This is a genomic window from Streptococcus sp. KHUD_012, from assembly GCF_052588255.1.
This window is the reverse complement of record NZ_CP159355.1, coordinates 1,915,027-1,972,697: the sequence shown is the minus strand read 5'-3', so window position 1 is coordinate 1,972,697 and position 57,671 is coordinate 1,915,027. Positions and strand designations below refer to the sequence as shown.

51 protein-coding genes and 2 pseudogenes (2 of these 53 only partly in view) are annotated in these 57,671 nt (G+C 43.0%); 49 read left to right on the top strand and 4 right to left on the bottom strand.

Translation table 11 applies throughout. The annotated features are described in order from the left end of the window. The 4 genes from ABVF55_RS09600 to trxA all read left to right on the top strand — a co-directional run. Positions 1–2,065, top strand: the 3' portion of a protein-coding gene (locus ABVF55_RS09600) for a Cna B-type domain-containing protein (protein ID WP_445285283.1). 623 nt of this gene lie to the left of the window's left edge; 2,065 of the gene's 2,688 nt are visible here — the last part of the coding sequence; its start codon lies off the left edge, out of view; it ends in the stop codon at positions 2,063–2,065. Between the two features lie 262 nt (positions 2,066–2,327). Beyond that, entirely contained in the window at positions 2,328–2,597 is a 270-nt protein-coding gene (gene rpsO / locus ABVF55_RS09595) for a 30S ribosomal protein S15 (protein ID WP_003004251.1), read from the top strand. A gap of 300 nt (positions 2,598–2,897) precedes the next feature. After that, positions 2,898–3,122 (top strand): DUF4649 family protein, encoded by a 225-nt coding sequence (locus ABVF55_RS09590; protein WP_118095908.1) that lies wholly within the window; start codon positions 2,898–2,900, stop codon positions 3,120–3,122. A gap of 12 nt (positions 3,123–3,134) precedes the next feature. Continuing rightward, positions 3,135–3,449 (top strand): thioredoxin, encoded by a 315-nt coding sequence (gene trxA / locus ABVF55_RS09585; RefSeq protein WP_003013593.1) that lies wholly within the window; start codon positions 3,135–3,137, stop codon positions 3,447–3,449. 50 nt (positions 3,450–3,499) lie between these two features. Here the strand turns inward: trxA and pepF are convergent, their stop codons facing one another. Beyond that, positions 3,500–5,296, bottom strand: coding sequence for an oligoendopeptidase F (gene pepF / locus ABVF55_RS09580; protein WP_118095907.1), 1,797 nt, complete (start codon positions 5,294–5,296; stop codon positions 3,500–3,502). Between the two features lie 155 nt (positions 5,297–5,451). Here pepF and ABVF55_RS09575 point away from each other — a divergent pair, with 155 nt between their 5' ends. From ABVF55_RS09575 to ABVF55_RS09530, 10 genes are all read left to right on the top strand, one after another. Then, positions 5,452–6,762, top strand: coding sequence for a DUF6287 domain-containing protein (locus ABVF55_RS09575; protein ID WP_445285282.1), 1,311 nt, complete (start codon positions 5,452–5,454; stop codon positions 6,760–6,762). Between the two features lie 12 nt (positions 6,763–6,774). Further along, the gene (locus ABVF55_RS09570) at positions 6,775–7,512 is read left to right on the top strand and encodes a hypothetical protein (RefSeq protein ID WP_445285281.1); all 738 of its coding nucleotides are present in this window, start codon (positions 6,775–6,777) and stop codon (positions 7,510–7,512) included. A gap of 585 nt (positions 7,513–8,097) precedes the next feature. Next, positions 8,098–10,320, top strand: coding sequence for a polyribonucleotide nucleotidyltransferase (gene pnp / locus ABVF55_RS09565; RefSeq protein WP_049491648.1), 2,223 nt, complete (start codon positions 8,098–8,100; stop codon positions 10,318–10,320). Positions 10,321–10,344: 24 nt separating this feature from the next. Further along, complete coding sequence (cysE, locus tag ABVF55_RS09560; RefSeq protein ID WP_003018264.1) at positions 10,345–10,962, top strand: serine O-acetyltransferase; 618 nt, start codon at positions 10,345–10,347, stop codon at positions 10,960–10,962. A gap of 12 nt (positions 10,963–10,974) precedes the next feature. After that, the gene (locus ABVF55_RS09555) at positions 10,975–11,841 is read left to right on the top strand and encodes a GNAT family N-acetyltransferase (RefSeq protein WP_049491650.1); all 867 of its coding nucleotides are present in this window, start codon (positions 10,975–10,977) and stop codon (positions 11,839–11,841) included. Between the two features lie 20 nt (positions 11,842–11,861). After that, the gene (gene cysS, locus ABVF55_RS09550; RefSeq protein ID WP_445285280.1) at positions 11,862–13,205 is read left to right on the top strand and encodes a cysteine--tRNA ligase; all 1,344 of its coding nucleotides are present in this window, start codon (positions 11,862–11,864) and stop codon (positions 13,203–13,205) included. After that, positions 13,198–13,596 carry a Mini-ribonuclease 3 gene (locus tag ABVF55_RS09545; RefSeq protein ID WP_003004765.1) on the top strand — a complete coding sequence of 133 codons (399 nt, stop codon included), beginning with the start codon at positions 13,198–13,200 and terminating at the stop codon, positions 13,594–13,596. The genes cysS and ABVF55_RS09545 overlap by 8 nt, the downstream gene beginning before the upstream one ends. Further along, positions 13,593–14,453: a helix-turn-helix domain-containing protein gene (locus ABVF55_RS09540; protein WP_223325184.1), complete on the top strand. Its 861-nt coding sequence runs from the start codon at positions 13,593–13,595 to the stop codon at positions 14,451–14,453. Before ABVF55_RS09545 ends, ABVF55_RS09540 begins: the two co-directional genes overlap by 4 nt. Positions 14,454–14,576: 123 nt before the next feature. After that, complete coding sequence (locus ABVF55_RS09535; protein ID WP_445285279.1) at positions 14,577–15,707, top strand: ABC transporter ATP-binding protein; 1,131 nt, start codon at positions 14,577–14,579, stop codon at positions 15,705–15,707. A gap of 66 nt (positions 15,708–15,773) precedes the next feature. Next, positions 15,774–17,441: an alpha-glucosidase gene (locus ABVF55_RS09530; RefSeq protein WP_445285278.1), complete on the top strand. Its 1,668-nt coding sequence runs from the start codon at positions 15,774–15,776 to the stop codon at positions 17,439–17,441. A 351-nt stretch (positions 17,442–17,792) separates the two neighbouring features. On the opposite strand, the gene ABVF55_RS09525 is transcribed toward ABVF55_RS09530, so the two are convergent. Then, a complete protein-coding gene (locus ABVF55_RS09525; protein ID WP_445285277.1) occupies positions 17,793–21,014 on the bottom strand; it encodes an LPXTG-anchored zinc carboxypeptidase in 3,222 nt (1,073 codons plus the stop codon). Between the two features lie 114 nt (positions 21,015–21,128). Beyond that, on the bottom strand, positions 21,129–22,091 hold the full coding sequence (locus tag ABVF55_RS09520; protein ID WP_445285276.1) for an aromatic acid exporter family protein: 963 nt from the start codon (positions 22,089–22,091) through the stop codon (positions 21,129–21,131). Between the two features lie 96 nt (positions 22,092–22,187). Between ABVF55_RS09520 and rlmB the strand changes: the two genes are divergently transcribed. The 14 genes and pseudogenes from rlmB to cadX all read left to right on the top strand — a co-directional run bounded on the left by rlmB (position 22,188) and on the right by cadX (position 32,491). After that, entirely contained in the window at positions 22,188–22,916 is a 729-nt protein-coding gene (rlmB, locus tag ABVF55_RS09515; protein WP_003010074.1) for a 23S rRNA (guanosine(2251)-2'-O)-methyltransferase RlmB, read from the top strand. 18 nt (positions 22,917–22,934) lie between these two features. Next, positions 22,935–23,447 carry an NYN domain-containing protein gene (locus ABVF55_RS09510; RefSeq protein ID WP_003004212.1) on the top strand — a complete coding sequence of 171 codons (513 nt, stop codon included), beginning with the start codon at positions 22,935–22,937 and terminating at the stop codon, positions 23,445–23,447. Continuing rightward, positions 23,447–24,310: a DegV family protein gene (locus ABVF55_RS09505; RefSeq protein WP_445285275.1), complete on the top strand. Its 864-nt coding sequence runs from the start codon at positions 23,447–23,449 to the stop codon at positions 24,308–24,310. The genes ABVF55_RS09510 and ABVF55_RS09505 overlap by 1 nt, the downstream gene beginning before the upstream one ends. A 152-nt stretch (positions 24,311–24,462) precedes the next feature. Further along, complete coding sequence (rplM, locus tag ABVF55_RS09500) at positions 24,463–24,909, top strand: 50S ribosomal protein L13 (protein WP_002876943.1); 447 nt, start codon at positions 24,463–24,465, stop codon at positions 24,907–24,909. 18 nt (positions 24,910–24,927) lie between these two features. After that, the gene (gene rpsI / locus ABVF55_RS09495) at positions 24,928–25,320 is read left to right on the top strand and encodes a 30S ribosomal protein S9 (protein WP_002893764.1); all 393 of its coding nucleotides are present in this window, start codon (positions 24,928–24,930) and stop codon (positions 25,318–25,320) included. Between the two features lie 353 nt (positions 25,321–25,673). Continuing rightward, positions 25,674–25,976, top strand: a complete 303-nt coding sequence (locus ABVF55_RS09490; protein WP_004240734.1) for a TMEM175 family protein — start codon at positions 25,674–25,676, stop codon at positions 25,974–25,976. Further along, positions 25,901–26,242 carry a hypothetical protein gene (locus tag ABVF55_RS09485; protein WP_000397556.1) on the top strand — a complete coding sequence of 114 codons (342 nt, stop codon included), beginning with the start codon at positions 25,901–25,903 and terminating at the stop codon, positions 26,240–26,242. Before ABVF55_RS09490 ends, ABVF55_RS09485 begins: the two co-directional genes overlap by 76 nt. A gap of 13 nt (positions 26,243–26,255) precedes the next feature. Beyond that, positions 26,256–26,579 (top strand): potassium channel family protein, encoded by a 324-nt coding sequence (locus tag ABVF55_RS09480; RefSeq protein WP_001253404.1) that lies wholly within the window; start codon positions 26,256–26,258, stop codon positions 26,577–26,579. Then, positions 26,576–27,625 (top strand): annotated as a pseudogene (locus ABVF55_RS09475) (DUF389 domain-containing protein). The gene ABVF55_RS09480 and the pseudogene ABVF55_RS09475 overlap by 4 nt, the downstream one beginning before the upstream one ends. Positions 27,626–28,112: 487 nt before the next feature. Then, positions 28,113–28,703 (top strand): annotated as a pseudogene (locus tag ABVF55_RS09470) (IS256 family transposase); the annotation flags it as partial. 180 nt (positions 28,704–28,883) lie between these two features. Next, positions 28,884–29,162, top strand: a complete 279-nt coding sequence (locus tag ABVF55_RS09465; RefSeq protein ID WP_002893755.1) for a DUF6110 family protein — start codon at positions 28,884–28,886, stop codon at positions 29,160–29,162. A 1-nt stretch (position 29,163) separates the two neighbouring features. After that, entirely contained in the window at positions 29,164–31,227 is a 2,064-nt protein-coding gene (locus ABVF55_RS09460; protein ID WP_002893754.1) for a heavy metal translocating P-type ATPase, read from the top strand. A 299-nt stretch (positions 31,228–31,526) separates the two neighbouring features. Next, positions 31,527–32,141, top strand: a complete 615-nt coding sequence (locus tag ABVF55_RS09455; RefSeq protein ID WP_002911684.1) for a CadD family cadmium resistance transporter — start codon at positions 31,527–31,529, stop codon at positions 32,139–32,141. A gap of 11 nt (positions 32,142–32,152) precedes the next feature. Next, positions 32,153–32,491, top strand: coding sequence for a Cd(II)/Zn(II)-sensing metalloregulatory transcriptional regulator CadX (gene cadX / locus ABVF55_RS09450; RefSeq protein ID WP_048688570.1), 339 nt, complete (start codon positions 32,153–32,155; stop codon positions 32,489–32,491). 1,073 nt (positions 32,492–33,564) lie between these two features. Here the strand turns inward: cadX and ABVF55_RS09445 are convergent. Beyond that, entirely contained in the window at positions 33,565–33,768 is a 204-nt protein-coding gene (locus tag ABVF55_RS09445) for a CsbD family protein (RefSeq protein ID WP_049471982.1), read from the bottom strand. 317 nt (positions 33,769–34,085) lie between these two features. Here ABVF55_RS09445 and ABVF55_RS09440 point away from each other — a divergent pair, with 317 nt between their 5' ends. The 21 genes from ABVF55_RS09440 to ABVF55_RS09340 form a co-directional block, all read left to right on the top strand. Next, a complete protein-coding gene (locus ABVF55_RS09440; RefSeq protein WP_195189882.1) occupies positions 34,086–34,676 on the top strand; it encodes a rhomboid family intramembrane serine protease in 591 nt (196 codons plus the stop codon). A gap of 144 nt (positions 34,677–34,820) precedes the next feature. Then, positions 34,821–35,942 (top strand): VanZ family protein, encoded by a 1,122-nt coding sequence (locus ABVF55_RS09435; protein ID WP_340281732.1) that lies wholly within the window; start codon positions 34,821–34,823, stop codon positions 35,940–35,942. A 283-nt stretch (positions 35,943–36,225) separates the two neighbouring features. Next, the gene (locus ABVF55_RS09430) at positions 36,226–36,492 is read left to right on the top strand and encodes an ACT domain-containing protein (protein ID WP_003004214.1); all 267 of its coding nucleotides are present in this window, start codon (positions 36,226–36,228) and stop codon (positions 36,490–36,492) included. An 18-nt stretch (positions 36,493–36,510) separates the two neighbouring features. Continuing rightward, a complete protein-coding gene (locus ABVF55_RS09425) occupies positions 36,511–37,848 on the top strand; it encodes a PFL family protein (RefSeq protein WP_150905319.1) in 1,338 nt (445 codons plus the stop codon). Between the two features lie 81 nt (positions 37,849–37,929). After that, positions 37,930–38,619, top strand: coding sequence for a histidine phosphatase family protein (locus ABVF55_RS09420; RefSeq protein WP_150905321.1), 690 nt, complete (start codon positions 37,930–37,932; stop codon positions 38,617–38,619). 123 nt (positions 38,620–38,742) lie between these two features. Next, complete coding sequence (locus ABVF55_RS09415; RefSeq protein WP_223141348.1) at positions 38,743–39,444, top strand: histidine phosphatase family protein; 702 nt, start codon at positions 38,743–38,745, stop codon at positions 39,442–39,444. After that, a complete protein-coding gene (locus ABVF55_RS09410; protein WP_037607303.1) occupies positions 39,434–40,207 on the top strand; it encodes a M15 family metallopeptidase in 774 nt (257 codons plus the stop codon). Before ABVF55_RS09415 ends, ABVF55_RS09410 begins: the two co-directional genes overlap by 11 nt. Before the next feature lie 168 nt (positions 40,208–40,375). Next, on the top strand, positions 40,376–41,410 hold the full coding sequence (hrcA, locus tag ABVF55_RS09405) for a heat-inducible transcriptional repressor HrcA (protein WP_150905325.1): 1,035 nt from the start codon (positions 40,376–40,378) through the stop codon (positions 41,408–41,410). A 24-nt stretch (positions 41,411–41,434) separates the two neighbouring features. After that, a complete protein-coding gene (gene grpE / locus ABVF55_RS09400) occupies positions 41,435–41,959 on the top strand; it encodes a nucleotide exchange factor GrpE (RefSeq protein ID WP_301355021.1) in 525 nt (174 codons plus the stop codon). A 367-nt stretch (positions 41,960–42,326) separates the two neighbouring features. Then, complete coding sequence (gene dnaK, locus ABVF55_RS09395) at positions 42,327–44,150, top strand: molecular chaperone DnaK (protein ID WP_150905327.1); 1,824 nt, start codon at positions 42,327–42,329, stop codon at positions 44,148–44,150. Positions 44,151–44,364: 214 nt separating this feature from the next. Beyond that, positions 44,365–44,997 carry a DJ-1/PfpI family protein gene (locus ABVF55_RS09390; protein WP_150905329.1) on the top strand — a complete coding sequence of 211 codons (633 nt, stop codon included), beginning with the start codon at positions 44,365–44,367 and terminating at the stop codon, positions 44,995–44,997. A 216-nt stretch (positions 44,998–45,213) separates the two neighbouring features. Further along, positions 45,214–46,347, top strand: coding sequence for a molecular chaperone DnaJ (gene dnaJ, locus ABVF55_RS09385; protein WP_150905333.1), 1,134 nt, complete (start codon positions 45,214–45,216; stop codon positions 46,345–46,347). 161 nt (positions 46,348–46,508) lie between these two features. Next, positions 46,509–50,045, top strand: a complete 3,537-nt coding sequence (locus ABVF55_RS09380; protein WP_150905335.1) for a family 20 glycosylhydrolase — start codon at positions 46,509–46,511, stop codon at positions 50,043–50,045. Positions 50,046–50,334: 289 nt separating this feature from the next. Next, entirely contained in the window at positions 50,335–51,081 is a 747-nt protein-coding gene (gene truA, locus ABVF55_RS09375) for a tRNA pseudouridine(38-40) synthase TruA (RefSeq protein ID WP_003004657.1), read from the top strand. After that, positions 51,074–51,835 carry a bifunctional hydroxymethylpyrimidine kinase/phosphomethylpyrimidine kinase gene (locus tag ABVF55_RS09370; protein WP_134974613.1) on the top strand — a complete coding sequence of 254 codons (762 nt, stop codon included), beginning with the start codon at positions 51,074–51,076 and terminating at the stop codon, positions 51,833–51,835. Before truA ends, ABVF55_RS09370 begins: the two co-directional genes overlap by 8 nt. Continuing rightward, positions 51,825–52,295: an ECF transporter S component gene (locus ABVF55_RS09365; protein WP_049491359.1), complete on the top strand. Its 471-nt coding sequence runs from the start codon at positions 51,825–51,827 to the stop codon at positions 52,293–52,295. The genes ABVF55_RS09370 and ABVF55_RS09365 overlap by 11 nt, the downstream gene beginning before the upstream one ends. 3 nt (positions 52,296–52,298) lie before the next feature. Then, a complete protein-coding gene (locus ABVF55_RS09360) occupies positions 52,299–52,862 on the top strand; it encodes a TIGR01440 family protein (protein ID WP_445285274.1) in 564 nt (187 codons plus the stop codon). A 128-nt stretch (positions 52,863–52,990) separates the two neighbouring features. Further along, complete coding sequence (gene tig, locus ABVF55_RS09355) at positions 52,991–54,274, top strand: trigger factor (RefSeq protein WP_003004508.1); 1,284 nt, start codon at positions 52,991–52,993, stop codon at positions 54,272–54,274. Between the two features lie 226 nt (positions 54,275–54,500). Then, positions 54,501–55,085, top strand: coding sequence for a DNA-directed RNA polymerase subunit delta (gene rpoE, locus ABVF55_RS09350; RefSeq protein WP_003010182.1), 585 nt, complete (start codon positions 54,501–54,503; stop codon positions 55,083–55,085). A 261-nt stretch (positions 55,086–55,346) separates the two neighbouring features. Then, complete coding sequence (locus ABVF55_RS09345; RefSeq protein ID WP_118095879.1) at positions 55,347–56,042, top strand: B3/B4 domain-containing protein; 696 nt, start codon at positions 55,347–55,349, stop codon at positions 56,040–56,042. 173 nt (positions 56,043–56,215) lie between these two features. Beyond that, positions 56,216–57,671 carry the 5' portion of a CTP synthase gene (locus ABVF55_RS09340; protein ID WP_003004055.1) on the top strand. Its footprint extends 158 nt past the window's final position, so 1,456 of the gene's 1,614 nt are visible here — the first part of the coding sequence; the start codon lies at positions 56,216–56,218; its stop codon lies off the right edge, out of view.

The following is a 57,671-nucleotide window of genomic DNA, read 5'->3' as shown; positions in this document are numbered from 1 at the left end:
CAATCAAGGCCATACAGCCCTTCATAATATTGACATTAAAGACCAATTGGCCTTTACAGATGGGAAGATCAAGGCAGATTCTGTCAATATCCATACAGGGACTTGGCAGGTCAGTGACGAAGATGGGGCTTATCATTTAAAAGATACCACAAACGTCACCAAGAATTATTCCCCTGTTGTCAGCGCTGATGGTCAATCTCTGACGGTTCATATTGGAGATCTAGCTCCTGAACAAGGGATGACGATTCGCTATGATGTCTATCTGGACAAGGTCCCAGCCATCAATACATCCTTTAAAAACAATGCTAGCATGACAGCTACAGAAATCAAGGAGCAAAATAAGGTTGCAGATGTTCTGTATCAGTTCCTTGATGGAAAATTCAATGGTGAGAAATATTCCTTCACCATTCACAAAAAAGGTGAAAATGGTCAAGCGCTTGCAGGTGCTGTCTTTGCTGTGACAGCAGATGATACTGGTGAGCAAGTGGGAACCATCACGACAGATGAGAATGGTGTTGGTACCATTACGGGCTTGATCAAACAAGCTTATACGGTTCAAGAAATTCAAGCTCCAACAGGCTATGTTCTCTCAGAAGAACCTATCAAGATCAGCAAGGATGATTTTGGAAATGATCTTGCGATTACTCGTGATGTTGTGAACCAAAAAGAAAAAACAAGCGTTGCTGGTCAAAAGACATGGAATGATAATGACAACCAAGATGGCAAGCGTCCATCAAAAATCACAGTCAATCTCCTAGCAAATGGAGTCAAAGTTGCTTCTAAAGAAGTGAAACCAGATGCAGCAGGAACTTGGGCCTATCATTTTGATAATCTTGATGTGGTCGATGATGCTGGTAATGTCATTGCCTACACTGTTTCAGAAGAACCTGTTGAAGGCTATGAAGCGACTATTGAAGGAACCAATATTACCAACAGTCGGACACCAGAAGTTGTTGAGATTCCAGTAACGAAAGTTTGGAAAGACAATGATAACCAAGATGGCGTTCGTCCTGACAAGGTCACTGTTCGTCTCCTTGCAGATGGTACAGAAGTAGCTAGCCAAGAGCTCAGTGAAGCAACTGATTGGAAGACAGTCTTTACCAATCTTCCAAAATACAATCACGGCAAACAAATTGTCTACACAGTCACAGAAGACACAGTAGCCAATTACTCTGCTGCGATTGATGGAACAAGCATTACCAATAGCTACAAGCCTGGTAAAACCAGCGTCACTGTTACAAAACGTTGGGAAGACAACAATGACCAAGATGGCAAACGTCCAAGCGCCATTAAGGTACAGCTCTATGCAGACGGCAAAGCTCAAGGAAAAGAAGTGGAACTTTCTGCTAAAAATAACTGGACTCATACCTTTAGTAATTTGCCTCTAAAAGCGAAAGGCAAAGAGATTCAGTACCAAGTGAAAGAAGTTGGAACAGTCAAAGGCTATACTAGTACGGTCGATGACAGTAACAAGGGAAATGTAGTGATTACCAATAGCCGCACACCAGAAGTAACAGAAGTAGCGGTCAAGAAGATCTGGGATGATGCAGACAATAAAGAGGGTCTTCGTCCTGAAAAAATCACAGTTCGTCTCCTTGCAGATGGTCAAGAAGTGGCTGTAAAAGAAATCACAGCTACTGATAATTGGCAGGCAAGCTTTACGGATCTACCTGTATACAAGGAAGGCAAGAAGATTGCCTACACGATTACAGAGGATCCAGTAGCAGGTTATACAAGCAACATTGATGGTTTCACGGTAACCAACCGTCATACGCCACCAACAACACCTCCTACCACACCACCAAGCACACCGCCAACGACTCCGCCTACAACCCCACCAACGACACCGCCAACAACACCTCCTACAACTCCACCGACAACACCACCAACAACGCCGCCAAGCACACCGGAAAAACCAGAAACTCCAACTACACCAAAAGAAGGAAAGAAAAAAATTCTTCCATCAACTGGTGAAGTTGTTGCTTACGGGTTGACCATACTCGGTGCACTTTTAGCAATTTTTGCTTTGGCTTTGCTCTTGCGTGGTAAACGGAAAGAGAAATAAGCTTCATACCGATAAAAGACAAATATCCTAGAGATATTTGTCTTTTTGAATAATTTGCTTGAAGAATGATCCATCAAACCGTTCAAATTCCCAAGGTTCTTTTTAGAAAAGAGAAAAGCTCCTCTCAAAGGAAACATAAGTGTTTGACAGAAAGATGAAATCTTGGTAGAATAAGAAGGTCGAATAGACAACTAACTCTTTCTTGGTAGCAGGATATGCCAAACCTGCCACTCGGATAGAGCATAAAGAAAAGGAGCTTATCATGGCAATCTCAAAAGAGAAAAAAAATGAAATCATTGCACAATACGCACGTCACGAAGGTGACACTGGTTCAGTAGAAGTACAAGTTGCTGTCCTTACTTGGGAAATCAATCACTTGAACGAACACATCAAACAACACAAAAAAGACCACGCTACTTACCGTGGTTTGATGAAGAAAATCGGTCGCCGTCGTAACTTGTTGGCTTACCTTCGTACAAACGACGTTAACCGTTACCGTGAGTTGATCAACTCTCTTGGACTTCGTCGTTAATCTGCTCTATTTTCCACTTACGCTGCGTTGTCACCTTGCCTCGATATACTCAAGTATAATCTTCAGCTACGGTTCCTAGCATCGTAAGGTAAAATAGACCAGAACTATCTCCCTTCGGGGAGATTTTTTGTTTTCACCTGATTTTAGCCCGAGCTCAAAACAGCTCTCTGAATTCAGAGGGCTGTTTTCTTGTCTTTTCCTTATCAAACGAGATCCATTATTCTGAGGAAGTCGTTTTGTTTGACAGATGTAATGTCTAGAGTTACAATTGATGCATCTTAAGAAATAGAGGTTCTCAATATGATTGATATTACATATCTAGACAGTGCAAAACAAGAAAGAGTCATGCATTTTGATTCTTATGAAGAATTTGAACGTTCCCAACAGGTCTGCCTAATCGGGGTTGCGGATTATTTTCCTGTGACAAAATTGACCTATAATGGACATGAATTGGACTATCAAGGTGTATACGGGGATGTCTTCTTCTATTTGATGAAGCAAGATTTGACACCCTATCAAAATTAAAGGAGAAAGAAAATGGCAAAAGCAATTACAGACGCAACATTTGAAGCAGAAACAAAAGAAGGCTTGGTCTTGGTAGACTTTTGGGCAACCTGGTGTGGTCCATGTCGTATGCAAGCGCCTATTTTAGAAAAATTATCGGAAGAGCTTTCGGAAGATGAGTTAAAAATCCTAAAAATGGATGTGGACGAAAATCCAGAAACAGCGCGTGCTTTCGGAATTATGTCCATTCCAACCTTGCTCTTTAAAAAAGATGGGCAGGTTGTTAAACAAGTAGCAGGAGTGCATACCGCAGCACAAATTAAGGCCATTGTGGCAGAGTTGAGTTAAAAAGCAAAAAAGCTAAAGAGGAATGAACCTTCTTTAGCTTTTTTTGAATTTTATTCTCCCAATTCTGCACTGTAAGCAATAATTTGATCGACAGTGTCTGAAAGGAATTGGATGGTATCGCGGAGTGGTTTGTCAGTTGAGATATCTGCTCCGATGATCATGGCTGACTCAAGTGGGGTCTTGCTACCACCTGATTTAAGGAGGTCTAGCCAATCTTTCGCTCCATTTTCGGAGTTCTTCAAATGCAAGTATCCCGCTGTTGAGATAACCAAGCCAGCTGAGTAGGTATAGCTGTAAAGCCCCATGTAGTAGTGGCTTTGACGCATCCAGGTCAATGCTGCATCGTCATCGATTTCAACAGCGTCTCCCCAGAATTCGGTTAAGACTTCCTTCATGATGCTGTTGAGCTTGCTAGCGCCGAAGGTGCCACCTTCTTCGATCAAGGTGTAGACCTTGCGTTGGAAGGCTGCTTCCAACAAGTGGGTGATGAAGTTGTGGAAGTAGGTGTCTGTCAAACGGTGAGCTAGGGCAAAGCGTTTTTGACGAGGATCGTCAAACTGGTGTTCCAAGTAGTCGCTAAGGAGGAGCTCGTTAAAGGTAGAAGGAGCTTCCACATAGTAGGTCGACATGTGGGCGTTGAAGTAGCTTTGGTTGTTGTCTGAGAAGATGAATTGACCAGAATGTCCGATCTCATGGATCAGGGTATAAACATCGCTCATCCGTCCTGTCCAGCTCATCAGGACATAAGGATGGACACGGTAAGGATCGGCTGCATAACCACCGGAATCCTTGCCTTCATTAGCAGCAAAGTCGACCCAACGTTCGGTTTGGTAGCGGGCAATTTCGCGAGAATATTCTTCGCCAAGAGGTGCCACGGATTTCATGACCAAGTCATAAGCGTCATCAATGGTGACATCTGGGTTGAGCGCACTGTCCAAGTCCAACTTCCAATCAGCAAAGGTCATTTTCTCAAGGCCGTTGACCTTGGCCACGTGTTTGAGGAATTTTTGAGCGACCGGAGCGAAGTCCTTCATAATCAGGTCAATCTGACGATCAAACATAGCACGATCCACTTCCTGCTCAGCTAGGAGATAGTCAAAGACGGAGTCGTAGCCCCGCATATCTGCGATCAGTTTTTCAGACTTAACTTGAGCTAGATAGGTAGCAGCAGCCGTATTTTGGTGCTTGCGGAGACCTTCTGAGAAGGAACGAAAGGCTTTTTCACGAACTTCCGCATTCTCATGGTTTTGGTAGAAGTTTTCATAGGTAACAAAGCTATTCTTGTAAACTTTTCCATCCACTTCAAAATCAGCCATTTCAAAGTCACCTGCCCGCATCTTGGTATAGATATCTTGCGGTCCGTAGAAGACTTCACCCAGGTTGGTCAGAGTTTTTTCCACATCAGCTCCCAAGTAGTGAGCTTTTTTAATTTTAGCCTGACGAATGGCAAAAGTGAGGTGAGGCAATTGTCCGAGACGTTCAAGGACTTCTTCATCCGCTTCTACCAAAGCATCATCAAAGAAGGAAAGTTCAACGCTCGCCCAAGTTTCGAAATCCATCCCTGCTTGGGCAATTTCTGCAAAAGCTTCATCGCCAAAGTCCGTCGTTTGGGGCATAAAGCTGTAGTTGCCAATGTGGCTGAGTTGGATCTGAATTTGTTCAAAGACTGCAAAGGCAGCTTCAAAGTCTTCAAAAGTGTGGAGCTTGCCCTTGTAGTTACGGACAAATTCATTGATTTCTTCGCGCGTTTTTTCAATGGCACGCAAGAAGTCTTCCTGGTCTTGATAGAGGGCTGTGAGGTCCCAGAGTTCGTTCTCAGGAAATTCAGAACGTTTTTTTAATTCCATAGTGTTCTCCTTTTGATCAAATAACTATACTAAGTATAGCAGAAAAAAGGACAGAAACATAGAGGAAGAGGGGAAAATGCTTGTGTAAAAATCTTGAAAAGAGCTGGAAAAATCGACCATTTTTGATATACTAGGATAGATATGAGGAGGTTTTTATGAAAAAGGTTATGATTTCACTACTGGCGGGTGCGTCCGTTCTAGCTCTGGTGGCTTGTGCACCCAAACGTTATGAACGCCAAAGTAAACCAAAGACAGCAACGTCATCATCGGTTAAAAAAGAGAAGAAGGATACAGGTCAAAAGAACTATCAAGAAGTATTAGATCGCTACAAGGCTTATGCAACCGCAATTAATGCCAAAGACCAAACGGCTTTACAAAATGAACTGAAGAAGATTGAAGCAACTTCAGAAGAATATGCGTATGTCTTTAACCTTCAAACACTTGGAAGCACCAATGAGTGGCACTATGCTTTTGAGGATCTTAATCGTGATGGTAATGATGAACTGCTGATTGGGGATGGCAAAACGATTGCTGCTGTGTATTATTTGAAAGATAAGCTGCCAACCTTGCTCCATGTAGCCTATGTGGCTTCTGCAGGTGGCTATCGCTCTAGCTTAGATCTTTTCGATAATGGACAAATCGTCTATGCCACGTGGCAATCTCTTAATCCAGAAATGGAATTGAGCCTTTATTCGCTAGAAAAAGGGGAAGCCAAGGAAGAAAAGAAAGCAACCATTCAAATTGGTGGGGACCAAACAGCAGAGAAGGCTCTTGGGATTTCAGCCAAGAAGTTGAACCTCAGTAAGCTAGACTGGAAAAAATTTGATGGTTCAGGGGATTCCAAATCAACAGCAAAAGCAGAAGAGAAAAAATCAGAAAGCTTCCAAGTGCAAGTCAGTGTGTCGGATCTTCGTATTCGAAAAGAACCATCTACTTCAGCTCCATCTGCAGGAATGATCGCAAAAGGAACTCATACCATTACGGAAACCGTAGAGGCGGATGGTCATACTTGGGGCAAATTGGAATCTGGACAAGGCTGGATCGCCCTTGACTTCACAACGCGTGTGGATGGTTCTAAATCAGCAAGCACAAGTAAGAAAAGCAGTGGAATGAATATTCAAGAAATTCAGAACGGTGATTTTTCAAGTATTGCAGGAACCTGGAGAAATGGTCTAGGTTGGGTTCTGGAATTTGATAAAGATGGTTTGACAGGAAAAGGATTTGTAACAGATGGTAGTGGAGTTGTTGATAGAATTAATCCCGATCACGGCTATATTAGTGGGGGGATCCATAGTTCAAAACCAAATACAGCTGGTGGAGCTGCGATCTCATTCTTGCCAGCTGGAACACCTATGAAGCCAGATAGTAATCAGAATAGTGATCCATCAGATACATCAAAAGACCGTATATGGGTAGGGCAACAATATATTTGGGATACTGACTCGTTCTTCTACCGTGTGGACTAAAGGAGTGGTACTATGAGAAAATTGATGATTTCACTACTGGCGGGTTTGTCTATTCTATCTTTAGCAGCCTGCACCCCAAAACGCTATGAGCGTAAGCACAGTCCTGTAGGATCTTCATCCGTCAAGAAGTCCTCTGGTGAGACCAAAGAAAAAGAGCAGTCGCAAGAAGAAAAGTCAGATGAACATGACAAAGAAGTCATTGGGACCTTGTCAAAAGCGGACCAAGCGGATATCTATTCGATCATTGAAAACAGTGCGTCTTTGACCTATTCACTTCAGGTGCAACCGACTCGTTTGCTGGAGTTGAACAATGATCACGGTGCAGTTGATGGTTACCCACAAGACATGTTCATTGATTACTACAATACCTACACGCCGGGAACTTATAATTTGCAAGATGTCATTGATAAATTGAATGCTGAAGAGACCTCGGACTCTATCCGTAGTCTGTCACAAGACCAGCTGATCCAACTGACAAACGAAAAGAAGGACGGCTGGATCTATTCGACAAAAGACAAGGCCTTCTACGAAATTGTAGCTGGTGGTCGTGGCGGAGCGATGCCACCGATGGAAATTCCTTCACCGGATGAATGGGTGGTCAATGAAGATTCAGTTGAAGTGACAACGACTATCCAAGGCACTTCCGATCCATACAGACGTTTTGTCTTGAAACGCAACAACAAGAAATACAAGGGTGGAACCCACAAAACACGCTTTTATGTCGACAGTACAGAATTCGTGAAATCGTAAAAATAATCAAAAGCTATATCTAGCTCTAAAATTTTTATATAGAACTTGCTGAAGATTCACAGAAAAAGGCCCTCAAAGCCTTTTTCTTTTGGGCTTGAATATGTTAAAATAAAAGGTATACGTGCTTGGATACAAAGATGAGGATATAACAAATAGATGGGGCTGCGTCAATCAATGCTATCATGCGTAATTGAACCCGCCTACAACTCTGTGGAAAAAGATAAATCTACCTAGGAGCGTTCGCTCCGTCGTTCGATTTCCTATTTTCCTTTGAGTTGCTTAACGGCTTGGTATCTTGAGTAATTGAATTTTGGCCTCATTTCTTAGGAAAAAAGATAAGCTTCCTAGCACTCATCGAGTGCGGCGTCACCTTCCTATTTTTCTACAGAAATGTTCGGCAAGCCGAACCGTCCAAAATATCTTGATAGTTGAACACGGGCTAAATCCCTAGTGAAAAAGATAGATTTCCTGGTGTGAGTGGCACACTGCGTCAATCTCCTATTTTTATACGGGATTCTTCACGCCCTTTGTATCCTGATTTTTGTAGGCAAGTCGTATAATTTTATCAATCCAAAGGGGATTAAAATGACAAAACAAGTGTTTCAAACGACTTTTGCGGGTCGTGAGTTAATCGTAGAGACCGGTCAGGTTGCTAAGCAAGCAAATGGCTCTGTTGTCGTGCGTTATGGTGAGTCAACTGTCTTGACGGCAGCTGTCATGTCTAAGAAAATGGCAACTGGGGATTTCTTCCCACTTCAAGTTAACTACGAAGAAAAAATGTATGCGGCTGGGAAATTTCCTGGTGGCTTTATGAAACGGGAAGGTCGTCCTTCTACAGATGCGACTCTGACAGCGCGTTTGATTGACCGTCCAATCCGTCCAATGTTTGCGGAAGGTTTCCGTAACGAAGTGCAAGTTATCAACACAGTCCTTTCTTACGATGAAAATGCATCTGCCCCAATGGCAGCTATGTTTGGTTCATCCTTGGCTCTTTCTATCTCAGATATTCCGTTTGACGGACCTATCGCTGGGGTCCAAGTAGGCTATGTTGACGGGGAAATCATCATCAACCCAACGCAAGAACAAGCTGAGCGCTCTCTTCTTGAATTGACAGTAGCTGGTACCAAACACGCTATCAACATGGTAGAGTCTGGTGCCAAAGAATTGTCAGAAGAAATCATGTTGGAAGCTCTTCTCAAAGGGCACGAAGCCGTTAAAGAATTGATTGCCTTCCAAGAAGAAATCGTTGCGGCAGTTGGGAAAGAAAAAGCAGAAGTGGAATTGCTTCGTGTGGATGCTGACTTGCAGGCTGAAATCATCACAGCCTACAACAGCGACCTTCAAAAAGCGGTCCAAGTAGAAGAAAAATTGGCGCGTGAAGCTGCGACTCAAGCAGTCAAAGATCAAGTCACAGCAGTTTACGAAGAAAAATATGCCGACCACGAAGAGTTTGATCGCATCATGCGGGACGTGGCTGAAATCTTGGAACAAATGGAACATGCAGAAGTGCGCCGTCTAATTACAGAAGACAAGGTTCGTCCGGATGGTCGTAAGGTCGATGAAATCCGTCCTTTGGATGCACAAGTCGACTACCTTCCTCGTGTGCACGGTTCAGGTCTCTTTACTCGTGGACAAACGCAAGCCCTTTCTGTCTTGACATTGGCACCAATGGGTGAAACGCAAATCATCGATGGTTTGGATCCAGAGTACAAGAAACGCTTTATGCACCACTATAACTTCCCACAATACTCGGTTGGTGAAACAGGTCGTTACGGTGCGCCTGGTCGTCGTGAAATTGGTCACGGTGCTCTTGGTGAGCGTGCCCTTGCTCAAGTATTGCCAAGCTTGGAAGAATTCCCATATGCCATCCGTTTGGTAGCAGAAGTATTGGAATCAAATGGTTCTTCATCTCAAGCCTCTATCTGTGCGGGAACACTTGCCCTTATGGCTGGTGGTGTGCCAATCAAGGCCCCAGTAGCTGGTATTGCCATGGGTCTCATTTCAGATGGAAACAACTACACCGTATTGACAGATATCCAAGGTTTGGAAGACCACTTTGGAGACATGGACTTCAAGGTAGCTGGTACGCGTGACGGAATTACTGCCCTTCAAATGGATATCAAGATCCAAGGGATTACTGCAGAAATCTTGACAGAAGCGCTTGCTCAAGCCAAGAAAGCTCGTTTTGAAATCCTTGATGTGATTGAAGCAACGATTCCAGAAGTGCGTCCAGAATTGGCACCAACTGCTCCGAAAATTGATACCATCAAGATTGATGTGGACAAAATCAAGATTGTCATCGGTAAGGGTGGAGAAACCATCGATAAGATCATCGCAGAAACAGGCGTTAAGATTGATATCGACGAAGAAGGTAACGTATCGATCTACTCGAGCGACCAAGATGCGATTAACCGTGCCAAAGAGATCATTGCTGGTTTGGTGCGTGAAGCCAAAGTGGATGAAGTCTACCATGCCAAAGTGGTTCGGATTGAGAAATTCGGTGCCTTTGTCAACCTCTTTGATAAGACAGATGCCCTCGTTCATATCTCTGAAATGGCTTGGACGCGCACCAACCGTGTCGAAGACTTGGTAGCGATTGGCGATGAAGTGGATGTCAAGATTATCAAGATTGACGAAAAAGGTCGTGTCGATGCTTCTATGAAGGCACTATTGCCACGTCCGCCAAAACCTGAACATTCAGAAGAAAAAGGTGAAAAGGGTCCTCGTCATGGCGATCGTCCTCGTCACCACAACAAAGACCACAAACCTAAAAAAGACTTTATCATTACACAAAAAGATTCAGAATAATCATTAGAAAAGGAGGAGCACGGTATGGGATGGTGGCGTGAAACCATCAATATTGTAAAAGAAAATGACCCAGCAGCGCGTACCTCGCTGGAGGTCCTTTTGACCTATCCGGGCGTCAAAGCACTGGCAGCTCACCGTGTTTCCCACTTTTTGTGGAACCATGGTTTTAAGCTCTTGGCGCGGATGCATAGCCAATTCTGGCGTTTTTGGACCCAGATCGAAATCCATCCAGGTGCGACCATTGCTTCGGGTGTCTTTATCGACCATGGAGCGGGTCTCGTTATCGGGGAAACAGCCATTGTTGAAAAAGGTGTCATGCTCTACCATGGGGTGACCCTTGGGGGAACAGGAAAGGATGTCGGCAAACGCCATCCGACGGTACGTGAGGGAGCCTTGGTTTCCGCCCATGCTCAAGTCATCGGCCCGGTGGAAATCGGAGCCAAGGCCAAAGTCGGAGCGGGAGCTGTCGTCGTCTCAGATGTACCAAGTGATGTGACCGTTGTCGGTGTTCCAGCCAAGATTGTGCGGGTGCACGGTCGAAAAGATGAACCGGTTATTCACCAAGAAGAAGAAAAACGGGAATACTATATGAACAAGCTGGAGCATGCTAAGGAAGCTAGCCATCGGTCTTCGAGTTTGTAAGGAGATCGCTACGTGATTCAATCAACCAATACATTGAATGACCACCAACTACTGGAAGCAAAGGCCCTTATTGCCACCTGTCAGAAGTATGACGGAACGTTTCGGGATCCTTATCTCTCCAATATGCTCAATTTTGATCCCGATATGCCCGCCTTTTTCCTTTATTATGAAAAAGGTGAACTTGTTGGCCTATTAACCGTCTATGCGGATGACCAAGATGTGGAAGTAGCGATCCTGGTCCATCCCAATCATCGACGTCAGGGAATTGCGCGTGCTTTGTATGGAAGTTTTGAGAAAGAAACGGCATCTTATCCAATTGAGTCTGTGACTTTTCAGACAGAGCGTATTTTTCTAGAGTGCCATCCTGATTTTGCCAGCAATTGGGGACTGGTTGAGGATGAAGAGACAGAAACTTGGTTAGGACGTGATCGAACCGCTTATGCATTAGATTCCCGTTCGGATGTCGATGTGCTCTTGGCAGAGCCTTCTTATCTTGAAGCCATTGCCCAGCTCCACCACCAAACCTTTGCAGATGAAGTGGAAGCACCGGAAGTGAGCCACAGATACATTTTGGAGGCCTTGAAGGATCCTGATAGTCTGCTTTACATGTTACTCAAAGAAGGTCAAGTGATTGGCGTTTGTACGGTCGATATGTCTGGAAAATGCAATTACCTTTATGGACTAGCGATTGCTGAAGTCTATCGTGGGCAAGGTTACGGAAGCTATCTGGCAAAATCCCTCATCAACCAACTCATGGAGCAAAATGATAAGGCATTTCAGATTGCAGTGGAAGATAGCAATGTAGGTGCCAAACGCTTGTATGAAAAGATTGGCTTTATCAAACAGACTCAGGCGGTTTATTTGAAGCCAAAAGAGTAGAAACAGAAAGGAAATGAAGCGTGTTAAAAATTTATGATACCATGTCTCGTGATTTGAGAGAATTTATCCCCATCGAGGAAGGAAAGGTCCGCATGTATGTTTGTGGGCCAACGGTTTACAACTATATCCACGTAGGGAATGCCCGCTCAACGGTGGCCTTTGACACGATTCGTCGCTACTTTGAGTATCGTGGCTACGAAGTTGCTTACATTTCCAACTTTACAGATGTGGATGATAAGATCATTAACCGTGCCAAAGAAGAAGGCATTACTCCACAGGAAGTGGCAGACAAGTATATTGCGGCCTTCCGTGAGGATGTAACGGCTCTCGGGGTCAAACCTGCAACCCGCCACCCTCGTGTGGTTGAGTTTATGGATGACATCATTCGTTTTGTCGCTGACTTGATCGAAAAAGGCTATGCCTATGAGAGCCAAGGCGATGTTTATTTCCGTGTGGAAAAATCCCACAACTATGCAAAATTAGCCAACAAAACTCTAGAAGACTTGGAGCTAGGCGCTTCTGGTCGGACAGATGAGGAAACAGCCCGCAAGGAAAATCCAGTCGACTTTGCCCTTTGGAAAGCTGCCAAACCAGGAGAGATTTCCTGGGACAGCCCTTGGGGCCCTGGCCGTCCGGGTTGGCACATCGAGTGTTCGGTCATGTCAACGGAGATTTTAGGGGATACCATTGATATTCACGGTGGTGGTGCTGACCTTGAATTTCCGCACCATACCAATGAAATTGCCCAGTCAGAAGCTAAAACAGGCAAGACTTTTGCCAATTACTGGATGCACAATGGCTTTGTCAATATTGATAATGTCAAGATGTCCAAGTCCTTAGGCAACTTTATCACCGTGCATGATGCATTGAAGACTATCGACGGCCAAGTGCTTCGCTTCTTCTTTGCAACCCAGCACTACCGCAAGCCCATTAACTTCACAGAAAAAGCGGTGCGCGATGCGGAGACCAACCTCAAGTATTTGAAAAATACCTATGAGCAACCGTTCACAGGAGAAGTGGATCCAGCAGACTTACAAAGCTTTGTGGACAAGTTTATCGCGGCTATGGATGAAGATATCAATGCGGCAAACGGCATCACTGTCGTCTTTGAATTGGCTAAATGGATCAATTCAGGTCACTACAATCAAGACGTCAAAGATGCCTTGACCAAGATGTTAGAAGTCTTTGGAGTGGTCTTTGTCGAAGAAGTATTGGATGCGGATATTGAAGCCTTGATCACTGAACGTCAGGAAGCGCGGGCTAAGAAAGATTTTGCGCGAGCTGATGCCATTCGTGATGAATTGGCTGCGCAAGGAATCAAGCTCTTGGATACAAAAGAAGGTGTAAGGTGGACACGTGATTGATGTCAATCTAATCAATGGGATTGCCCTTGCCTTTGAGGGAGATGCGGTCTATTCCATGTATATACGCAGACACCTGATTTTTCAAGGGATGACCAAGCCCAATAAGCTTCACCAGGCTGCCACCCGCTATGTCTCTGCTAGAGCTCAGGCTAGCTTGATTGAAAGCATGTTGGAGCAAGAAATTCTGACGGAAAAAGAGTTGGAGATCTACAAGCGCGGTCGCAATACCAATAGCCATACCAAGGCCAAAAATGCGGATGTCGTGACCTATCGCATGTCGACGGGCTTTGAGGCTGTCATGGGCTATCTCCATATGACGGGGGAGCTCTCTCGTTTGGAAGAGCTGATTGACTGGTGTATCCAGCAAGTAGAAGAAGGAAGAAAGCAGTGAAAAATATCAGAGAGTGGTTTCCTCATGCAGAGGTGACGGATCAAGCCAATCCACCAGCTGGTTATGTAGCCATTCCCCTTCAGGCTCATCAATGGCTGCTGCTGAAGGAAGAAGAGCTAACCGAGCGAGAAAAACAATTGATTTCCTGGTTGGGCGGTGAAGAAGAGGTTGCCCCTAATCCTTGGTACCAGTACCTGATTGATGGAAAGGGAGAAGCCCCTCAAGTCATCAAAAAAATGCAGCTCGTCTATTGCCACATCTCGCATTCAACAGCGGAAGGGACGGTTTCTTGGCTAGAGATGATGCAGACACTCTTACCCAATTTCCGAGCAACCTTGCAACTGAGTGGGCAGGACTATGTGCTCATTCTGGACCAAGACCAGTCTTTACCTGTGGCCGATATCTTAAAAGATACTGTCTCTGCCATGGAGTATGACTTTACTATTCGTTTATCCATTATGGTCGGGCAGGTATGGACAGAGTCGAAAGATGGAAAATTGTCTCCTGTCATCCGAGCAGAATGGGCAGCCTTTAGAGCCTGGATCCGAGAAGGACACCAAGGCGTCTACCGCTTTTCTCAACTCTATCTCTGGGGAATCGAGCAGGCAGATTTAGATCTCCATCCTATCAAAGAAGCTTTGCATCAGTTGATCGGGAGTCAAGACCAGTTGCAGGATATCATTGTTGCACTTTGGGATAACGGAGCAGTTGTGACCAAGGCGGCTCAGCAACTTTATCTCCATCGGAATTCCCTTCAATACAAGATTGACAAATGGGAAGAGCTAACGGGTCTCCAACTGAAAAACCTGACAGATCTAGCTCTTTGTTACCATTTGGTTCTACAGGATGTGATGTAACGGAATAAATAGAGGGTTTTGTGCAACTTGCACAAAACTCTTTTTCTTTTTTGTAAGACTTGCCATAGCTTTGTAAAACGTTTTCATTTACAATAGAATTATAAAAATCAAAGGAGTACCATCATGGTAGAATTAAATCTTAAAAATATTTACAAAAAATATCCAAACAGCGAACACTATTCAGTTGAAGACTTCAACTTGGACATCAAAGACAAAGAGTTTATCGTTTTCGTAGGTCCTTCAGGATGTGGTAAATCAACAACTCTTCGTATGATCGCTGGTCTTGAAGACATCACAGAAGGTGAATGTTCGATCGATGGTGTCGTTGTAAACAACGTGGCACCTAAAGACCGTGATATCGCCATGGTATTCCAAAACTACGCTCTTTACCCACACATGACTGTGTACGATAACATGGCATTTGGTTTGAAATTGCGTAAATATAGCAAGGAAGATATCGACAAACGTGTACAAGAAGCAGCTGAAATCCTTGGCTTGAAAGAATTCTTGGATCGTAAACCAGCTGACCTTTCTGGTGGTCAACGTCAACGTGTGGCCATGGGTCGTGCCATTGTCCGTGATGCAAAAGTGTTCTTGATGGACGAACCTTTGTCAAACTTGGATGCTAAACTTCGTGTATCCATGCGTGCTGAAATTGCGAAAATCCACCGTCGTATCGGTGCTACAACCATCTACGTAACTCACGACCAAACAGAAGCGATGACATTGGCTGACCGTATCGTTATCATGTCTGCTACTAAAAACCCTGCAGGTACTGGTACAATTGGACGTGTAGAACAAATCGGAACTCCACAAGAAGTGTACAAAAACCCAGTCAACAAATTCGTAGCTGGATTCATCGGAAGCCCTGCAATGAACTTCATTAACGTGAAATTGGAAGGTGGATACATCGTTGCCAATGGCTTGAATTTGAAAGTTCCAGAAGGTGCTTTGAAAGTTCTTCGTGAAAAAGGCTATGATGGTAAAGAATTGATCTTTGGTATCCGTCCAGAAGACGTGAATACAGAAGCTGCTTTCCTTGAAACTTTCCCAGAATCAGTAGTAAAAGCAACGATCTCTGTATCTGAATTGCTTGGTTCTGAATCTCACTTGTACTGCCAAGTTGGTGACAACGAATTCATCGCTAAAGTAGATGCGCGTGACTACCTTGGAACTGGTGAAACCATCGAACTTGGATTTGACTTGAACAAAGCTCACTTCTTCGACAAAGAAACTGAAAAAACAGTATACTAATACCTACTGAAACTGTAGAGACTGAGACGATATGTCTCAGTTTCTTTCATTTTAAGGAGACAAAACATGGAAAAAGACTGGTGGAAGGGGAAGGTCGCTTATCAGATCTACCCAAAAAGCTTCAAAGACAGCAATGGAGATGGTGTTGGGGACTTAAAAGGGATCACGGAGAAACTCGATTACCTTCAAGACTTGGGGATTGATATCCTCTGGTTATCGCCTATTTACAAGAGTCCTTTTATTGACCAGGGTTATGATATTTCCGACTATTATGCCATTGATCCTATTTTTGGAACCATGGAAGATATTGAAGAGTTGATCGCGGAAGGCAAGAAGCGAGGCATTTCCATCATTATGGACTTGGTGGTCAACCACTGCTCCAGTCATCACGAGTGGTTCCAAAAAGCTCTAGCGGATCCAGATGGTCCTTATGCGGATTACTTTTATTTCATCGAAAGTGACAAGGAACCCAACAACTGGGAAAGTTACTTTGGAGGCAGTGTTTGGGAACCGGTTCCTGGCACTAATAAATACTATCTCCATTCTTTCCACAAGGATCAGCCAGATCTCAATTGGCAAAATCCTATCTTGCGCGAAGAGATTTACAAGATGATCAACTGGTGGTTGGACAAGGGAATCGCGGGATTTCGGATCGACGCTATTATCAACATTAAAAAAGATTTAGAATGGCGTTCGCTTCCGTCCGATCGTGATAATGGCTTGGTCCCAGTACCGGAGTCTCTGGTCAATGCGCAACCGATTGAACCTTTCCTGCGAGAGTTAAAGGAGCGGACCTTCGCCAAGTACAATGCCTTCACAGTAGGGGAAGTTTTCAATGAAACCGACGAAGAATTGCATTTCTTCATTGGAAAAGATGGTGTCTTCTCTTCCATCTTTGATTTCAAACAAACCATGCTGGGTCAGGAAGGAAAAGGCTGGTTCGACCATGCTCTTCCAACTGCAGATGAACTCAAGGAAAGTATTTTCCAAGCCCATGAGCGCGCGGATAGCATTGGGGTTCTTTCGACCATTATCGAGAATCACGACGAGCCTCGTGGGGTGTCCCATTATATTGCGGAAGGTCCAGTAAACGATACCAGTAAAAAAGCTCTGGGAACTATTCAGGTTTTGCGTAAGGGAATTCCTTTTATCTACCAAGGCCAAGAAATTGGGATGGAAAACCAAGTCTTTGAATCGGTGGAGGACTTTGATGATATCGCAACCATCAATGGCTACCACGTCGCGAAAGAAGCTGGTTTAAGCGAGGAAGAAGCCTTGGCCGCGATTGCCAACTACAGCCGGGACAATGCGCGGACACCCATGCAGTGGTCAGCGGAGCCAGGATTGGGCTTTAGCGATGGAACAGCCTGGTTGATCAGTCCCAAACCAAATGTTGCCATCAATGTGAAAGATCAAGAAAAGGATCCAAATTCCATCTTGAATTATTATCGCCAGTTGACAGCCTTGTATCGCCATCCCCTCTATGGAAATACTATCCGATTTGGAGATATGATCCCAGCGTATCGGGACCGTGAAAACATCATCGCCTTTGAACGCCGTGGGGACAAACGTCTCTTGGTTGTCAGCAATTTCCAAAATCGCCAGGCTAGCTTGGAGTTGCCAGCTCCGATTAAAACAGTCGTTTTAAATAATACAGCAGGATTATTCCAAGAAGGAGACCAAGTGCTAGAATTAGCTCCTTACCAAACGGTTGTGTTGGAATTGGTGGAATAAGGAGAAACTTTGCATCAGTATTAGGATTTAATGTAGAATAGTATTTTCATTAAATATTCTGGAGAAATTAATAAAAGTTTTCTATACTTTAGAATCAATCAAGTATAAACTGAAACTTTCCGCTGTGAGAAAAGTGTTTGAAACATTATTGTTTCAAACACTCGGGAGTTTTGAGACCTTAGGCTCAAAACTAAGTCATGGAACTTCCTGGATTGCTGAAATCATCCACTGGATAATTTCACCTAACATCCGTACTCACCTAAGGAAAGTTTTGAAAGATAGTTTAGATCCAAAAAGAACCTTCGCATCTGCAAAGGTTCTTTTCATGTCATCCAGGTCTAAACCTGGAACTTACTCAACTTCTTTCTTTTTCAAGAGGAGGAAGCCGCCGCTAACGGCTAACAAGAAGCCTGAAAGAATGAAGTGTGCGGTTGTGTCTTCTCCAGTTTGTGGCAATTGTGCCTTGACTGGACTTTCTTGGAAGCTTTGTCCTACTTGGTAAGTCAAGGCTTGCACACTTTCTCCATTTTCAGTTGTCATTTCTTTTTGTGGAAGGAGCACTTTAGGAGTATCCTTCTTGGCTAAGATTGGCTGTGGATTGCTTGTTTGGTTATGAATTGGAACCACCACTTGATCTGGTTCTTTAGCTGGAATGTAATCCATCAAGCTTGCCAACTTGCTGCCAAAGATCGCATTGGTTACCCAGCGGAAGAAGTGGACAGGGTGTTGACGGTTGGTTGGATTTCCTGCATAGACAAAGAGTGGTTGTCCCATCAGTTCTCCAGAGATGGCCATGACTTTGTTAGCCAGAACATCGTTATGTGGCCACCAACCTGCAATATAATAATCGCTTGGAGCGATGCTCATCAAGGTCTTGAAATGCTCTGGAACCTTTTCAATCCAGTTTCCTGAGTTGGAGTAGAAGAGGGTATTCTTCTTGTATCCGCTGGTCAATGGATCCTGATCATCAATGATCGCTTTCATTAATCCTTCGTAGTCACTACCGCCTTTTAGTTTTTCAGCGTCAAATCCTGTAAGAACTCCCAATTTTTCCAATTTTTGCATGGCTTCCCCACCAATGACAAGGGTTGGTTTTTTACCAAAAATGGAAGCGTCGAAGCGGTTGCTTTCCAAAATAACAACATCGGCTTCTTCTGGCGTATTGACGATTTGGAAGCCTAATTTTTCAAGGACTAGACTAGTATGAGCAGGCGCATCTACTCCAGCCCAATTATAGTGGTAGTTCGGAGAGTAGACCTTCATTGGTTTCAAGGTTGGTCCGCTTGGTACCTTGTAGAGGGCATCACCATAGATGGCATAATTTGGTAGGAGCGAAGCAAAGGTATCGCGGTCAACGATGTAGCCATCGTCTGTTAGGTAGACAGATTTTCCTTGTGCAATCGCCTGGTTAACAGCTTTAACGGCACTGGCTGAGGTGTTTGCGATCACATAGTAAGGAGCTTTTGGATCGATCTCAGAGGTACGAGTGGCGCGGGTGGTGGTGACTTCTCCTAATTTTCCGTTGAAAAGACCATCCGCAAAGACAGGTTCGGACTTGAACCCTCTCATATCTGGGAAGTTGACCAGCAGCTCTGCATACATAGCAGCCCAGGCAGATTCGTTGGAGCCCTTATAGAGAATGTGGTTGGCATAGCCACGTTTGGCTTGGGCCATGTCAATGACCAAGTCTCCTTTTTTATAGTTACCAATATCTTCTTTGAGTTCCTTGACGAGGACACCATTGCGTTTGAAGTAGTCGATCATATTGAAGGCTTCTTGTGCATCGTTGTCTTTGTCGAGGCTCATTGGGATGACGTAGTAGTCTGGGAAGAATTTCGGACGACCGTTTTTCACCCGTCCAACGATTTCTCCATTTGGGCCGACCAGTTCATTTTCGGCTTTTGGATCTTCGGTTTTATTGAGACCACGCAGGTAGAAGTTGAGACGCATCTCAAGGAGACGGTCCGGATCTTGGTTGAGGAAGTCAATTCCGCCTAGGACAGCATTGCGACCTGCTTTGTAGGATTCTTCATTTCCTTCCGGAATTTCGATAGTATGGCCTAAGATACCATGGTAGACAGCATAAACTCCTGTATAGCCAGAGAAGGAGTCATCCCAGCCATCGCCCCAATCCAGTTTTGGAATGATGTAACTATCGTATTTAGAATTGGCAACTCCTGCCCGTCCCATATGATGGGCATTTTCTAGCATCAGGTCTGACAGAAGATCGTATTCGAAGTTCGGATCATGTGGTGGCGTTGCAGGTTCGATCAAGAATTCTTTGACAAAACCGTGTAAGTCGTAGAGAGCGATTGGATTCCATTTGTTGATCATTTGGATAACCGTGCGAACTTCAGGGTTGGTTTGGTAGCTGGCATCCCGGTTTGGATCGAGCCCGTTTGCTAGGGCCCGCAGGTTGAGAGCATCCCCATCTGGGTTTTCCGTGAAGTCAAATAAGAAAATGAATTTATTGAGCAAGCTTGGAATATCTAGCGTGACTGTTTTAGCATTTCCAGCTTCATCTGTGGTGTTAAAGGTCACCTTTTCCTTGGTCGCAAAAGTATTGAAGAGGCCTGTGATGATATCAATGCCTGGTTGTTCATCCGCGTGGGTGTTGTGGACTAAGACAGGTAATTTGTAATCCAAGGTTTTGTCTTTTAGTGCGGCCAGCATTTCGCTTGGCTTAGTCAAAGCTGTAGGGTTGGTACTAGACAGGTAGTGATCGATGCTGGCTTGGTCCTTGCTCACGATCCCCATCTTCATATCCCGTCCTTGGGCACTCTTGCCAAGGGTTTCCAGCTGCACTAAACGATCGGGTTTCGCTTCTTCCTTGGATTTTTCGATAGCAGCTAGCATTTCTTCATGTGTATGGTAGTCTTGGTATGGTCGAAAAACAAGGGTCTTATTGATGGTGATTCCTAAGTCTGCATTGGTTCCGACCAGCTCATGATTGCCGATGTAGTTGCGGTAAGTCCGGCGAATATTATTTGGGCTACGAAGACTGAGATCTTCACCAAAGAGATCCTGCACGACAATGTGGAGATCTAAATCATTTCCGTTTGCGGTCTCTGTGATGGTAAGGAATGGATCCTTGCTCAGTGTTCCTGTCCCCATATCCCAGGTTTTCCATTCAGAGAGAGGTTTATTGTCTAAGGTCCAGCTGATCTTGCCAGCAGCTTGAGCTTTTTCTTGGACTTTGTCATCAATCGTACTCTTTTCAGAGAGATAAATGGTGCTATCTGCCAATCGTGTCGCTTGGTCAGCGGTCGTTGTAGCACGGTTAGTGCTTGGACTAGCGGTTGGAGCAACTTCTGTAGTAGAAGCCCCATCAGAAGTCGCTGCTGTTTCTGCAGGACTAGCAGGAGTTACTTCTGTGGCTGTAGCGGGACTAGTCATCTCGGCTGTCACAGGTTGCTCAGTAGTAGGTGTCGCTTCAAGGACCGTGCTTGGTTCCGTTTGAGGCGCTTCTACGCTATCGGCTGAAGCTTGGCCATGACCGATAACGGAAAGCAAGACAGCAGCGGAGAGGCTGAGTGTTGTAGTGTACAAATGTTTCTTATACGAAGACTTCATATAGAAGACCCTCCTTAAAAAGTTATTTTCCAGTTCTAGTATACCATTTTAGGAAAGCGTTTACAACAACTGCCTGAATAAAAAAGCCTTTGCATCTTGCAAGGGCTTCTTTGTCTATTCTGTTTCCTCATGGAATTGTTGGTAAAAATCAACCTTAACCTGGATAAAAGTTTCTAAGTCTCTTAAGAGTTGGAGCAAGGTGGCGCGTGTTTCGAATTCTTCACGGGTCTTGGGAAGAGGGCGTTCGCGGAAGATCGACAAATACTGACTAATATCATCTAGAAGATCTTGGGCAGGATTCTCCTGGCTTAACTGTTGGGCCGTCTTCTTAAATAGTTGTGCCAGGATTATGCTTTCACTCGCAGCTAACTGACAGCGATTGACGTTTTCTGCCATATCTCGCAGAATATCGTTTTGCCGCTTGCGCATTTCAAAGTAGTGAATATGGTAGTTGGTTTGGTGAAAGAGGTGGTTGGAATGGTCCAGATAGACTAGATTTAAAGCGTCCTCTAGGATACCATCCAACTCCTTGATCAAGCGAGCATCATTGCGACCATCCCCTTTACCAAGAAATTCCGCAAAACGATCAAGGATCTTCTTTAGTTGGTCTTCGACCACATCATGGTAATGATCGATCGCTCCCTGATTAGAAGGCATATAGAGATTGGCCAGCAGGGCAAAGCTGGTTCCAATTAAAAAGAGAGCAAGTTCATTGAGCAAGAGCCCCCAGGAAGTAGACTGCTCAATCAAGAGATGGGTGACCAGCACCGTACTTGGCGTGATGCCGATCTGCCAACCCAATAGAAAGGCGCAAGGAACATAGAGAGCGATAAAGACTCCCAGTGCCCAAAGGTTGAATCCAAAAAAGGAAAAGGCGAGACTTCCGATAGCAAGGGCCAGCAAGGTCGACATAAAGCGCTGGTAGGCCTGCTTGATGGTGCTGCGCCGCGTATCAGAGATACTCAAGATGGCAATGACGCCAGCTGAGATGGCATAGGTCAAGCCCAGAGCATAAGCAAGGGCCGCCGCTAAACAGGTGGCCAAGGTGAGTTTGATGGTTCGTTGAAAAAGAGGCATGGCTTCCTTTCTAGTTCGGTTCGTTCATTGAGATTGATTTGATTTCATTATATCATGAATTGGCCTCTTCCTCCTTTCTTGTGGTATACTAGTTCTATGGAAAATAACGATATCGTATACGGTGTTCACGCAGTCACCGAGGCTTTACAAGCCAATACAGGCAATAAATTATATATTCAAGAAGACCTCCGAGGAAAAAATGTCGACAAGATCAAGGCCTTAGCAGCTGAGAAAAAAGTGTCGATTTCTTGGACGCCAAAGAAAACTCTGCAGGAAATGACGGAAGGAGCTGTTCACCAAGGTTTCGTTCTTCGAGTGGCAGCCTTTGCTTACACAGACTTGGCAGCGATTCTGAAACAGACAGCCCAAGAAGAGAACCCGCTTTTGTTAATTCTCGATGGCTTAACAGATCCGCACAATCTTGGATCTATCTTACGGACAGCTGATGCGACCAATGTCTCAGGAGTCATCATTCCTAAGCACCGGGCAGTCGGGGTAACCCCAGTGGTTTCTAAAACTTCTACCGGAGCAGTGGAACACATTCCCATTGCGCGTGTGACCAATCTCAGTCAAACTCTAGACAAGCTAAAGGAAGAGGGCTTCTGGATCTTTGGGACCGACATGAACGGCACGCCATCTCACCAGTGGAATACGGCTGGTAAATTGGCCTTGATCATTGGCAATGAAGGAAAAGGGATCTCAGCTAATATCAAAAAGCAAGTCGATGAGATGATCACTATTCCCATGAATGGCCATGTGCAAAGCCTCAATGCCAGTGTGGCAGCAGCCATCCTCATGTATGAGGTCTTTCGCAATCGACTATAATTCTAGAAAGGCAATGATATGAAACGAAAAATCTTATTGGTTGACGGCTATAATATGATTGCCTTTTGGCAGGAGACCCGCCAGCTCTTTCAAAAAAGTGAGCTGGATGCAGCCCGCAATATCCTCCTGCAAAAACTGAGCCACTATGCTAGCTTTGAAGGAATCGAAGTCATCTGTGTCTTTGATGCCCAGTATATGCCTGGAGTGCGGCAGACCTATGAGGAGTTCAATGTTCAGGTGGTCTTTACCGGCGAGGATGAGACGGCAGATGACTATATCGAGCGCTTGGCGGCAGAGCTTAACACGCCCCTCCACCAAGTATCAGTAGCGACCAGTGACTTAAATGAGCAATGGACCGTCTTTGCTCAAGGAGCTCTTCGGGTATCTGCCAGAGAGTTAGAAAAACGGGTCGCAGTCGTCAAAGGAAACCTCAATCAAGCGCAGCGAGTGGTTAACGATCAAAAACCACCCATGCGACCGCTCGATCACGAAGTATTGCGACAATTACAAGAAATGATGGGAGACAAGTAATGACATTTGCTATTTTAACCGATTCGACCGCAGATTTAGACCAAAACTGGGCCAAGGAACATCAGGTGACCATTCTTGGCTTGACCATTGAGTTAGATGGGACGGTTTACCAGACAGTAGGCCAAGCTCAATTGACCAGCCCTGAGCTTTTAGAAGCCATGAAAAATGGGGCCAAACCGACAACCAGTCAGGTCAATGTGGGCCAATTTCAGGAGACCTTTAAGCACTTTGCAAAAGAAGGAAAAGCTGTACTTTATGTAGCCTTTTCATCGGTCTTATCTGGGACCTATCAGAGTGCAGTCATGGCACGAGACCTGGTTTTAGAAGACTACCCGGAAGCCGTGATCGAGATTGTCGATCCAAAGGCTGCTGGGATTGGAGAGGGCTATCTGGTCATGCGGGCAGTAGCTGCGCGTGATGCGGGCCGTTCATTAGCAGAAGCCAAAGAAGAGATCATGGCTCTAGCTCCAAAACTGCGGACCTATTTCCTCGTCGATGATCTCTACCACCTCATGCGTGGCGGTCGTCTTTCTAAGAGCGCTGCGATCATGGGAAGTCTAGCCAGCATCAAGCCTATTCTCTGGATTGATGCAGAAGGTAAATTAGTGCCCATTACGAAAGTCCGTGGACGCAAAAAAGCCGTCCGAGAATTACTGGAGTTGATCAAAACCGATATCGGTGAAAGTACAGCCTTGGTCTCTTATACAAACGATCTAGAAGGAGCCGAAGCGTTGAAGGCAGAAATGCTTGCGCTTGATGGCATCGACGAAGTCCTTGTGATGCCTCTTGGACCAGTCATCTCCGCCCACGTCGGCCCGAATTCCTTGATCGGATTTGTCATAGGAAAAGAAAATCGCAAATAATTTTCCAAATCGGTTGACTTTTATCTTAGAATTTTGATACAATAGTAGGCGGTATTGTTTACCCCATTTGTAAGGCCCCGGAACCTTTCAAATACCCTGCGGACCGGAACATCCGCCCTGTAAACAAAAACGACATTCATATAGGAGAAATCATGAACAAAACTACATTCATGGCTAAACCAGGCCAAGTAGAACGCAAATGGTACGTTGTTGACGCAACTGATGTACCTCTTGGACGCCTTTCAGCAGTTGTTGCTAGCGTGCTTCGCGGAAAAAACAAACCAACATTCACACCTCACACTGATACAGGTGACTTCGTAATCGTTATCAATGCTGAAAAAGTTAAATTGACTGGTAAAAAAGCAACTGATAAGATCTACTACACTCACTCAAACCACCCAGGTGGATTGAAATCAATCTCTGCTGGTGAACTTCGTTCTAAAAATGCAGTACGTTTGATCGAGAAATCAGTTAAAGGTATGCTTCCACACAATACTCTTGGCCGCGCTCAAGGTATGAAATTGAAAGTATTCGTTGGAGCTGAGCACACTCACGCTGCACAACAACCAGAAGTTCTTGATATTTCAGGACTTATCTAAGGAAAGGAACAATAAAGTATGTCACAAGCACAATATGCAGGTACTGGACGTCGTAAAAACGCTGTTGCACGCGTTCGCCTTGTTCCAGGAACTGGTAAAATCACTGTTAACAAAAAAGATGTTGAAGAGTACATCCCACACGCTGACCTTCGTCTTGTAATCAACCAACCATTCGCAGTTACTTCAACTGCAGGTTCATACGACGTTTTCGTTAACGTTGTAGGTGGTGGATACGCTGGTCAAGCAGGAGCTATCCGTCACGGTATCGCTCGTGCCCTTCTTCAAGTAGACCCAGACTTCCGCGATTCATTGAAACGCGCAGGACTTCTTACACGTGACTCACGTAAAGTTGAACGTAAGAAACCAGGCTTGAAAAAAGCTCGTAAAGCATCACAATTTAGTAAACGTTAAAACTTATTTAAACTTATTGAAAGCATTTCGTATCAAAAATACGGGATGCTTTTTCTGTTCACCCCAAATTTTTGTAACTAGGTGATACTTGAAATTAATACAAATTTGGTTGTTTTTGATAAATCTAAGCAACACTAAATGATGAAGTGAAAGGGGATGAATCTTTGATAGTATTCATTTATTGTGAAATATGATATATTTATTAATTAGATGGATGAATACTTCTAGAGTTAAATATAGCATAATAGGGACAGACTTTTTGGTTTATTTTTGTTTGTAGTCGGATTATGAAAGAATATCCAATATTATGCGATAAGATAGAATGTTACAAAAAAGAAAGGGGATGCAATCCGATGAAGAAAGACAGATTAATTGTATTGACAGATGCTGTTCTAGCAATTATTATGACCATCTTGATTTTAGAGTTAGAAAAACCAACAACACCAAGTCTTGAAGCTTTTTGGGATTTACGGCAAAATTTCTTTGCTTGTTTTCTTTCCTTTTTCTGGTTGGGATCGTTATGGATGGCACTAAACACATTATGGGAAAAGGTTGAGAAAATTTCCTCAGAAATTATTTGGTGGAATTTGTTTCTACTCTTGGAGCGGCAGGAGTTCTCTTTGGAGAATTTCATGCCATCCAAGATACCAGTCTGAATGATGTGGTGGACCGGATCTATATAAATGTCAAGGATTTACCGTTTCAGTCCTTGGGAGCTTTAGCTAATATCCTGTCTGATGTTAAGAAGGGACTGATTCAAGACAGTCATATCTGGTCTTTCTTCCAGTCATTTTTCAAACAATATCAGTTGATAATCAGCTTAAATCAGATCTATCAGTTTGTCTATCTTTCTCTGATGGAGATCATGTCCTATCTTCACTTTGATTATTGGAAAAAACGGCTCGGTCAGGAGCTAGTATGAATAAGGAGAACAAATGAGACGTTTAAAAATGTTATGGCATATTATACAGGTTACGGGTTTTACTCGGTTTGCTCTGAGTTTTGTGACCTTTGTTTTTGGGTCAGGAGGCGTGCTTTTCCTAGTTGAACCTGCTATCACAAATTACGGAGACGGTCTTTGGTATGCTTTTGTGACTTCGACGACTGTCGGCTACGGGGATCTCCTAGCTGTGACCTTGATTGGAAGGATTACCAGTGTCTTCTTGACGATTTATGGGCTCATATTTTTTGGCTGTTTATCAGCTGTTATTATTAATTATTATACCGATTTAAATAAGGAAAGAGGAGAGGACAAATGACTGCCAATTATTCAACACGGGAATACCGTGAGAAATTATACGATGACCTTCATGTTCGATTGAGAGATACAGCGATTTTGATGTGTGCAATTTTTATTGCCTCTATCGGTCTAAATATGAATTCAACAGCTGTTATTATTGGAGCCATGTTAATTTCACCTCTCATGACACCGATTGTTGGACTGGGATTCGGTTTAGCTATTTTTGATACGCGTTTAATCAAGCAATCTCTAGAGGTTTTATTGACTCAAGTGTTGGTCAGTTTGCTTGTCTCGACTCTGTATTTCTGGATTTCTCCCTTGTCTTATGCAAGTAGCGAGTTGATCGCACGAACCTCTCCAACCATTTGGGATGTTCTCATTGCTATTGCTGGTGGGATTGCTGGTGTGATCGGTTCAAGGAAAAAAGAAGCAAACAATATCGTGCCAGGAGTAGCCATTGCTACAGCTTTGATGCCGCCTATCTGTACTGCTGGCTATGGTTTAGCTAATGGGAATGTACGATTTTTATTGGGGGCTCTCTATCTTTTCTTGATCAACTGTGTCTTTATCATGCTAGCCAACATTGTTGGAACAAGAATTTTGATGAGAAAATCTCCTTTAACTTCATTTAAAGAGCTGAGCATTAAAATGAGAATTGGCTTGATTTCTTTGATTGTATTGTTGATTCTTCCAGCTAGCTATTAGGCAGTTACTCTGACAATAGAACAAGCGCGCAAAGAAGGGATCAAACAGTTTGTAGGAAAAGAGTTCGCCAATTATACGGTTATTAATCAAGTCTACAAGTCAAGTAACAATGAATTGGTCTTGACGGTTGTTGGAGATCCGATTTCAGAAGAAGAATTAGAAACACTCCACCAAAAACAAGCCTCTTACGGTATTCAATCTGTTCAATTGAAAGTGAATCAAGTTCAGAACTCGCCAACATTAGATAGTGAAGCGACCAAGGAATTTTATGAAAACATTGACAAGTATATTGATCAAAAACTCTCTGAAAAAGATTCACAAAACGATCTCGTAAAAGAAAATGAAGCAGACAAGGATTGAGGACAATGAACTGAATCGGTTTTTACGCCGTGTTTTTCTTGTATCTTCCTCTTTCTTACTTATAGCAGGTTGTTTTTGCTTGAATAAGAAATAAATTAGAAGTTCTATCATCTAAGAAAAATGATGAAAAAAATCATTTAACTAATGGTGTGAACGTTTAGTGTTTATCAGCTCCATTCTCTGTAATTTTGGGGGTAAAATCCACACCATTTAGATAAAATTAGTTGAATTTGATTGGAAAAACGCTTTTATAAAAGCGGAGAAAAGTCTTGATATTACGCTGTTTTTAGTCCAACTGAAATTCATACTTTCCAAACCAGGCTTGAAAAAGGCCCGTAAAGCATCACAATTTAGTAAACGTTAATTCGTTACTGGACAGCAGAATACAAACGAAAACACTTTGCATCTTGCAAGGTGTTTTTTTCTATGAGAACTGGCGGTGCGCAATTAGGATAGCTCTAGCGACTTTAGTCGCATAGAGATATGCTATGCACAGTTGCCTCAAGAAAACAATGCTTCTTGGTCCACCCTGTTAGACAAGCTTCAAAACCAAGGAATCCAACAGATTTCTCTTGTAGTTACAGATGGCTTTAAGGGGCTTGAGCAGATTATCAGTCAGGCTCACCCATTAGCTAAACAACAATGTTGCTTAATTCATATTAGTCGAAATCTAGCTAGTAAAGTGAAACGAGCAGATAGAGCGGTTATTCTGGGGCAATTTATAATGATTTATCGTGCTGAAAATTTAGAAATGGCAGGACAAGCTTTAGAGGACTTTCTCGCCGAATGGAAACCAAAGTATAGGAAAGTCATGGAAAGTCTGGAGAAGACGGATAATCTTTTAACTTTTTATCAGTTTCCCTACCAGATTTGGCACAGCATGTATTCGACAAACCTCATTGAGTCTCTTAACAAAGAAATCAAACATCAAACGAAAAAGAAGGTTCTTTTTCCTAATGAGGAGGCTCTGGAACGTTACTTAGTTACGTTGTTTGAAGATTATAATTTCAAGCAAAGTCAACGAATCCATAAAGGGTTTGGTCAATGTTCTGATACACTTGAAAGCTTATTTAATTAACACTCCGTAACTCTACTTAAGTGTTTACACATAATTATTGACAGTATCAAAAAATAAAGTATATTGTTTTCATCATAATATAATTAAATATCAGTATAGAGAATTTTATCTATATATCAGATATCAGCAATTGCTTTTGCTGTCATTTTTCGCTACAATAGTTACAAGGAGGAAATAAACATGTTAAAAGAAGTATTAAACGTCGCAAAAGTTGCGAAAAAATCATCTCTCTTCTTAGGAGGGGTAGCATTTGGGACGCTTGGCTTGAAAGTCTTAGCAAGTAAAGAAGCTAAGAAAGGCTATTCTAAGGCCTTGGCTAAAGCTTACAAATTGAAAGATGGACTGGATGCATCTGTTTCTGTTGTAAAACAACACGGTGATGATGTTTTACAAGACGCTAAATATTTATACGAACAGGAAAAGAAAGAAGAACAATTAGATAGCCTGACAGGTGAATAATATGTCTTTTAAAGTGCTACACAGAGGATATCAACATATCCGATTATCGTCCTCGTTTTCACTGACCTTGGATATTCAAGATTATCTTCGTTCCTTGGCTAAAGATGAAAAAGGGATCGACTCTATTCAGTTTTATATGGATCAGCAGCACTTTACTCTACGTATGAAAGAAGGCTTCTCTGTATTAGAAAATGCAGAGGCCTTTTTAAAAAAAATTGACAAGGGGAAAGTTTCGGACTTGATGACTCTTCCCATTCGTAGAGAAGAGAGTGCTTATTCAATTGTATCGGGTGCAGCGATTAAGCGTTTGCTGTTTCGAAGTTTTGTACCCTACCCTATTCGTTATATTTGGACTTGTTATCAGGCTTTGGGTTATGTCAAAGAAGCCTATCAAACTTTAGCGCGCAAGGAACTAACCATGGAGGTCTTGGACTGTTCGGCCATTTTGTTGTCCTTGTTTATGAACCAATCCAAGACAGCTAGCAACATCATGTTTATGCTTGATTTGGGTAATCATCTGGATCAGTGGTCTTTAAAAAAAACAGCAACAGATTTGGAACAAAGCCTTCTTGCTAAAGAAAGTGATGTTTTCTTAGTGCGGGGAGACATGGTCATCAGCATCAAGAGTTCTGATGTTCAAGTAGGTGATGTATTAGTTGTCTCCCAAGGTAATGAAATCTTGTTTGACGGCCAAGTGGTTTCAGGATTAGGCATGGTCAATGAGAGTTCCTTGACTGGAGAGAGCTTCCCTGTTGAAAAGAAAGAGGGAGATTCTGTATGTGCGAATACTGTTTTGGAAACAGGAGAGTTAAGAATTCGTGTGACTGATAATCAGATAAACAGTCGTATTTTGCAACTCATCAATCTGATGAAAAAATCTGAAGAGAGTAAGAAGACAAAACAACGTCATTTTATTAGGATGGCAGACAAGGTTGTAAAATATAACTTCTTAGGTGCTGGTTTGACTTATCTGTTAACAGGTTCGTTTTCAAAAGCCATTTCCTTTTTATTGGTGGATTTTTCATGTGCTCTAAAAATATCCACACCTGTAGCCTACCTTACGGCCATAAAGGAAGGTCTAAATCGAGAAATGGTTATTAAAGATGGTGATGTATTAGAAAAATATCTGGAAGTGGATACTTTCTTGTTTGATAAAACGGGTACCATCACGACGAGTTATCCTTTGGTTGAAAAGGTTCTTCCTTTCGGAGATTATACTGAGAAAGATATTTTAAGAATAAGTGCATGTTTGGAGGAACATATCTATCATCCTATTGCCAATGCAATTGTTAAACAAGCTGAAATTGAAGGCATTGAACACGAAGAAATGCATGGCAAGCTTCAGTATGTTGCAAGCAAAGGGATTAAATCGCAAATTGATGGTCAATCGGTTGTCATTGGAAATTATGTACTAATGCAAGACGAACAGGTAAGAATTAGTTCTGAGCAGCTGGCCTTGATTGAGCAATATAAGACTCATTACAATTTATTGTTTTTGGCTTATAAGAAAGAATTAATTGGGATGTTTTGTATCCACACTCCCTTGAGAAGCGAGGCGAAAGTTGCATTGAAAAAGCTAAAGCGCCAAGGGAAAAAACTGATTCTGGCAACTGGTGATACGTTGGCTAGAACAGAAGAGTTGGTTAAAGATCTGCCATTTGACAACGTTTATACTGATTTAAAACCAGATGGTAAGTTTCAGTTGGTTCAGGAATTACAGAAAGCTGGCCGAACTATTTTGATGGTTGGAGACGGGTTAAACGACTCTGCTGCCTTGACGCTTGCAGATATTGGGGTTGTGATGAATGAAAGTGCTGATATTTCTAAGCAGATGAGTGATATTTTATTATTAGATAATCGTTTAGATTTCTTCGAGGAATTGAATTCTTTATCTGAATCGTTGCAGAAATTAATTCAAAGAAATATTCAAGAAACAGTTGTAATAAATGGAAGTTTAATTGGATTTGGGTTGTTAAATTGGTTAAGCCCATCTAATCTTTCGATATTGCACAATCTGACTACTTTAAGAATCGTCCTTCGTAGTCTTTCTATTAAAAGTAGGTAAGAGACCGAGAAGCTGAGGTTATAAAAACTAAAAGGAGTTGTCTCATTTGAGAATAACGGTTCTTTGTCAACTGTAGTGGGTTGGTGGAAAATTATACCCTGGAGAGGACCAAATTGGTTCTCTCCTTTTAAATATTGAAAAAACCATTGGCAGTGGACATACTTTAAGACTATATATTTCTGAAACTAGTTTCACAATACAAATATTGACATGCAATTATTAATTGGTGGATTTTAAGTTGACATCTACAAAGGTTAATGTTAGAATACATTCAAAAATATATTTGAATGAGGTGTTTTATGATTCAAAATATTGTTACTTCAATAATCCTGTATTCTGGGACAGCCGTAGACTTACTTATTATCCTAATGTTATTTTTTGCCAAAAGAAAAAGCAGAAAGGACATCATTAACATCTATTTAGGACAATTTCTAGGCTCTGTTAGTCTAATATTCCTAAGTTTGCTTTTTGCATTTGTCTTAAATTATATTCCTAGTAAAGAGATTTTAGGTTTACTCGGTTTGATTCCAATTTTCCTAGGCCTCAAAGTTTTGCTTTTAGGAGATTCTGATGGAGAAGCTATTGCAAAAGATGGTTTGCGAAAAGACAATAAAAACCTGATTTTTCTAGTCGCTATGATTACTTTTGCAAGTTGTGGCGCTGACAATATTGGTGTCTTTGTCCCATATTTTACCACCTTAAATTTAGCGAATTTGATAGTGACTTTACTTACTTTTCTAGTCATGATTTATCTCTTGGTTTTTTCTGCCCAAAAATTAGCACAAGTCCCTTCTGTTGGAGAAACTTTGGAAAAATATAGCAGATGGTTTATTGCCGTTGTCTATTTAGGATTGGGGATGTATATCTTGATTGAAAACAACAGCTTTGACATGCTATGGGCTGTGTTAGGCTAGGAGAAAAAATTATGAAAAAAGATAGTATCTGTCAAGTGGATGTTATAAATCAACAAAATGTTACAACCGCAACGAACTACCTTGAAAAGGAAAAAGTCCAAAAATCACTTCGCATTTTATCAAAATTTACCGATAATAAACAGATAAATATCATCTTTTATCTCCTTGCCGTCGAAGAACTCTGTGTCTGCGATATAGCCTGTTTATTAAATCTCAGTATGGCATCTGCCTCCCACCACCTTCGTAAACTAGCCAATCAAAACATCTTGGACACTAGAAGAGAGGGGAAAATTATATATTATTTTATAAAAGATGATGAAATCAGAGATTTTTTTAATCAACTAGGATAACAACTATTTTTACTACTTTTCCATGATTATAGGGAGATTATATACGAAATTTTTTGATGAAAATTACTCACAAGAAATACCTACTCTTATCAAATGTTTAAGAAAAAAGTATAATTTAAAGCAAAGCGACCTAGGTAATGCAGATCAAGTTAGCCAAGTTGAAAAGGGAGGAATTTGAAAGGATTTGTATCTTTTATTTTTTGTTTCATTTATGCCCTATGCTACTGGAATAGTTAGTAGCATAGGGCACAGCTCTTTTATGGACTGATCGTTATTGTTTCAACGGTAGCAAACTGGTTTTTACATAAAGTAATTGATAAACCCAATATAGATCAGAAAGAATTACTTGAAGCTACCGCACAATATAGAAAGTTATTGATACCTGACCTAATAATTAAAGGAGTGGGATTGATTCTATCCTTAATTCTCTATCCTCCGATTATGATGTATAGTGTTTTAATTGCGGCATTTTACATCATAACTTTAAAAACACTATCTGAAAAAAGAGTGAATAACTAGAAAACGGTGACCAAAGTTAGGTGTATTATTTTAATGCTTACAGACCTAAACTATTCCCCTATTTATAATTTATTGATTCATATTTTATGAAATTAAAAAGTAGATATCGTTCTGAAAATCCTTGATATTACGCTGTTTTTAGTCCAACTGAAATCCATACTTTCCAAACCAGGTCTTAAGAAAGCTCGTAAAGCTAGCCAGTTCTCTAAAAGTTAATTCGTTGCTGGAAAGTAGAATACAAACGAAAACACTTTGCATCTTGCAAGGTGTTTTTTGTATGAGAACTGGCGGTGCGCAATTAGGATAGCTCTAGCGACTTTAGTCGCATAGAGATATGCTATGCATAGTTGCCCCAAGAAAACAAGCGTAGCGATGTTTGATTGGATGGCAACCACTGCACTCAAAATGTTAATTCGAAAGAATTACTATACTTACAAAGAGCACCCTTCGGGGTGTTTTTTCTATACCTAAGATAAATGGAAAATAAAAAACCACCCTATCTTTCACAGTCAAATGTGACTGTAGAAAATAGAGTAGGTCTAGGATGTTAAAGACTATTTGTCGTCTTTATGAAAGATATTTTTAACGCCCTTGATAGCTCCTTCAACAGCTTCCTTTGCATCTTCAGCAACTTCTTTTGCTTTTGAAGCAACTTTTTCAGCAGTGCCTTCAGCTTCTGTTTTTGTATCGCCGGTTAATTTACCAAGGCCTTCTTTAACAGAACCTTTTGCTTGGTTCAATTTTTCTTCTAATGACATAGCGTCACCTCCATGAAGTTAGTAGTTTTTTCTCTGAATACAATACTGTTGATTTAAAAAAATAAAAAATATTTGTCTCAGATTAGAATGAGTATATTCTTTTTAAAATAGAAAGTCAAATTTTTGCTACGGCTAAAAAACAAGATCGCTTTCCGGTCACGAATAATGATCGACTAATAGGTCACGATATTTCGTTTTTCCAGCAAAGATTTGAAACGAAAGAAGCAAAAAACTTTTCTGTCTCCATTGAATTACATGGTATAATGGTAGTGAATGGAGACATCGTAACGCTGTTTTTTGAAAAAGAGAAGATAAATATGAAAAGAATCCTTACAACCTACCCTGTTATCAGTACTTTAGCTCTAATCTGTTTATCGCTCGGTCTATTGACTTCCTTTTATGGGGATGCTATGTATGACCTATTGGCTTTTCATTCAAAGCCGGTGTATGGTTGGCAATATGTTAGTGGGACCCTGATGCACGGTAGTAAAGGAGCCCCTATCTGGTTTTTATGGGTCCATTTGTTGTTAAATGGACTCATGCTCCTTCCCTTCGGAGGACTGCTAGAAAGAAAAATAGGCTCTAGACAAGTCTTGATCGTTTTTGTGACGGCGACAGTCCTCTCTTCCATCGTTTTTCACCTCTTAACCCAGGGGCAAGACATTCAGGCAACAGGGATCTCTGCTGTAGGATACGCCTTTGTGACCGGAGGAGTCCTGCTCCTGCCAAAGATGTGGAAAGAATTTTCACTCACCGTAAAATGGTTTTATCTATTCTTAATTTTTCTATCTGGCCTCATGCTCTTACCAGCAATCACCGGATGGATCTCAACGCTATTGCATCTTTCAGGGGTTGTGAGTTATCTATTGGTTTTTATCGGAAGTAAAGTCTTGGAGGGGAGAAGCTAACTATTAAGACGGCTCCTCAGTAAGGTTTTCATCGTACTTCCTTGACTCTTCCTTTACCAGGCCGTATAATATTCTATATCAATGAAGAAATCACCTTTTGTCATTGTACAAAGGGTGATTTTATAACGGTAAAAAGGAGACACAATGGGGTATATCTCTACTATTAAAACGGCTGTTCAGCTCTTTCCTTTCCTGGCATTTTTGCTGACCTTGCCCTACATGATTTTGAATTATCGAAAATATGGTTCGGTCAATAAATTGCGGGTGCTGATTTTCTATTCTTTTATGCTTTACTTGATGACGGTCTATCTCTTGGTGATCTTGCCTCTGCCGGATCCAAGTAAGATTCATACTAGCTACTCGGAAATGGTCAATCTCCATCCCTTTGCTTTTGTGGTGGATTTTTTCAAGGAGAGCCCCTTTGATTTAGCGCAGACTGGTACTTGGATTCAAGCTCTTAAGCATCCAACTTTTTATGTGCCTGCCTTTAATGTCCTGATGTTGATTCCTTTTGGGATGTATCTGCGCTATTATTTCAAGTGTGGTTTTAAGAAAACGATCCTTCTGGCAGCTCTCTTTAGTCTCTTTTTGGAACTGACCCAGTTATCAGGTCTCTACTTTATGTATCCGGGTCCTTACCGCCTGGCAGATGTTGATGATATTATTCAAAATACTACCGGTGGTGGAGTGGGTTATCTGCTCGGTTGGTTCCTGGTTTGGTTATTGCCGACACGAGACGAAATTGACGAGCATTCTTTCCGAGTAGGAACGAAAGTATCTGGTTTTCGGATGGGTCTTGCCTTCTTGATCGACTTTGTAATGCTATCCTTGCTTTACGCGGTAATCGAGCGTTTAGAGACGATTCCTTATGTAGCGATTTTGGCTGTTTATTTTGGTTTGATTCCTTTGTGGCGGGGCAAAACCTTGGGAATGGCTTTATTGAAATTCCGCTTGCATTTTGACAAGCAAAAATGGCTTCGCACCATCTGGCGGGGAATCCTGGTAGTAGGTTATTTCTATCTGATTCCTCAAGGGTTGTTCTATTTGATTTCGCTCTTGAATAGCGACTTGACGGACAATTCCCTCTTAACCCTGTCCATGATTTTATTGCTCTTCTTTATGCTTTTATTGTACCTGATTCTCACTCTTGCCATCGTCTTACTCAATCGTCGCTTTCCCTTTGACCGTCTAGCTGGGGCTGAGTATGAGAGTACGGTGCGCGTGAAGAAAGAGCTCTTAAAGGATGAAACTGAATCATCAAAATAGAGAGAGTGGGACAGAAATCGGTAATTCGTTAGAATTTGATTTCGTCGTCTCACCTCCGCACAGTTGAGTAGGGCTGTAAAAGCTGATGAAATCAGCGTAGTAGAGCCCACTCAACCACTGCGTCTTGCTCGACAATCCAAAAACAATTGAGAGGCTAGGACTTTTGTCCCAGCCTCTTTATTTTTTTATACACATAAAAATATACGAACGTTCCCAGTTGAGAAGGGCGATTTTAAGGGGATTGTGCTACAATGGAAGCAAATAGATAGAATGGAGCAGTGAAATGAAAGCAATTATTACAGTCGTTGGTAAAGACCAAAAAGGAATCGTAGCGGGTGTTGCAACGAAAGTAGCAGAATTAGGACTCAATATCGATGATATCTCTCAAACTGTATTGGATGAATACTTTACCATGATGGCGGTCGTATCGTCAGATGAGAAAAAAGATTTCACACAGCTTCGTTCAGAGTTGGAAGAATTCGGTCAGTCTCTGCATGTGAAAATCAATATCCAAAGCGCAGCGATTTTTGATGCTATGCACAATTTGTAAGATAGGGGTTGAGAATTTATGGACATTAGACAGGTAACAGAAACCATTGCCATGATTGAGGAGCAGAACTTCGATGTTCGGACCATCACCATGGGGATCTCGCTTCTAGATTGTATTGATCCGGATATCGAAAAGGCAGCGGAAAAAGTCTACAATAAGATTGTGACAAAGGCCAAAGATTTGGTGGCTGTGGGGGACGAGATTGCGGCAGAACTTGGGATCCCTATCGTCAATAAAAGGGTTTCGGTCACTCCGATTTCCATTATCGGTGCAGCAACCAATGCGACAGACTATGTACCCTTTGCTAAGGCGCTGGATCGTGCAGCGAAGGAAGTTGGGGTTAACTTTATCGGTGGCTTCTCAGCCCTTGTTCAAAAAGGCTACCAAAAAGGGGATGAAATCCTCATTAATTCGATTCCTCGTGCCCTTGCGGAGACAGATTTTGTCTGCTCTTCAGTCAATATTGGATCGACCAAGACGGGGATCAATATGACCGCTGTCCGAGACATGGGCCGTATCATTAAAGAAGCATCCCAAGCAGATCCAATGGGGCCTGGTAAGCTCGTAGTTTTTGCCAATGCAGTAGAAGATAATCCTTTTATGGCGGGTGCCTTCCACGGTGTCGGTGAAGCGGATGTTGTCATCAACGTTGGGGTTTCAGGACCTGGTGTCGTCCAACGGGCGATTGAAAAAGTTCCGGGAGCAAGCTTTGATGTATTGGCTGAAACAGTCAAGAAGACAGCTTTCAAGATTACCCGTGTTGGGCAATTAGTGGGTCAAATGGCTAGTGAACGTCTCGGTGTTGAGTTTGGAATTGTAGACTTGTCTCTCGCGCCAACACCAGCTGTTGGGGATTCGGTTGCCCGTGTCCTTGAAGCCATGGGGCTTGAAGTAGTAGGAACCCATGGAACTACAGCAGCGCTAGCTCTGCTCAATGACCAAGTGAAAAAAGGTGGTATCATGGCTTGTAACCAAGTCGGTGGGTTGTCAGGTGCCTTCATTCCGGTCTCAGAAGATGAAGGGATGATTGCAGCGGTTCAATCGGGTCATATCAACCTGGAAAAATTGGAAGCCATGACGGCTATCTGTTCCGTCGGTCTGGATATGATTGCCATCCCAGCTGATACTCCAGCTACGACCATTGCGGCCATGATCGCAGATGAAGCTGCTATCGGGGTAATCAACCAAAAGACAACAGCGGTTCGCATCATTCCTTATGGCAAGGAAGGCGATATGTTAGAGCTTGGAGGACTTCTTGGGTCTGCTCCGGTAATGAAGGTCAACAAGGCTTCGTCAGCTGATTTCATTGCCCGTGGTGGTCAAATTCCAGCTCCGGTTCATAGCTTTAAAAACTAAGAGAAATCTAGTATAATAGTAGAAAATAGAAAAGTCTGTGATGATAAAACTCCAGACTTTTTTCTTGCAAAAGGAGACAAGATGGCTAAAACAAGATTATTTGTGATTCGTCATGGGAGAACCATGTTTAATACCATTGGCCGTGCTCAAGGCTGGTCCGATACACCCTTGACAGCAGAAGGAGAACGAGGGATTCAAGCTCTAGGAATCGGCTTGCGTGAGTCCGGTTTGGAGTTTACTCGAGCTTATTCCAGTGATTCAGGCCGTGCCATTCAGACAATGGGGATCATTCTTGATGAATTGGGCTTGAAAGACCAGATTCCTTATCGCTTTGACAAACGGATCCGCGAGTGGTGTTTTGGTAGCTTTGATGGGGCCTACGGTGGGGAACTCTTTCACGGTGTCGTGCCGCGCGTGCTGGATGTAGAAGACTATAAGACTTTGACCTTGGAAGACTTGGCCAATGGCATTTGCCAAGTGGACACAGCGAATTGGGCTGAACCTTGGGAAGTTTTGAAAAGCCGAATTCTAGAAGGTTTTGAAGCTATTGCCAAAGAAGTAGAAGAAAATGGTGGAGGCAATGCCTTGGTGGTCAGCCATAGTTGGACCATTCAGACCTTGGTTTGCTTGATCGAAGGAAAACCAAATCTCAATCTGCCTCTTTCAAACGGTAGTGCTACCCTTGTAGAATATGAAGATGGAAAATTGACGGTTAAGGAAGTTGGAGATAGCAGTTACCGTGAGGTCGGTGAAAGCATGCAAGAATCCTAGTCCATAATGAAAGGCTGACCCTTTGGTCATGGCCTTTTCTTTTTCACAAAACTTGTAAGAGCTTTCCTACTTTCTTTTTGCAAAAAATGATATAATGAAAGAGATACATACGGAGGTAATACAATGACAAAAACCAGATTATATATTGCTCGTCATGGAAAAACCATGTTTAATACCATTGGGCGGGCACAGGGCTGGTCAGACACTCCGCTGACAGAAGCAGGAGAGCGTGGAATTCGAGAATTAGGACTTGGTCTCAAGGAAGCTGGGCTTTCTTTTGAAGAGGCTGTTTCGAGTGATTCTGGACGCACCATTCAAACTATGGGAATTATTCTTCAAGAACTTGGTCTGACAGGAAAAATCCCTTATCGTTATGACAAACGGATCCGCGAGTGGTGTTTTGGTAGTTTTGACGGTGCTTATGATGGTGATCTCTTTATGGGGGTCTTACCTCGTGTCTTTAAGGTCGATGATTTCCATCAGTTGAGCCTAATGGAGTTAGCAGAAGGAATCGTCGAAGTGGATACCACTGGTTGGGCTGAATCCTGGGGAACCTTGAGTGGCCGGATCCTAGAAGGATTTGAAGCTATCGCAAAAGAGGTCGAAGCAGCTGGCGGTGGTAATGCTATTGTGGTTAGCCATGGCATGACGATTACGACCTTGATTTATCTCATCGATCCAAAAGCGGTCGAAGAATTAGTCTTGGACAACGGAAGCGTAACGGTTTTGTCTTATGAAGATAGCGCCTTTCATATTGAAAAGATTGGGGATCTATCTTATCGTAAGGTTGGAGCAAAACTCCTAGAGGATGGTCATGACGAATAAGTATAGACGCGCACGAAAAAAACGTAAGAAATGGTGGCCTTACCTATTGAGTTTCTTTCTTCTTGTGGTCCTTGGATCGGGAATTGGTGCTTACTTAGCGAAGCCAAGCTTGTTTTCAGGGCTTCAGTTTTGGAAGGCTAAAAAAACAGCTGTAACGACTCCCTCTTCTTCTAAGAAAAAGAAAGAAAAATCAGATTTACCAGCCGTTTCGACAAAAGACTGGCAGTTGATCTTGGTCAATCGTGATAATGTGAAGCCTGAGTTGAACCCACAATTGACAGATGTGGATGCTATCAAAGTGGATAGTCGGATTGTAGAACCAACTCGTCAATTTTTAGAAGCGGCTCGAAAAATTGCCCCAGAAGAAACCTTGATATCAGGCTATCGAAGTGTGGCCGAGCAAACAGAGCTCTATAATGAGCGTGTTGCGCAACTAGAGGCTAGCGGCCTTTCGCACGAAGAAGCTGAAAAGCAGGTGCAGACCCAGGTACAGGTCCCTGGTGCGAGTGAACACCAGACAGGACTTGCCATTGATATGAGTGTCGAAGCTGGCCAAAGTGATGAGTTGGGCATGCAGCTGGCTGCCATCGCACCGCAATATGGCTTTGTGCTTCGCTACCCAGATGGGAAGAGCAACATCACGGGTGTGAATTTTGAGAATTGGCATTTCCGTTATGTTGGCGTAGAAAATGCTCAGTATATGGCCAAGCATCAGCTAGTATTGGAAGAATATATTCAGCTATTGAAAAAAGCTGGCAAATAAGAGGAGATTTACTTCTCTAGGTCTTAAGAATGATTTTTAGCACTCTTGAAAAAAGAGTGCTAATTTTTTGGATTTTTCTCTTGACTTTCTTTTGGATGGGTGTATAATAGAATCATGGTTTAGCACTTGAGTGTTTAGAGTGCTAAAAAATGAAAGAGAGGTGAGGTCATGGTTACAGAACGTCAAAATGAGATTCTCAATCTTGTTGTCGATATCTTTACCAAGACCCACGAACCAGTCGGTTCAAAAGCGCTACAAGATGTCATTCAATCCAGTAGTGCGACCATTCGAAATGACATGGCTGCTCTCGAAAAGCAAGGCTTACTAGAAAAAGCCCACACTTCGAGTGGACGGCTGCCTAGCCGAGCTGGTTTCCAATATTTTGTTCAGAACTCGCTTGATCTAGAGCTGATTGATGAGCAAGATGTCTACCAGGTGGTGAAAGCCTTTGATTTCGAAGCCTTTAAGTTAGACGATATCTTGGATGCTACGGCCAAGTTACTAGCCCAGATGACGGGTTACACCGCAGTGATTCAGGATGTTGAACCGACACGTCAGCGCTTGACTGGTTTTGAAATTGTTCCATTATCCAATCACGATGCCTTAGCAGTTCTGACCTTGGATGAATCAAAGCCTGTCACCGTCCAGTTTGCCATTCCAAAGAATTTCTTAACCAGTGACTTGGAAATCTTCCATCAGCTGGTTCAAGAACGCTTCATTGGAAATACAGTTTTGGATATCCACTACCGCTTGCGGACGGAGATTCCACAGATTGTACAGCGCTATTTCAAGACGACAGACAATGTGCTGGATCTCTTTGATTACGTCTTCTCGCAACTGTTTCAAGAACTGGTCTTTGTAGAAGGAAAGGTTTCATCATTAACCTACGCCGATCTTCAGACCTATCAGTTCTTAGACAATCCCCAACATGTGGCCTTGGAGTTGCGAGGGGGAATGCCAGAAGACCAAATGACCCAGATCCTGGTTGCGGAATCCCAAGAGAAGGCCTTGAAAAATGTGACAGTGATTAGTCACAAGTTCTTAGTTCCTTATCGTGGGATGGCCCTCATGCATGTGATCGGTCCCGTAGAGATGGACTACAGGCGTGTGATAAGCCTGGTCAATGTTATCGGCCGAGTACTGGTCATGAAGTTGACGGATTACTACCGTTACCTCAATAGCAACCATTATGAAGTAAATTAAGACCAAATGAAAGGGGTGTATGCCTTGACAGAAGATATCAAAAAAGAAGACGTGAAAGAAGAGGAAGTTGCCCAAACAACTGAAGAAGTTGTAGAGGAAAGCAACCAACCTTCTGAGTTAGAAGAAGCACAAGCGCGTGCCGAAGAATTTGAAAACAAATACCTTCGTGCTCATGCAGAAATGCAAAATATTCAGCGCCGTGCTAATGAAGAACGTCAACAATTACAAAAATACCGTAGCCAAGATTTGGCAAAAGCGATCTTACCATCACTGGACAACCTCGAACGTGCCCTTGCCGTAGAAGGATTGACAGATGATGTGAAGAAGGGCTTAGAAATGGTCCAAGAAAGTTTGGTACATGCTCTGAAAGAAGAAGGAATTGAAGAAATTCCAGCGGACGGAGCCTTTGACCATAACTACCACATGGCCATCCAAACCTTGCCTGCAGATGACGAACATCCAGCAGACACCATCGCACAAGTCTTCCAAAAAGGCTACAAACTCCATGACCGCATCCTACGCCCAGCCATGGTAGTGGTTTATAACTAGGCAATTCTGACGGTAGCTAAAGCAACTCGTCAGAAAACGGCAATCGCTATGGCGTTTGCCTAGCCTCCTTACTAACTCGTCGTCGAAATAATATCGATTTCGACTCCTCGTGTCGTAACATAATAGAAACCTTGTCCGAAACGACACTAAACTATGAAAGAAAGATAAACAATGGTTCAGCTTTACCAATAGTGAGCGAAGCGAACCAAAGGCGATACTCTTCGCCGTGGCGCTATCTTCGCAAACTTTGAGACATTAGGCTCAAAGTTTAGTCAAAGAGATTGACGAAGTCAAGCTCTGACGGCGTCGCCACTTAAGAAGAGTATCAAAAAGAAAAAAAGAAGATAAAACTTAAGGAGAAAAACATATGTCTAAAATTATCGGTATTGACTTAGGTACAACAAACTCAGCAGTGGCAGTTCTTGAAGGAACTGAATCAAAAATCATCGCAAACCCAGAAGGAAACCGCACGACTCCATCTGTTGTGTCATTCAAAAATGGTGAAATCATCGTTGGTGACGCTGCAAAACGTCAAGCAGTCACAAACCCAGATACAGTGATCTCTATCAAATCTAAGATGGGAACTTCTGAAAAAGTTTCTGCTAACGGCAAAGAATACACTCCACAAGAAATCTCAGCTATGATTCTTCAATACTTGAAAGGTTACGCTGAAGATTATCTTGGTGAAAAAGTAACCAAAGCAGTTATCACAGTTCCAGCTTACTTCAACGATGCTCAACGTCAAGCAACTAAAGACGCTGGTAAAATCGCTGGCCTTGAAGTAGAACGTATTGTCAACGAACCAACTGCAGCAGCCCTTGCTTATGGTTTGGATAAGACTGATAAAGAAGAAAAAATCTTGGTATTCGACCTTGGTGGTGGTACATTCGACGTATCTATCCTTGAATTGGGTGATGGTGTCTTTGACGTATTGGCAACTGCAGGGGATAACAAACTTGGTGGTGACGACTTTGACCAAAAAATCATCGACTACTTGGTTGAAGAATTTAAGAAAGAAAATGGTATCGACTTGTCAACAGACAAGATGGCGCTTCAACGTTTGAAAGACGCAGCTGAAAAAGCGAAGAAAGACCTTTCTGGTGTGACTTCAACTCAAATCAGCTTGCCATTCATCACTGCAGGCGCTGCTGGACCTCTTCACTTGGAAATGACCTTGACTCGTGCGAAATTCGACGATTTGACTCGTGACCTTGTAGAACGTACGAAAACTCCAGTTCGCCAAGCCCTTTCAGATGCAGGTTTGAGCTTGTCAGATATCGACGAAGTCATCCTTGTCGGTGGTTCAACTCGTATTCCTGCCGTTGTAGAAGCTGTTAAAGCTGAAACTGGTAAAGAACCAAACAAATCAGTGAACCCTGACGAAGTAGTTGCCATGGGTGCTGCGATCCAAGGTGGTGTGATCACTGGTGATGTGAAAGACGTTGTCCTTCTTGACGTAACACCATTGTCACTTGGTATCGAAACAATGGGTGGAGTATTTACAAAACTCATCGATCGCAACACTACGATTCCAACATCTAAATCACAAGTCTTCTCAACTGCAGCAGATAACCAACCAGCCGTTGATATCCACGTTCTTCAAGGGGAACGCCCAATGGCAGCAGATAACAAGACTCTTGGACGCTTCCAATTGACTGATATCCCAGCTGCACCTCGTGGTATCCCGCAAATCGAAGTTACATTTGACATCGATAAGAACGGTATCGTATCTGTTAAGGCGAAAGATCTTGGAACTCAAAAAGAACAAACAATTGTTATCCAATCAAACTCAGGTTTGACAGACGAAGAAATCGATCGCATGATGAAAGATGCAGAAGCAAACGCTGAAGCAGATAAGAAACGTAAAGAAGAAGTTGACCTTCGTAACGAAGTAGACCAAGCTATCTTTGCGACTGAAAAGACAATCAAAGAAACTGAAGGCAAAGGCTTTGATGCAGAACGTGACGCAGCTCAAGCAGGACTTGATGATCTTAAGAAAGCTCAAGAATCAGGTAACCTTGAAGAAATGAAAGCAAAACTTGAAGCCTTGAACGAAAAAGCGCAAGCATTGGCTGTTAAACTCTACGAACAAGCTGCAGCAGCGCAACAAGCCCAAGCAGGAGCAGAAGGCGCACAAGCATCAGGAAATGCAGGCGATGATGTCGTAGACGGAGAGTTTACAGAAAAATAAGATGCAAAGCCCGTTAAAACCTCACAGTGAAAATAGGAAATCTGACGCAGAAACTTTAGTTTCTAGAAAGATTTATCTTTTTCACCAAGAGGTTAGGGCGTGCTCAATTCAGCATTACTAGTTTGATTTTTAAAACTTAAACTAGTAAGTATAAGAAGAAATCCAGAGGTTGCAACCCAGCCTCTGTTTTTCGGTAAAATAGAGGATGTTGCCTATGAAAAAAGTACTTTGTATCATTTATCCTAATTTTTCTCTTTATGAGATAACCGCTTTAACAAGTACTTTAGCTCTGTCTTTTGATGTCACGATTGATTATGTCGCTTCAGATCATTCGATGGTGGTCTCTGAGGATGGCTTGCTCTGTCAACCGACCAAAACACTAGATCAAATCTGTATAGAAGAGTATTCTTGTGTGATTTTGCCAGGAATGGTCAATATAGGGCCTGCTCTACAGGATGAGAAATTGATTTCGTTTTTGAGGGACCTTGGTGAGCAAGATATCCTCATTGCAGCCATTTCTTCAGCGCCTCTTTTATTAGCGAAAGCAGGTTTGCTGAACGATACGAAATTTACAGGTGGAATTTGGCAAAACTTCTTTGATTATTTTGAATTTCTTCCACGTGAGAATTTCCAACCGAAAGTGGTTGTGCAAGATAAACAGATCATTACGGCTATCGGTTTTGCCCATCAAGAGTTTGCAAGGAAAGTGATTCTAAGTTTAGGCTTGGCAGAGAATACGGACAACTATTTTAAAGAACGAAACGACTACTCAGAAGAGGATTTGATATTTACTCTATCAGACCAAGAGTTTGATCAAGTGAAGCAAAGTATAGAAAACAGCCTCTAAAGATGTACATGAAAATTATAGAAAGGAACAAAGAGTGTTCGTAACTGAACACGGGTTCCAGAAATTCTTACTCAATATGAAAGAAAGGAACAAAGAGCGTTCGGGGAATTGAACTCGAGCGGAAAGCTTGGAAATTAGATAAACCGCCTAAGAAATCAGGATTTCTTGTCGGTTTCCTAAATTTCAGTCGCTTTCTGTTCGCTCTTAGTATCTTGTATGAACAATACTGAATTTTATGACCGTTTGGGCGTTTCAAAGAATGCATCTCAAGATGAGATCAAGAAAGCCTATCGGAAATTATCTAAAAAATATCACCCAGATATCAACAAGGAGCCTGGTGCTGAGGAAAAGTATAAGGAAGTTCAAGAAGCTTATGAGACTTTGAGTGACGAGCAAAAACGGGCTGCTTATGACCAATATGGTGCTGCGGGTGCCAATGGTGGCTTCGATGGCGGAGCAGGTGGTTTTGGTGGCTTTGATGGTGCTGGTTTTGGTGGCTTTGAAGATATCTTCTCTAGCTTCTTTGGTGGCGGTGCAAGTCGTAATCCAAATGCACCTCGTCAAGGGGATGACCTCCAATACCGCGTCAATCTCAAGTTTGAAGAAGCAATTTTTGGTGCGGAAAAAGAAGTCAAGTACCATCGGGAAGCTAGCTGTCATACCTGTCATGGTTCTGGGGCTAAGCCAGGGACTAGTCCGGTGACCTGTGGACGCTGTCATGGTTCTGGAGTCATCAATGTGGATACGCAAACCCCTCTTGGGATGATGCGACGTCAAGTGACCTGTGATGTCTGTCATGGTCGTGGTCAAGAAATCAAGGATCCATGTACGACTTGTCGTGGAACAGGTCATGAAAAACAAGCTCATAGCGTGAACGTCAAGATTCCTGCCGGAGTTGAAACGGGTCAACAAATCCGCTTAGCTGGTCAAGGAGAAGCTGGCTTTAACGGTGGACCATACGGGGACTTGTATGTTGTTGTCAATGTTGAGCCGAGCGATCGTTTCGAACGAGATGGCTCAACCATCTACTACAAGTTAGACTTGAACTTTGTTCAAGCAGCTCTTGGAGATACGGTCCATGTGCCAACTGTTCACGGAGATGTCGATTTGGTCATTCCTGAAGGAACCCAAACCGGTAAGAAATTCCGCCTCCGTGGAAAAGGGGCTCCAAGCTTGCGTGGTGGTGCTATGGGGGATCAATATGTATCTGTCAATGTCGTCACCCCAACTGGTTTAAATGACAAGCAAAAAGAAGCCCTTCAAGCCTTTGCGGAAGCAAGTGATTTGAAGGTCAACCCAAAGAAAAAAGGGTTCTTTGACAAGGTCAAAGATGCTTTAGATGATTTATAAGAATGAACGAGTTTCCTTTTGAGTAAGGAGCTCGTTTTATTTTGGATCGAATCCAAGAACTTCCTCTCCTAATTAAAGAATAATGAGAACCTTCATTGAATTTATTAAGATATCGTGGTAAATTTAAGAAAACGATTACAAAGACAATTTAGGAGGTCCTGATGAAATCACATCAACCACGTTATGCGATTCGCAAGTATGCAGTAGGAGCTGCTTCGGTGCTCATAGGATTTTTTGCTGGTGCTCAGGTTGTAGCGGCAGATACGCCGAGCGTTACAGACAGTCCTTCAACGACAGTTCCAACTCAGCCAAGCGAAGGTGAGTCAACGATTTCTCTTAATGAGGAAGCTTCTCAGCCAACAGTAGAAAAACCAACGGCTCCTGCCCCAATCGTCGATCAAAGTCAACCGACACTGCCTGATCGTGAACTGCGGGTATCAGATCTTGACCGTTTGATTCGCGAAGAAGCAAGCTCGGTCGCAGCGTCGGATGTGGTAGCTCAACCAGCGACAGCAGCGACGGAAACGCCTGCTAAAGATCCTGACCAAGAAGAAAAATTAGCCAAGAAAAAGATTGTTTCTATCGATGCCGGTCGCAAGTACTTCTCACCAGACCAAATCAAGGAAATCATTGATGAAGCAAGTAAAACGGGCTATACAGACTTGCATCTTCTAGTTGGAAATGACGGCTTGCGCTTTGTGCTGGATGATATGTCTTTGAAAGTGGGAGATACTTCTTATTCTAGCCAAGCCGTGACGGATGCGGTTGAAAAAGGGACCAAAGCTTATTACGATGATCCGAACGGGACAGCCTTGACCCAGGCTCAAATGGATGATATTTTAGCCTACGCCAAATCGAAGAAAGTAGGCGTCATCCCAACCATTAATAGTCCAGGTCACATGGATGCGATTCTGAAGGCCATGGAACAATTGGGCATCGAAAACCCTCACTTTAATTACTTTGGCACTAAAAAATCAGCTCGGACAGTTGATTTGGACAACCAAAAAGCCTTAGACTTTACCAAAGCCTTGGTAGACAAGTATGCAGCTTATTTCAGCGGCAAGGCTGATATTTTCAATATTGGTTTGGATGAATATGCCAACGATGCCACAGATGCCCATGGTTGGCAGGTTCTCCAAGCTAGCAAGCATTGGCCAGGTGAAGGCTATCCAGAAAAAGGCTATGAAAAATTCATCCAATATGCTAATGATCTAGCAGCTATTGTGAAAAAACACAAGATGAAACCAATGGCCTTCAATGATGGAATCTACTACAATGGCGATACTTCCTATGGTACTTTTGACAAGGATATCATTGTCTCCTACTGGACAGGTGGCTGGAACGGCTATGATGTCGCATCTTCAAAACTCTTGTCTGAACTAGGTCATCAGATTCTTAATACCAATGATGCATGGTATTATGTGCTTGGACGGGACAAGGCTGGATCTGGTTGGTACAACCTTGATCAAGGTCTCGAAGGAATTTCCAAGTCAGCGATTGATGTGGTTCAAAAAAATGATGGGGCTAAGGTGCCCTTCATCGGTGGGATGGTAGCTGCCTGGGCAGATACGCCATCTGCAACCTACAAAAAAGACCTTCTCTTTAAGCTCATGCATGCCTTCGCGGACAAGAATGCGGACTACTTTGTAGCAGATCCTGAAGTCGTTGAAAAAGCTCTTTCGGAAGCTCCAACTGATTTGGACCACTATACAAAGGAATCTCTAGTAGCCTTTACGGCAGCTAAAAAAGCTTTAGAAGGGGCAGGAGCAAACACCACTCGAGCAGAGGCCAAAACCTTGATCGACCATCTCAAAGCAGCTCAAGATGCTTTGGTGTATACGGAAAGCTACGCGAAAGAAGTTGCAGCAAAAGAAGTGGCAGAAAAACTTGCTATGAAGAAGGTCATCTCGATCGATGCAGGTCGCAAATACTTCTCGCTGGATCAGTTGAAACGGATCGTAGATAAGGCCAGTGAGCTTGGCTATTCTGACTTGCACCTCCTTGTTGGAAACGATGGCATGCGCTTTGTCCTCGATGACATGACGGTGGAAGCCAATGGCAAAACCTATGCCAGTGATGATGTAAAAAAAGCCATTTTAGAAGGCACCAAGGCCTATTACGATGATCCAAATGGTCAAGCCTTGACTCAAGCAGAAATGGATGAACTCCATGCTTATGCGACTGCTAAAGGAATCGGCTTGATTGCGGCAGTCAATAGTCCTGGCCACATGGATGCTTTGTTGGTTGCCATGGAAAAATTGGGCATTGAAAATTCACAAGCCAGCTTTGATACGGTTTCAAAAACAACCATGGATTTGACCAATGAAGCAGCAGTCAACTTTACCAAAGCCTTAATTGGCAAGTACATGGATTACTTCAAAGACAAGTCTAAGATCTTTAACTACGGAACAGATGAATATGCCAATGATGCTACCAGTGCGCAAGGTTGGTACTACCTCAAGTGGTATGACCTCTATGGTAAGTTTGCGGAGTATTCCAATAGTCTTGCAGCGATGGCGCGTGAAAAAGGCTTGCAGCCAATGGCCTTTAACGATGGATTCTATTATGGAGATGAAGATGATGTTGCTTTTGACAAGGACGTCTTGATTTCATACTGGTCTAAAGGATGGTGGGGCTATAACCTCGCATCACCGCAGTACCTAGCAGACAAGGGCTACAAATTCCTTAACACCAACGGAGACTGGTATTATGTTTTGGGCCACAAAGGTGATCAAAGTTATCCGCTCGAAAAAGCTATCCAAAATACAGAAACTGTTCCATTTGAACAGTTAGCTTCAACCAAGTACCCTGATGTCAAATTACCGACAACCGGAAGTATGTTGGGAATTTGGGCTGATGAGCCGGCCAATGAATACAAGGAAGAAGAAGTCTTCCAGGTTATGGAAGCTTTTGCCAACCATAACAAGGACTATTTCAAGGCAGACTTCACTGCTCTTAGAAAAGCAGTTGCTACGGTGCCAACAGATCTAGCTATTTACACACCAGAATCTCGCGCAGCACTTGCGAAAGTCTTAGATAGCTTGAATTGGAATGTGAGCCGTGCTCATCAAGATCAGGTGGATCAAGAAGTGGCTGCTCTGACCCAAGCCCTTGCGGGGCTCAAGCCAATCACGCAAGTAGGTAGCTTGGCTGAAAATGACGTCAAAGCCCTAGTGGAAGACAAACCAAGTCTTGAAATCGTGGAGAAAGAACTTGATTTTGACCTTGTGGAACGGACCAATCCAGATCTCGCTAAAGGAGAACGCAGAGTGATCCAGGCTGGGGTTAAAGGGCAAGGTCTTGAGTATGTAGAGGTTTCGGCACTTGATCAAAGTCGAAAAGTGATCGCTACAGAAGTTGCAACAGAGCCGGTTGCAGAAATTATTGAAGTCGGTACCAAAGAGGTTGTGACTCCAGCAAGCCCTTCCGTAGAAGCACCAGTGAAGTCAGACGTGCTTGTGAACAAAGGGGTTCCAGATCAGTCAACACCTCAAGTGATCTCGAAGGCTCAACCTGTAGCACCAGAAAATACCCCAACACCAATTCCAGCAGCTGTGGAAAAAGAGGTTCGTTCAGAAGCAGTATCTTCTAACAAGCAACTTCCAGAAACAGGAGTGGAATCTGCACTTGGACTCGCTTTACTAGGAGCGATCTTGGGAGCAACAGGAATGGACTTGAAAAATAAAAAAAGAGAATAAGACCTAGTAGATTTGTAACAGGTCGAAGTTGGGAGAGTGGGACAGAAATCGGTAATTCGTTAGAATTCGATTTCGTCGTCCCACCTCCGCACAGTTGAGTAGGGCTGTAAAAGCTGATGAAATCAGCGTAGTAGAGCCCACTCAACCACTGCGTCTTGCTCGACAATCCAAAAATAATTGAGAGGCTAGGACTTTTGTCCCAGCCTCTTTTTGTACTTGCAAAACTGTACCCGGACAGTTTGAATTTTTCACTCTTGTAACCCCTTCTATATCCTGCTAAAATAAAACCATGACACGATACAAAGCAACCATTTCATATGACGGGACCTTGTTTGCAGGGTTTCAACGCCAACCGCATGCCCGTAGTGTGCAAGAGGAAATCGAGAAGACCTTGACGCGCCTCAATCAAGGAACCCCTGTTACCGTTCATGGAGCGGGGCGAACGGATTCCGGTGTCCATGCTCTTGGCCAGGTGATTCATTTTGATCTCCCCCAAGCGCGGGACGAGGAGAAGCTTCGCTTTGCCCTCGATACCCAAACCCCAGAGGATATTGATTTCATCCGAGTGGAGCAAGTAGAAGATGACTTTCACTCACGCTACAAGAAGCACAGCAAGACCTATGAATTTATCGTGGATTATGGTCGTCCCAAGAACCCCATGATGCGCCACTATGCCACCCACTATCCTTATCCTTTGGATGTGGAAAAGATGCAAGCAGCCATCCAAAAGTTGGAGGGAACCCATGATTTCACCGGTTTCACAGCTTCAGGAACCAGCGTGGAAGATAAGGTTCGTACGATTACAGAGGCTCGCTTGGTTGAGGATGCAGAACATCATCGCCTTGTCTTTACCTTTTCGGGCAATGGCTTTCTCTACAAGCAAATCCGTAATATGGTGGGAACTTTGTTGAAGATTGGAAATGATCGGATGCCGATCGAGCAGATCGATCTGATTTTGGAAAAGAAGGACCGCAATCTTGCAGGTCCTACAGCAGCGCCAAATGGCTTATATTTAAAGGAGATCCGTTATGAGTAATGAATTGATTCTAGCTATTTCAGGAAATGATATTTTTAGTGGGGGAGGTCTTCACGCAGACCTTGCAACTTATACGACTAACAAACAGCATGGTTTTGTAGCGGTGACTTGTTTGACCGCTATGACGGAGCACGGTTTTGAAGTGATTCCGGTGGATTCGACGACCTTTGCTCAACAGCTCAACTCCCTCAAAGATGTTCCTTTTTCTGCTATTAAACTCGGTCTTTTGCCAAATGTTGAAGTGGCAGACTTGGCTTTGGACTATGTCAAAGCCCATGCGGAGATTCCTGTGGTACTAGATCCTGTCTTGGTCTGCAAGGAAAGTCATGATGTAGAAGTTTCAGCTCTTCGAGACGAATTGATTAAGTTCTTCCCTTATGTGACCATCATCACGCCAAACTTACCAGAAGCTGAGATCTTGACCCAAAGCAAGATTCAATCGCTCGACGATATGAAGGAGGCAGCGCGCAAGCTCCACGAATTAGGAGCAGCGAATGTCGTGGTCAAAGGAGGCAATCGTCTCAATAAAGAAAAGGCCATCGATGTCTTTTATGATGGGACAGACTTCACCGTCATTGAAGAGCCAGTCTTAGAAAAGAACAATACAGGAGCTGGTTGTACCTTTGCGTCTAGCATTTCCAGCCAGTTGGTGAAAGGAAAATCACCGCTTGAAGCTGTCAAAGCTTCTAAAGACTTTGTCTTCCAAGCGATTCAACATTCAGACCAGTATGGAGTAGTACAATATGACATCTAATCGAACTCAACTCATTGCCCGCCTTTCCATTTTGACAGCCTTGACAGTTGTACTTGGCTACTATACCAAACTCCCAACTCCCACAGGGATTGTCACCCTGTTAGATCTTGGAGTGTATTTTACAGCCTTCTATTTTGGACGCAAGGAAGGTGCGATTGTAGGTGGTGTCGGAGCTTTTCTACTCGACCTCATTTCAGGCTATCCTCAGTGGATGTTCTTTAGTCTCCTCTTTCACGGGGGGCAAGGCTATTTCGCTGGCTTCAAGGGAAAAGCCCGTTACTTAGGCTTGCTTCTTGCGACAGTCGTCATGGTAGGCGGTTACGCACTAGCTTCTGCCCTCCTTTTAGGCAATGGATGGGGAGCTGCTATCTCGGACATTCCAAATAACCTTGCTCAGAATTTTGTCGGAATGGCTTTAGGCTATGTGGTCTATTATGCCTTCCAAAAGAAAGGAAACTAATTCATGGATTTGGAGCAACTGAAGAAGGATACAAAAGAAATCCTGGTAGATGTTTTGGCAAAAAGCCGTCTCCATCAGGGACAGATTCTAGTTCTCGGGATGTCTTCAAGTGAAGTTGCAGGAGGGCAAATTGGAAAGGCTTCGAACATCGACATTGCTGAAGCTATTGTCCAGGCCTTGCTAGATGAGTTGAATCCAAGAGGGATTTATCTAGCGGTACAAGGATGTGAGCACCTCAATCGCGCCTTGGTGGTCGAGCGGGAATTGGCAGACAAGAAGGAGTTAGAAATCGTCAATGTCCTTCCAAGTCTCCATGCAGGGGGAGCTGGACAACTCGCTGCTTTCAAGTATTTCAAGGATCCTGTTGAAGTAGAATTTATCACAGCTCAAGCGGGGTTAGACATCGGAGATACCTCGGTGGGGATGCACGTCAAACACGTGCAAGTTCCAATTCGCCCTATCTTGCGTGAACTAGGTGGAGCCCATGTCACAGCCCTCGCCAGTCGGCCAAAATTGATCGGCGGTGCCCGTGCTCTCTACCTCGATGATCCCATCCGAAAATCATAATCAGAACTAGCTTTAAAGGGCTAGTTTTTTTGGATGAAAAGAGAGGCAAAAACGTTTTAAAACTTGCAATTTCAAAGTTTTGTGGTAAAATTATAAGGAATGACTATATTATTTTAAGGAGAGACAGAATGTCTGTATCATTTGAAAACAAAGAAACTAACCACGGTGTATTGACTTTCACAATCAGCCAAGAGCAAATCAAACCTGCTTTGGACCGTGTGTTTGAGTCAGTTAAGAAAACTTTGAACGTACCTGGATTCCGTAAAGGTCATATTCCACGTCCAATCTTCAACCAACGTTTTGGTGAAGAAGCACTTTACCAAGATGCTTTGAACGATCTTCTTCCAGCAGCATATGAAGCAGCTGTTAAAGAAGCTGGAATCGAAGTTGTAGCACAACCAACTTTCGATGTTGTATCTATGGAAAAAGGTCAAGACTGGACATTGACAGCAGCTGTTGTCACAAAACCTGAAGTTAAATTGGGTGCTTACAAAGACCTTGAAGTATCAGTAGAAGTTTCTAAAGAAGTAACAGACGCTGATGTGGATGCTCGTATCGAACGCGAACGCAACAACTTGGCTGAATTGGTTGTTAAAGAAGGTGCTGCAGCAGAAGGTGACACAGTTGTGATCGACTTCGTAGGTTCTATCGACGGTGTTGAATTCGACGGTGGTAAAGGTGACAACTTCTCACTTGGACTTGGTTCAGGACAATTCATCCCAGGTTTCGAAGACCAATTGGTTGGACACTCTGCTGGTGAAACAGTTGATGTGATCGTAACCTTCCCAGAAGACTACCAAGCAGCTGACCTTGCAGGTAAAGAAGCGAAATTCGTGACAACTATCCACGAAGTAAAAGCAAAAGAAGTACCAGCTCTTGACGATGAATTGGCAAAAGACATCGACGAAGAAGTTGAAACTCTTGACGAATTGAAAGAAAAATACCGCAAAGAATTGGCAGCAGCTAAAGAAGAAGCATACAATGATGCAGTAGAAGCAGCAGCAATCGATCTTGCAGTTGAAAATGCTGAAATCGTTGACCTTCCAGAAGAAATGATCCACGAAGAAGTACACCGTTCAATCAACGAGTTCCTTGGAAACATGCAACGTCAAGGTATCTCACCTGAAATGTACTTCCAAATCACTGGAACAACTCAAGAAGATCTTCACAAACAATATGAAGCAGAAGCTGAAAGCCGTACGAAGACAAACCTTGTGGTTGAAGCAGTAGCGAAAGCAGAAGGCTTCGAAGCAACTGAAGAAGAAATCAACGCTGAAATCGAACAATTGGCAGCAGATTACAACATGCCAGTTGAACAAGTTCGCAACCTTCTTTCACCAGAAATGTTGAAACATGACATCACAGTGAAGAAAGCAGTGAACGTGATCACAAGCACAGCAAAAGTAAAATAATTGAGATAAAAAAGAAGAGCCGTGAGGCTCTTCTTTTTTATGATTTCATGGAGAATCCTGGAATTTTCCTTTGACGAAAGGGGAAATTTATCGTACAATAGAGTGTAACGATAAAATGCGTGATAGATTTAGTGACGAGAAGTTTTCAATCTATCATTGAGGATAGGATGAGGTTTAAGACCGGATCCTTCTCCATTTAGGAAATGAAACATAAGGAGATTTACCCTTGGAATTAGAAGTATTTGCTGGACAAGAAAAAAGTGAACTTTCTATGATTGAAGTGGCGCGTGCGATTTTAGAATTACGCGGACGTGACCATGAAATGTACTTTAGCGATCTTGTAAATGAAATTCAAAATTACCTTGAAAAATCAAACAGCGAGATCCGTGAAGCTCTTCCATTGTTCTACACAGAATTGAATGTAGATGGAAGCTTTATCCCACTTGGAGATAACAAATGGGGTCTTCGTTCATGGTATGCCATCGATGAAGTTGACGAAGAAATCATCGCTCTTGAAGAAACAGACGAAGATGAAACTCCTAAGAAACGGAAGAAAAAACGTGTCAATGCCTTCATGGATGGAGACGAAGATGCGATCGACTACAACGACGACGATCCAGAAGACGAAGAAGTTTACGAAGCAGATCCAGCTCTTTCATATGATGAAGAAAATCCAGACGATGAAAAGAGTGAAGTCGAAGCTTACGATGCTGAAATAAATGAAATCGTACCGGATGATTTGGGTGAGGAAGTTGAATTAAGCGAAGAAGACGACGAAGAAGAGGATTCTGAAGACGAGGAAGAAGAATAAAACATAAGAAGAGGCTGGGACAAAAGTCCTAGCCTCTCAATTATTTTTGGATTGTCGAGCAAGACGCAGTGGTTGAGTGGGCTCTACTACGCTGATTCTATCAGCTTTTACAGCCCTACTCAACTGTGCGGAGGTGGGACGACGAAATCAAATTCTAACGAATTACCGATTTCTGTCCCACTCTCTTTTTGTTTGCATTGAAAAAAGTGATGAAATGTCGTATGATAAACGTGTAAGGTTTCCCAATAGGAGGTGTTCCAGATGGACTTTCGTTTAGATCAAAGTTTAGTAGCTCTTGGTATTGATACAGTTGTGGTCGGAATTGCTAGAAATGTGGATCCTCAAGCAGTTTTGCTCCCTTCTTTTCTTGAAAAGAAGAAAGAGCTTGAACAATGGGCGCTCCAGTGTCAGACAGAAGAAGTAGTGGCATCTCCTGTCATTAAAGGGTATACAGACCTTTTGCAAAAAGTAGGGCGTAGCATCAAGAAAAATCCACCAACAGTCCTAGCTCTTATCCGAAACATCCAGCATCGAGGAGCTCTTCCTCAGATCAATAGCATCATCGATATCTATAATGTCGAATCGCTGAAGTCTTTTCTCGCGATCGGAGGACATGACCTAGATAAGATTGAGGGACCGATTGAATTTACACTGAGTCAAAGAGACGATCTCTTTCTCCCTATCCTTTCTAGTGAAAAACATGTCGCACCGACAGATCCTGTCTACCGGGATCAAAAAGGAGTTCTGGCTTGGTTGGATGTACGCGATAGTGACCATTACAAATTTGAGGAGACTACGCAAAACGCCCTCTTTGTCATCCAAGGAAATACCGAGACGTCAGTCGAGATGCGTTTAGAAGCGCTAGAAAGAATCCACAAGGACCTTGCTCTTTGCATGCCTCAGCTTCAATTTGAGAAATTTCTCGTCACACAAAATGGAGTGGAAAAGGTCGTGTAAACAGAGAAAATAATTTTCATGAAATTTTCAATTTGACAAAGTAGACCATTTGCGGTAAGATATTGTTCGGGCACCTCATTTTGAGGTCGGAGCTCCCTAAGGATTAGGGAGCTATTTTTGTTTTTTCTGCAAAGAGGAATGGCCTCTACAACATTAGAAGAAGAGGAAAGCACATGTCAACAAAATATATTTTTGTCACGGGTGGTGTCGTATCATCCATCGGGAAAGGGATTGTCGCAGCAAGTCTTGGTCGCTTGCTCAAAAATCGTGGATTGAAAGTGACCATCCAAAAATTTGACCCTTATATCAATATTGACCCAGGGACGATGAGCCCTTACCAACACGGGGAAGTATTTGTCACAGATGATGGCGCAGAGACAGACTTGGACCTTGGTCACTATGAACGCTTCATTGATATCAATCTGAATAAGTACTCAAATGTGACGACAGGGAAAATTTATAGCGAAGTCCTTCGTAAGGAACGTCGCGGAGAATACTTGGGCGCGACTGTACAGGTGATTCCTCATATTACAGATGCCTTGAAAGAAAAGATCAAACGAGCAGCGACGACGACGGATTCAGATGTCATCATCACAGAAGTCGGGGGAACAGTTGGAGACATTGAATCCCTTCCGTTCCTTGAAGCTCTTCGTCAAATGAAGGCAGATGTTGGTGCTGAAAACGTTATGTACATCCACACCACCCTTCTTCCTTACTTGAAGGCTGCGGGAGAAATGAAAACCAAGCCGACGCAACACTCTGTGAAAGAATTGCGTGGTCTTGGGATTCAACCAAATATGTTGGTCATCCGTACAGAAAAACCAGCGGGTCAAGGAATTAAGAACAAGTTGGCTCAATTCTGTGATGTCGCACCAGAAGCTGTCATCGAGTCACTGGATGTGGAACATTTGTACCAAATCCCATTGAACTTGCAAGCACAAAATATGGACCAAATCGTTTGTGACCATTTGAAATTGGATGTTCCTGCAGCAGATATGACAGAATGGTCTGCGATGGTCGACAAGGTCATGAACCTCAAGAAGCAGGTCAAGATTTCCTTGGTTGGGAAATACGTAGAATTGCAAGATGCCTACATTTCTGTCGTTGAGGCCTTGAAGCACTCAGGGTACGCCAATGATGCAGAAGTCAAGATTAATTGGGTCAATGCCAATGATGTGACAGCTGAGAATGTGGCAGAACTCCTTGGAGATGCGGATGGGATCATCGTCCCAGGTGGTTTTGGTCAACGGGGAACAGAAGGCAAAATTCAAGCCATCAAGTATGCGCGTGAACAAGACGTCCCAATGTTGGGTGTCTGCTTGGGTATGCAGTTAACCTGTATCGAATTTGCCCGTCACGTTTTAGGTTTGGAAGGGGCTAATTCATCCGAATTGGATCCAGAAACCAAGTATCCAATTATCGATATCATGCGGGACCAAATCGATGTGGAAGACATGGGTGGAACGCTCCGTCTCGGTCTTTACCCTTCTAAACTCAAACGAGGATCAAAAGCAGCAGCTGCCTATGACAATCAAGAAGTGGTACAACGTCGCCACCGTCACCGTTATGAGTTTAACAATGCTTTCCGTGAACAGTTCGAAGAAGCAGGATTTGTCTTCTCAGGCGTTT

Coding starts and splice junctions, on each gene's coding strand:
- trxA (WP_003013593.1), top strand. CDS start 3,135: ATGGCAAAAGCAATTACAGACGCAACATTTGAAGCAGAAACAAAAGAA.
- truA (WP_003004657.1), top strand. CDS start 50,335: ATGACACGATACAAAGCAACCATTTCATATGACGGGACCTTGTTTGCA.
- rlmB (WP_003010074.1), top strand. CDS start 22,188: ATGGAAAATAACGATATCGTATACGGTGTTCACGCAGTCACCGAGGCT.
- ABVF55_RS09535 (WP_445285279.1), top strand. CDS start 14,577: ATGGTAGAATTAAATCTTAAAAATATTTACAAAAAATATCCAAACAGC.
- rplM (WP_002876943.1), top strand. CDS start 24,463: ATGAACAAAACTACATTCATGGCTAAACCAGGCCAAGTAGAACGCAAA.
- dnaK (WP_150905327.1), top strand. CDS start 42,327: ATGTCTAAAATTATCGGTATTGACTTAGGTACAACAAACTCAGCAGTG.
- pnp (WP_049491648.1), top strand. CDS start 8,098: ATGACAAAACAAGTGTTTCAAACGACTTTTGCGGGTCGTGAGTTAATC.
- ABVF55_RS09460 (WP_002893754.1), top strand. CDS start 29,164: ATGTCTTTTAAAGTGCTACACAGAGGATATCAACATATCCGATTATCG.
- ABVF55_RS09415 (WP_223141348.1), top strand. CDS start 38,743: ATGACAAAAACCAGATTATATATTGCTCGTCATGGAAAAACCATGTTT.
- ABVF55_RS09455 (WP_002911684.1), top strand. CDS start 31,527: ATGATTCAAAATATTGTTACTTCAATAATCCTGTATTCTGGGACAGCC.
- pepF (WP_118095907.1), bottom strand. CDS start 5,296: ATGGAATTAAAAAAACGTTCTGAATTTCCTGAGAACGAACTCTGGGAC.
- rpsI (WP_002893764.1), top strand. CDS start 24,928: ATGTCACAAGCACAATATGCAGGTACTGGACGTCGTAAAAACGCTGTT.
- ABVF55_RS09435 (WP_340281732.1), top strand. CDS start 34,821: ATGGGGTATATCTCTACTATTAAAACGGCTGTTCAGCTCTTTCCTTTC.
- ABVF55_RS09410 (WP_037607303.1), top strand. CDS start 39,434: ATGACGAATAAGTATAGACGCGCACGAAAAAAACGTAAGAAATGGTGG.
- ABVF55_RS09360 (WP_445285274.1), top strand. CDS start 52,299: ATGGATTTGGAGCAACTGAAGAAGGATACAAAAGAAATCCTGGTAGAT.
- ABVF55_RS09445 (WP_049471982.1), bottom strand. CDS start 33,768: ATGTCATTAGAAGAAAAATTGAACCAAGCAAAAGGTTCTGTTAAAGAA.
- ABVF55_RS09525 (WP_445285277.1), bottom strand. CDS start 21,014: ATGAAGTCTTCGTATAAGAAACATTTGTACACTACAACACTCAGCCTC.
- ABVF55_RS09465 (WP_002893755.1), top strand. CDS start 28,884: ATGTTAAAAGAAGTATTAAACGTCGCAAAAGTTGCGAAAAAATCATCT.
- ABVF55_RS09380 (WP_150905335.1), top strand. CDS start 46,509: ATGAAATCACATCAACCACGTTATGCGATTCGCAAGTATGCAGTAGGA.
- ABVF55_RS09390 (WP_150905329.1), top strand. CDS start 44,365: ATGAAAAAAGTACTTTGTATCATTTATCCTAATTTTTCTCTTTATGAG.
- ABVF55_RS09530 (WP_445285278.1), top strand. CDS start 15,774: ATGGAAAAAGACTGGTGGAAGGGGAAGGTCGCTTATCAGATCTACCCA.
- ABVF55_RS09440 (WP_195189882.1), top strand. CDS start 34,086: ATGAAAAGAATCCTTACAACCTACCCTGTTATCAGTACTTTAGCTCTA.
- ABVF55_RS09365 (WP_049491359.1), top strand. CDS start 51,825: ATGACATCTAATCGAACTCAACTCATTGCCCGCCTTTCCATTTTGACA.
- ABVF55_RS09425 (WP_150905319.1), top strand. CDS start 36,511: ATGGACATTAGACAGGTAACAGAAACCATTGCCATGATTGAGGAGCAG.
- ABVF55_RS09490 (WP_004240734.1), top strand. CDS start 25,674: ATGAAGAAAGACAGATTAATTGTATTGACAGATGCTGTTCTAGCAATT.
- hrcA (WP_150905325.1), top strand. CDS start 40,376: ATGGTTACAGAACGTCAAAATGAGATTCTCAATCTTGTTGTCGATATC.
- rpsO (WP_003004251.1), top strand. CDS start 2,328: ATGGCAATCTCAAAAGAGAAAAAAAATGAAATCATTGCACAATACGCA.
- ABVF55_RS09520 (WP_445285276.1), bottom strand. CDS start 22,091: ATGCCTCTTTTTCAACGAACCATCAAACTCACCTTGGCCACCTGTTTA.
- ABVF55_RS09590 (WP_118095908.1), top strand. CDS start 2,898: ATGATTGATATTACATATCTAGACAGTGCAAAACAAGAAAGAGTCATG.
- dnaJ (WP_150905333.1), top strand. CDS start 45,214: ATGAACAATACTGAATTTTATGACCGTTTGGGCGTTTCAAAGAATGCA.
- ABVF55_RS09370 (WP_134974613.1), top strand. CDS start 51,074: ATGAGTAATGAATTGATTCTAGCTATTTCAGGAAATGATATTTTTAGT.
- ABVF55_RS09505 (WP_445285275.1), top strand. CDS start 23,447: ATGACATTTGCTATTTTAACCGATTCGACCGCAGATTTAGACCAAAAC.
- ABVF55_RS09575 (WP_445285282.1), top strand. CDS start 5,452: ATGAAAAAGGTTATGATTTCACTACTGGCGGGTGCGTCCGTTCTAGCT.
- ABVF55_RS09420 (WP_150905321.1), top strand. CDS start 37,930: ATGGCTAAAACAAGATTATTTGTGATTCGTCATGGGAGAACCATGTTT.
- cysE (WP_003018264.1), top strand. CDS start 10,345: ATGGGATGGTGGCGTGAAACCATCAATATTGTAAAAGAAAATGACCCA.
- ABVF55_RS09510 (WP_003004212.1), top strand. CDS start 22,935: ATGAAACGAAAAATCTTATTGGTTGACGGCTATAATATGATTGCCTTT.
- ABVF55_RS09480 (WP_001253404.1), top strand. CDS start 26,256: ATGAGACGTTTAAAAATGTTATGGCATATTATACAGGTTACGGGTTTT.
- ABVF55_RS09430 (WP_003004214.1), top strand. CDS start 36,226: ATGAAAGCAATTATTACAGTCGTTGGTAAAGACCAAAAAGGAATCGTA.
- ABVF55_RS09345 (WP_118095879.1), top strand. CDS start 55,347: ATGGACTTTCGTTTAGATCAAAGTTTAGTAGCTCTTGGTATTGATACA.
- ABVF55_RS09570 (WP_445285281.1), top strand. CDS start 6,775: ATGAGAAAATTGATGATTTCACTACTGGCGGGTTTGTCTATTCTATCT.
- cadX (WP_048688570.1), top strand. CDS start 32,153: ATGAAAAAAGATAGTATCTGTCAAGTGGATGTTATAAATCAACAAAAT.
- tig (WP_003004508.1), top strand. CDS start 52,991: ATGTCTGTATCATTTGAAAACAAAGAAACTAACCACGGTGTATTGACT.